The organism is Lacihabitans sp. CCS-44 (genome assembly GCF_024343735.1).
In the GTDB taxonomy this organism is placed as follows: Bacteria; Bacteroidota; Bacteroidia; order Cytophagales; family Spirosomataceae; genus Leadbetterella.
This window is the reverse complement of the sequence record NZ_RJUE01000005.1, coordinates 57,672-115,342: the sequence shown is the minus strand read 5'-3', so window position 1 is coordinate 115,342 and position 57,671 is coordinate 57,672. Positions and strand designations below refer to the sequence as shown.

The window sequence follows — 57,671 nt, the reverse complement described above, 5'->3', positions numbered from 1 at the left end:
GTCACGATAAAAACCCGTGTAAGGGGCTGTAATTCAGAATTGTTAATATCGGATGTAAAACTCAAGCGTTTGGCACTTCGTATTTCATCTGGTGTCTGTTCCAATGTTTTATCCAAACCTTCGGATAACTCCGCTATTCGTTGTTTGTTTATGTCAAAACCTATAGTTGAATACTTTTTCCCAAATTCAACAGCCAAAGGAAGTCCCACATACCCTAAGCCACATATTACAATCTGCAAATCCTCTTTAATCGACATTTCTAAGTATTGTTCTCAAAATTTGTCCAAAATTAGTGAATTATCCCAACATATTACCCAAAAGTATGAATAACCAAAAGGCCAAGCTGCTTATGAGAAGGGTGAGCCAGTATCTTTTTCTTTCCTTCTTTTTTTCCTTTGTATCAAGCTCTTTCCATTTTTTTATAAAGCCTTTTCTGAACATTTTAAGAAAGAAATACACACCTGAACCCAGCACACCTTGGCCAAGTAAAATGACCAAAATAGCCACTACACCATAGCCCGAACAAGCCAAGCTGCAGGCCATAACGGCTATAAAGTAAGTAAGCACCAAACTCAACAAAAACAACAAGAGGTAAAGTATTCGCTTTCCTGTATCCTTTTTGGTTTCGGAAGTATCTGCTACGGCTGTTTTTTGTTTTTCAAGGGCTTGTTGTATATGGGCATTCAACGTAGAATCTAACTTGGTGCTGTGCTCAGTAGCAGAAAGCTGTATAGAACGGCTAGGGTTTTCCAAAGTGTTGAGGTGCCCTCCCAAAGCTATACTGAGCATAAATGTGCAAAGAAAAATGATACTATTGTATCTCAACAATGGCACATACTGCTGTATTTTGGGTAAATGTTTGTACACTACCCCGAAACGCTTTTGCAAGGTAAAGACCAAAGAGAAGAGCAGCAGGCAGACTATGCCTAACTCATAAGTAGAAATAGACTGCAAAAATTCTCTGCCCATTTTGACACCCAAAACAATTTGCAGAAACTGAAAAAGGATAATGAGGCCAACGCTTAAAACTATATTTCGGGAGGCCCACTTAGAAAGCTTGAGGTTGAATTCCATTTTAATTTAAATTAAGTTCCAGAGCAAAACAAAGCATTGAATATCAATTAAATACAAAAATATTGTTTTATACTACACAAGTTTCCCAAAGAGTAAAATAAATATAAATTGTTCCTTGAATTTTCTGTGCAGTCCGTTGTAAAAATTCGATAGATAAATATTTTCTCAATGATAAAAGCCAAAATCGAATTTTTTCAGAGGATCATTGCACAGAAAGTGTTTTTTTTGATACTTTTTTTTCAAAAAAAAAGTATGCCGGCCTGGCAAGGCAACACAATGTACATAATTTCAGCTACTTTTAAAACCAAAACTTTTGCAATTATAAGTTTTGAACAACAGAATGAACATATTTTAAAAGCATTCAAATATATACAATGTTTTGAGCTTATATTCTTGATTTTTGGAACAGCCTAAAATATGGGAATCCAATTTTAAGAATTACTTTTGTAGAAAACTAAACAATATATACGATGCGTAAGGCAGAAATGATAACAGACAAGGGTACGATGTTGATAGAATTCTATGATACAGATGCTCCAATAGCTGTACAAAACTTTATAGATTTATCTAAAAAAGGGTTCTATGATGGTTTGATATTCCACAGAGTGATTCCAAATTTTATGGTGCAAGGTGGTGATCCAGATGGTACTGGAGGCGGTGGCCCAGGCTATACGATTCAGTGCGAGTTGACGGGTGAGCTACAATACCACGACAAAGGCGTACTTTCTATGGCCCACAGAGGTAGAAATACGGGTGGTTCTCAGTTTTTTATCTGTCACAACCGCACAAACACCCAACATTTGGACAGAAACCATACTTGCTTCGGTAAAGTAATTGAGGGCTTGGAAATAGTTGATTTGATTCGTCAAGGCGATAAGATACAGAAGATTACAATAATAGAAGAGGTGGCGTGACTTCGGCTTCGCTCAGCCACCGGGTTCGGCTTCGCTCAGCTAGAGGTTTGAGCTTCGATTAGCTTTCATTTCGGCTGCGTTCACTGAGCGGAGTCCAAGTGAAATGATTATTCTTAAACTACAAAGCACTTGACTCTATTCATTGAGTGGGGGGCATTGAGCTATTCGAAATGAGCCGAAGTGAAGATTCTAAGCACTAAATAAAAAACCAGCCCTAAATAATATGAGGCTGGTTTATTGGTTTTTAATTGTTGATTCTAAGCCAAAATATCTAAAATTTACTGCGGAAGTGGCTTCGGCTCCGCTCAGCCACCGGTTTGAGCTTCGCTCAGCCACCGAAAATATACTTAGTTACAGTATATTCCACAGATTTGTTTTTAAAACGCATATTTGTTTTCAGCTAAAAGTGCATCTGCGACTCTTCTTCTTGCTTCTTTGGTGTTGATTGGGTCAATTTTTGTGAAACGCTTCAAGCCCATAAGCATTACCCTCAGTTCATCGCCTTCAGCGAATGACTGTATAGCTTCACGACCTGCTTGGTTGCATTTCATTACGGAGTCTTGTAGATAAACCATGGCCATGTCTTTCTGTAATGAAACAGCCTCCTCACCTTTTATGCCGATAAGTTTTTCTACTCTTAAAAGTGCCGATTCAGATGCATAAACCTCTGTAATCATGTCCGCCACGTTCATCAATATTTCTTGCTCATGCGACAGCTTCATCATGAATTTTTGAACTGCTGCCCCAGCTATCATAAGAGCCGCTTTTTTCATGTTTTTGATAACTTTTTTCTCTGCCGCAAAAATCACATCGTCGTCATTTGAGCTGAAATCTGGAATAGACAGAATTTCTTTGCCAACCGCTGTAGCTGGTCCTAACAAATCTAGCTCACCTTTCATGGCTCTTTTGAGGTACATATCTAATATCAACATGCGGTTGATTTCGTTGGTACCTTCAAAAATCCTGTTGATTCTCGAATCTCTGTAAGCTCTTTCCATGGGAGCGTCGGCCGAATAGCCCATGCCACCGTAAACTTGAAGACCTTCGTCTGTTACATAATCTAAAGTTTCTGAACCATGAACTTTCAAAATGGCACACTCTATAGCGTATTGTTCTAAAGCTTTTAACTTGGCTTCAGCATCATTCATACCCTTCGATACAAATGTATCAATGAGGTCGTCGATGTTTTGCCCAGCTCTATAGCAGGCAGTTTCGCTCACCCAAATTTTAATGGCCATTTGAGCCAATTTGTGTTTTATGGCACCGAATCTACCGATAGAGATACCGAATTGTTTACGCTCATTGGCATAGTTGATGGCATGGTTAAGAACGCCTTTAGAACCGCCCACGGCAGCAATACCTAATTTGATACGGCCGATATTGAGGATATTTACAGCTATCTTGAAACCGTTTTCACGCGTAGAAAGTAAATTTTCAACTGGCACTAGGCAGTCGTTGAAAAATACCTGACGTGTATCAGAGCCTTTGATTCCTAGTTTTTTCTCGGGCTCATTCATCGTAATGCCGCCATGAGATTTTTCAGCTATAAAAGCTGAAAGGTTTTTATCGTCTCCAATTTTGGCAAAAACAATAAACACATCTGCAAAACCACCATTGGTGATCCACATTTTGGTGCCATTAATTTTATAATATTTGCCATCTGCAGTAAGCTCAGCCTTCGATTTTCCGCCGTTGGCATCTGAACCAAAATCTGGCTCGGTTAAGCAATATGCTGCTTTCCAAACACCTGAGGCGAGATTTGGAAGGTATCTTTGTTTTTGTTCTTCGTTTCCGTAGTAAAGTATGGGCAAGGTACCTATACCAGTGTGGGCAGATTGAGCAACAGAAAAGGAATGACCCGCACCCAAAACCTCCGCTACTAGCATAGAAGTGTTGAAGTTCATCCCAAAACCACCGTATTCTTCGGGAACCGCGGTACCCAAAAGACCCAACTCACCTGCTTTATCCATCAATGAGGATATGAGCTCAGGAGACTTGGCGTAGTCTATTTCATCCAAAATAGGCCATATCTCGGTTTTTAAGAAATCGCGACAAGTGTCAGCTATCATTTGCTGCTCCTCGTTGAATTCTTCACGGATAAATATTTGGTCTGCTGTAGAGTCTTTGATTAAAAACTCTCCCCCTTTCATTGCTTCTTTTTCTGCTACGGTTGACATATCTTTTGTAAATATTTAAAGGTCAAAAGAATAGTATGCAAGCATACTGTCGGCAAAGTAATAAAATAAAATAATGTTATGCAAGCATACTATTATTTTTTATTTAAAATTTTGATTTTTTGTCAGATGAGTTTCATGCTGAATAAATTAGAACACAGATCAAACTGACGGTTGACCGCTCTCTATTAGAATATCACAGATTATGATTTGAAAACATGTTACCTCATAGGCTTATAACAAGGACATGGCTCGGATAAATGTTAAACCCCTACGGGGTTTTGGATTAGTTAGGGAGGCTTTTTTTAATATACTCCAACCTCTCTGGGTTGCCAAATACGGATCGGGGCTGTGCAATGTTTGGATATTACAAAACCCCTGTTATGAGTTCGGCCATCTTTATTTATGCTAATTTTATTAATTTTTTTTCAAGTTTTACGTTGAAGTTTATCTCAGCTTTTAAGGCTTTGAAGACTTTTAAAATCGTGTCGATAGTTGCACTGTTAGTGCTACTTTCAAGTTTAGAAATTTGGGATTTTTGTACTCCAATAAGTTCTCCAAGTTGCTCTTGTGTCAAATTGCGTTCTTGTCGAGCCGTTTTAATCATTCTGCCCAAAACGTCCATCCGAAGTTCGTATTCGTATTCATCACGGTCGGCAGTTCCTGTCTTGCCAATGTACTTGTCTTTCATTTCGGCAAGTGAGTAGGATATATTTTCTGTTTTTGCCATTTAGTTATTTTTTATTTTTATTGTTAAAATATCTCTCTCTAATTTTTACCGCTCTGTCAATTTCGTTGGCAGGTACTTTGTCAACTTTCTTGATGAAACCGTGTGTCGCAAATACTAAAGTTTCTTTGTCGTCAGTCTTGTCCCAAAATGCAAGAAGTCTGATTTGAAGTCCTAAATATTGAGTTCTAAACTCCCAAATGTCCTTTTTTAGCTTTTTAAATAATTTTGGGTCGTTTGTCTGTTCGGCAAGGTCGATATTGTAAAACACTTTCTTAGCTGTCTTAAAGTCGAGTTCCGAAATAAACTTGTCAGCTTCTTCTAAAAATCGTGTTTCAAAATATTGCATTAAATTCCCTTTCTTTTGTTGTGTTAATTAATCTGTCAAAGATAAATTAAGTTTCTAAATATCACAACTTTATTTTTAAGATTTTTGTCGCTCCTGACTCTTTTGGCTTAATTACGACGGCTTTTTTTCATCGAATTTCTGTCCAAAATACCACTCGTTTGGAACTAAAAAGACTGATTTTTTAATTCGAATTCCCTGTCTACTTTGCTTTCTTTTCTAAAATAATAGTAAAGCCATCATTGCTTTCAAATTCTAGGATAAATCCAATACTTTTGGCTCGCATTTTCATATTGATGAGTCCAGTACCTTCAGATTTAACATTTGGTTTAAGGATTCCGTTATCCTTGATTTTGAGGGTGAAATTTCCTTTATCTTGCTTGAGGTAAATATCCACAAATGTTGCATCTGAATGTTTGCAAATATTGGTGACCGCTTCTTTAAAAATCAGATAGATATTCTGACGTTTATCAGGATTTATGAATCGCTTGGAGTCGTCAATTTCTGTTTTAAAGACATGGTTTATTTGTTTGAGATGAAAACTTTTCTCGGCAAATTCACGCATTTTGTCCACGAGATTTTCGTATTTATCCTTGCGTGAATCTATGGCCCAAACGGTATCTCGCATGCGTTCCATGGCTTCTTGGCTCATTTGGCTCAGCTCCAAAAGGTTATCCTTTAGTTGGTCTTTGGCATTAAAAGCCATCATTTGTGACTGCATGGCTAGGCCAGACAATATAGAGCCCACGTCGTCGTGCAAGTCGGAAGAAATTTTTGTCCTGATTATTTCCAAAGATTTTATACGCTTTAAACCACGCTCCACTCTAACCTGAATCAACCAATAAATCAGACAGCCCAACAATAGGAAATATAAGGAATATGCCCACCAGGTTTTCCAGAATGGCGGCTTGATGGTGAAAGAATAGCTTACCGTCTCACTCCACTTTTCACCTCCATTGCTAGCCTTGACTTTAAAGGTATAATATCCAGCCGGAAGATTACCATAAATAGCCTCAGAGCGACTGGACGACACACTCCAGGTTTTGTCTAAGCCTTCCAAAATATATTGGTAGCTGAGTTTAGCTGGTGTGTTGACATTGATTCCTGCAAACTCAAAATTAAGATAATTGTGATTATAGGCCAATTTCAAGCCCACTGGCAATGCGTTCCATTTTGATAATTCTTGAAATTCGAAGTCGCCAACACGCAAACCATTTTTCAGGGTAATGGTGGTGTCTTTCTGCCAATTGATGTTTTCATTAAACAGTTTTACTTTTGTAATTTCTACCGTGGGTTTATCCAGATCAAGTGATTCTTGGTTTGGGTCAAAAATGGTTAATCTGTCCACCATAGGTAGCCAAATTTTGCCAGCCGAATCTTCTAAAATATCAAAACGGCCTCCTCCAAAGCCCAAATAGCCTTGTTCTGAAGTGTAGTTTTTAAAATTAATAGATTTTGAAAGGGGATTTTTAGAGGCCAACTGGTCAACTACCTGAGCAGAGAGCTTACTTAGACCCTGCCGAGTATTGAACCAGAGATTACCCTTTTTGTCTTTTAATATGCCAAATGAAGTATTGTTACTGAATCTGTCTTTTTCTGTGAAATTAATAAATGTTTTATTTTTAAGGTTCAAATGCGTGATGCCATCTGCCAAGGTACTGAACCAAAAATTACCGTGTTTATCCTCCACCACACTTTCTACTACTCCGAACTTAAAGCCTTCTTTTTCGGTAAAATTTGTTAAAAATTTACCCTGAGCATCGAGTTGAGAAACGCCATTGAAAGTACAAAACCACATGTTGCCCCCACTATCTTGCCAAATCCTTACCACTTGGCTGTGCGGAAGGCCTTGTTTCGGTGAAAAATGAGTCCTCGTATTATCACTTTTATTAATTCTAATCACCTCGCCTTTATCTCTTGAACTATACCAAATATTACCCGCTTTGTCTTCGAAAACACATACGATATATGTGCCACTATCTTTGAAACTAGTAAAGGTTTTACCGCCTTTGTTGAGTTTGAACAGATTAGAATATTCTGTTCCAAACCAAACGTTTTCTTCACTATCTTCTAAAATACTGATGATATTTCTTTCAATTAAACCCTCTTTGGGGGTATAAGTATGGATTTTTTTATCTCGATAATCTATTTTCGAAACCCCTCCGTCATAAGCTCCGACCCAAATGTTTTTGTGGTGGTCAGCTACTACACTACTTATTTGAAAACCCACTAGGCCGTCTTTTTCTGTAAGATTTTGGACTAATTTGGTATATTTTATGAGTCCATTGTCTGTCCCAAACCATATATTTCCATTTTTGTCTGCCAATAAGACAAACGCCTGTACATCAGGTAAGCCTTGCGATTGAGAAATAGTAGAAATAAGATTTTGATGTTTGTCTATTTGATAAAGCCCTCCAGGCTGACCACCAAACCAAACATGGTCATTTTTGTCTATCGTCATTTTACTTGCATAGCCCTTCAGCTCTCCCGTAAAATGATGAAAATGCGTACCGTCGAATCTGCTTACGCCAGTCCACATGGCCATCCAAAGCTGACCGTCATTATCTATTTTGAGGTCATTAACAGTTACAAAAGTTAGTCCTTCGTAAAAACCATATCTGGCAAAACTTTTGAAGTCATATTTGAAAAGACCATGCTCTTGTGTTCCAAACCAAATATTGCCTTTTTTGTCCTCCACCATACTCAATATAATAGTTGAAAGTCCCTGTTTCAAGCCAAAATGGTGGAAGTTCTTACGAGCTTTATCCAACATACAAGCACCTCCGCCTGAGGTACCCAACCAAATATTGCCCTGTTTATCTTCTAATATAGACGCAATGGCATTGCTACTGAGGCCTTCGTTTGTGGTATAATTTGTAAAATATTTGCCGTCAAACTTGGTAAGGCCATCTCTGAAACCGAGCCAAATATTGCCCTCGTGGTCTTCTAAACCACAGGTGAAGAAATTATCTACCAAACCTTCCTTGCGGGTATAGTTTTCAAAAGTATGCCCGTTATATTTGGATATTCCGTTGAAACTTCCTGTCCAAATATTGCCTTTTTTGTCTTGAAACAAACTATGTACCTGACTCTCAATAAGACCCTCCTTCATACCATAAATCAGCAGGTTAAACGGATTATAATCAAGACTATGGGGTTCTTTGGCGATATTGATTTTAGGTACTCCTGCCAGTTTTGGCTTATGCATAGCGGGCTGGATGGTAGGCTTCAAAACTGAATCTTTTCCAGGTGTAAATATTTTTGGCTCGCCTGCCTTTACGGTCTGCCAAGTGATAGGCCTTTTTTGTTCAGCAATTGGGCTAGAGGAAGGTTTTCCGACTGGAATAGTTTCTGTTTTGCCCATTGGAGTATTTTCTGGCTTTGGCATTGTATCCAATGCAATTACCCGTCCGATGGCGGGCATGATTTTCAAGCCAGATGTAATATCCGTTTGTTTTTGACTACAGGAAAAGATGAATATGACAATAAATATTGCTAGTTGTAGTATTGAAGTTTTACGAAAGTCTTGTTTTTCCAATTTTCAAAAGATAGATTTTTACTAATTTTTTTCATCCAATATGACCTTTCATGTATTTGGTAATGGCCTCGGTCTTATTATTGACATGCAGCACTTTATACATTTTTTTTATGTGCGACCTTACGGTTTCTACAGATATAAAAAGATCCTCAGAAATGGCCTGATAACTTTTGCCATCTACCAATTTTTGTAAAATCTCCTTTTGCCTATCTGAAAGAATGGTGGCCTTGCTTACTCTACCTCCCATGAGGTGATTGATGATTTCGCGAGCAATAGTGGGCGACATGTATGAGCCTCCGTTTACTACAATACGTATGGCATCTACTATCTCTGAAAGGCTAGCTTTTTTAGAAACATACGAACAAGCACCCGAACAAAGAGCCTTCAATATGATGTCTTCTTCCTCATAATTGGATAGGATGATGACGTTTAAGAAGGACATTTTTTCTAACAAAATAGGAAGTGCGTCTAAGCCAGAAATACCCGGCAGACCAATATCTAACAACAATATATCTGAAATTTTCTTAGGGTTAGCTTCAAAATCAAGAAGAAAAGACTCAGCAGAACCATGAATCATAACGAGCTCAAACTCCTCGTGGAATTCTATAAACTTTGATACATTTTCTCTGATGACTTTGTTGTCTTCTATTAAACTTACTCTGGTCTTTTCCATGGCTATGTTTTATACAAAAATAGAAAGAATACAATTGAAAACCTATCACCCTGTGAGGTGATAATCAAGCAATAAGCAAAAAGCATTTCACCTTGTAGGGTGATTTTTTTTTATTATATTTATAATGAATTTTGTAGGATAATAATTGAACCATGAAAACACCTAAAATACTAAACGAACTCAGCCGCGACAACATCTGTTACTTCGAGTCAGCCAGCAATTACACTTTTTTACATCTGAAAGGAGGCTCCAGAATACTATCGGGTTATACAATCAAGCATTTTCAAGAAATACTCAGCAGTGAGTATTTTGTGCGAATCAACCGATCCAAATTTATCAATATTGCTTTTATCAGAAAAACGGTCCTACAAAATAATGCCTACGCAGTGCAACTGAAAAACGGCCAAAAAATTAATATTTCGAGGCGAAGACTGGAGAAGATAAAAGTAGGGTTTCCAAATCTTTTTGACCCAATTTCTCAATCTAAAACGGCAATTGATTGATATTTAAAATTTGACCTTAACATGAAAAAATTATTTTTGTTTTTAACATTATTTTTAACTCACCATAAGTCATTCTCAAAAGTTTACTTCGTTTCGAGCATTATCAACGGTAGCAATGTGGTACCTTCAAGTAATAGCTTGGCCTCAGCTCAAATCCTTGGCACATTAATAGATGACACAAGGCAGATGAATTTTACCGTAGCTTATAACGGAATTAGCTCTGCCATTACTTCTATCACTATTAATACAGGAATTGATATAAGTACAGGGCCTGTATTGTTCAATTTAGCCACGGGTGCCAGCCCAATTTCAAACTCCATTACCCTTACCAATGAACAAGTAAAACTTTTACTTGACAACAAACTTTACATTCAATTTAACACGGCCAGTAATACGGGAGGCGAAATTCGCGGGCAAATAGGCGGTGTAGAATTATATCCGCAAGCCTGGAAGTCAGAATTTGCCAATTTGAAAAAACATGCTTTCAACGATTCACAGTTTACCGGAGGCCTTCAAGCCAAGCCATTTGTAAGAAAAGGCCCAAGCCCTAGTAATCCCTTTGTGTATGTGGCAGAAGCTCAAAGTGGTATTTATAATGACGGCAACTCCATGTCGACATTTAACAATAGTGACAATATCACCTTATATTTGAAATCCAATAATGTGCGGATGATTGCCGCCGATTGTTTCATCACAGACGTCAATGCCCAAGTCCAAGCGGGCAATGTGGCGGTTTCGGCATTTACCAATTTGGGGAGATTCGTACAATGGCAAACTACGGATACCAGCCAGTTTATAGGGCTTAGAACCCAGTCTGAGCATGAGTTTTTTGTTCAACTTAACATAGCAAAAACTAGTATTTCGAGTCATTTTGTAACTGTCGATAACCTAATATTAGCTCAAGATTACGATCATAATATAGCTTTAGATTTTGACAATGATTTCGCTTTTGTATCTCCATTTTTTGGAAACTTCAACTACAATGATCCATTTACAGTTGAATTTTGGATAAAAGCCGCCACCCAATCTCATTCTCAACCCTATAGCGATATTGTGGATAGATACATTGCTGACCAACCCTTTTCTTTCTTGGTACAAATAGGCAATACCGCCAACCCTGGGAGAATAGTATTGTCGAGAAAAGATATTTCGAATAATAATCCTACCCTGATTTCGAGCAACAGTATCGATGATCAAAACTGGCATCATGTGGCTATGGTGAGAAATGCCAATGATTCCTTACTGCTTTATATTGATGGGTATTTAGATGGTAAAATATTGGATAATACCAATGACTTTACTCAAAACAGCTCGGGTTTATTTCTTGGCGGGGGTGCCCAAAACTCTAACTTTTTCAAAGGGACCTTAGACGAGTTTAGGCTATGGACCAAGGCCAAAACCCTGACCGAAATACGGAACGAAATGTATTGTAAAAATCCGCAAACTACTGATTTACAAGCTTTTTTTGATTTTGATCAAGGAGAAACCTCTGGGAATAATTTAAATGTAACTCAACTGAAAAATCGGGCCAATATTTATGGCAATGCTACGATGAGCAATTTTGCCAAAACTGGTTCAATCTCAAACTTTGTAAATGGCCAGATTCGCTACGTAGATGCCAACATGGCTTCGGAAGTACAAGACGGAAGAACCTGGACCACGGCCTATCCTCTATTACAAACAATACTTCACGAATACTCAAGCCCCTGCAACGACCTCGCCGAAGTATGGGTGGCCGATGGTGTGTATATGCCTGGATTCTCGAATGAAGATAGATACAATAGTTTTGAGATACCCTCGGGCATGAAATTGTATGGTGGGTTTGTTGGAAATGAACTTAGTATTTTGGATAGAGATATGTCGAAAATCCATACCGACAATCTCAGCAGATTGAGTGGAGATACTTATTTTAACGATAGCCCATTGGATTTCTCAACAGACAAAGCCGACAACAGCTACACCGTAGTAAAAATCGAAAACGCTCAAGATGTGCTACTAGATGGGTTTGGAATATCGGGAGGTTTTAGTGATGAACTGGAAACGGGCTCATTTAGCCCTGGGGGTCTGAGTGTGAACTCTTCAAATCCTACTTTGAGAAACCTAAAAATCGTAGAAAATTTCGGTGGGATTGGAGGCCTAAGTTTAAATAATTCAGATGCAAAAATTGAAAATACGGTATTTGCTGGCAATAAATCCAACTTCATGGCGAGTGCAGTTTGGATTCGCACCGATCAAGGTAACTTCGTCCCCAAATTTTACAATTGCCTTTTCTCCGGCAATATGGCAACTGTAAGCATCAACCCCACTACTATTTACAACCGAGCTGAAGACTTTAATGGTGCACCCTCCAACCCTGAATTCTACAATTGCTCAATCGTAAATAACGCTGGGTTGGGATATAATGAAGAAGGGTACCATACTAGCCCACTTTTCAAGAATACTGTGGTTCATGGCAATTCTTCCTCAGGGATTCGCCATGCTTCTACATTTGGACTACCCATTACGGGGTATAGCTTAGTAGAAGAATTTCCTGCAAGCGGGGTGGGAAATTTGGATGGAACCACAGTAAACCCACAGTTTATTAACCCAATACCACATGCATCAGCCCCAACCTTAGCTGGTGATTATAGGTTGAAATGGTGCTCGAAATTGATTGACGCAGGTGGCCCCTACAATATTCATAGGCAAGATCTTGACCTAAGAAGCCGATATTTTGTCAAATCTGATATTGGAGCATACGAATACCTGGGAAATGCCCCTTTCAACTCCCCAACTATCGATTTCGGCAATGGAGCTTTGGACTTTCCCTATGGTGTAGGTACCACCTCCTCACATATAATTTCGGCCAATAAAGTATGGGCACCGGCAGGCACAGTGATATTCGAGGCACCGAATTCTATAACACTCAATCCTGGCTTTGAAGCCAAAGGGCTTGGTAATTATTTTGAGGCTAAGGTTTTGCCCAATATGGGCTGTGTGAATTAATTATAGAGATTTGAAAATCAGTATTTTGATATGAAAAAATTGTTGTTTATATTGTTTCTTCCGATTTTATTAAAGGCTCAATTTGAAACTTTCACTCAGTCCAATGTTGATAATTTCCACTTAATTGGTGGCTATACTTACGTACAAAATACATTTTCGAATGGTGATCAATCTAATCCATTTGTAGTCTCGGGGCCTTATCCTCAAAATAGCTTCACCTATGTAGTTTCTGCAAACGGTGGTGTCAAAAATGTTAACAATAGTATTTCAACAGCGACCGTTTCTACCGACATTACTATAGATTTTAAAGGAAATAATGTGAGGCGGTTTGGATGTAGGGCCATACCCGTTTTGTTTTCAAACCCAATTTTTGGCAATTTTGATGAAATACGCTTAACTGCTACTTCCAATCACGGAAATGTGCAATATCAACAAGGTAGTGTAAACAACGTTTTCGTAGGGTTTAGAGTTACTGGTGAAAACGAATACATCACCAAAATAGTAGCCAGTTTCTACGGACCTTTTCTAAACCCTTCGGGTGTGGCAGCTATTTCGCTTAAAAACATTGTGGTAGGTGATGATAAAAAGCAAAACGTGGCCCTAAATTTTGATGGATTTGATGATTACGTAGAAGCACCAAGTGCTGTGGGAAATTTTGCAAGCAATGCCAATTTTACTGTTAGTTGTTGGATAAAACCTAATGTAAACCAACCAAGCTCAGCTGTGAATGCTGATGAAAACGATATCATTAGTAAATGGGCAGGCCTTGGTACAGGATCAAATAATAACTATCCATTTGTAATAAGATATTTGAATGAATCTCGGGCCAATATTAGTGAAAGAGGAAGAATATTAGTAGGACAATGGGATGGAACTAATTGGCCTACAATTACCTCTAGCACTGCTGTCAATGACGGCAAATGGCATCATGTGGCATTCGTAAAATCAAATTCAACATTAAAATTATATATTGATGGGGTACAAGAGGGTGGAGATGTCAGCGACATTGCTTCAAACACAACTATAAATACCACTCCCCTTCAATTTGGAAGAAGGGGAAATGGGCAAAATTATTTTAGGGGTGAAATAGACGAAGTCAGGGTTTGGATAGATGCCAAAAGCCAATCGACGATTCAAACTGATATGTATTGTAAAAACCCCAATACTACCAATTTACAGGCGGCTTACGATTTTGGGAATGGTAGCCCCAATGGCAATAATGCTTTGATAGACAAGGTAAAGGACATTAGCACTTTGCTAAATTCATATGATGGTACACTTTCTAATGGCTTTAACCTCACAGGCGATGTTTCCAATTTTGTGACGGGTCAGGTGAAATATGTAAAACTCAATGGGGCCTTTTCTGGTGGTAATGGCAGTTCTTGGGCTAGCCCATTAATTTATTTACAAGATGCATTGGTAGCTAAGCCATGTAATGATTTGTTCGAAGTGTACGTGTCGGCAGGTCTAACCGAACCAGATGATCGAATTTCGATATTTGGAACAGAAACCCTTCCACAGGAAAAAGACAAAGGATTGATCGGAATTTCAAGTATAAACGACGTGTTCAATATTCCTTCTGGAACGCAAATTTATGGAGGATTTGCTGGCAATGAAAAAAACATCAATGAGCGAGATCCGAAAGAAATCCATGGGGCAAATCAAACCATCCTTTCGGGAGATCTAAGTCATAATGACAGTCAATTCTTATTTACTTCAAATAGGCTTGAAAACTCAAATGATATTGTAAAAATTGAAAATTCGAATTACACCATTTTCGACGGTTTTTTGATAAAAGGCGGAAATTCGACAGGCCTAAGAGTGAACAACTCCTATGATATTAAAATAAACAACTGCAGATTTATTGACAATTATGCCTTTGAAGGAGCAATGTTTTTAAATACTAGCTCGGTAAATGTATCAAATTCATTAATGGGAGGTAATGGCTCTTCCGGGGTAGTAAATAATGTTTCTTCTAACAATAATAGCACATTTCAAAATTGCCTAGTTACCAACAATGCTGGCGGAGGTTTTACCAATCAGAGCAGTGCGATTCAGCCCAACAATGTAAATTTCATAAACTGCACTATTGCCTCAAATCTAAGTATCGGGATGGCGAATATTACCTCAAATGGGAACGCTCACATTAATGCCAATATCAAAAATACCATTATATATCACAATGGTGAAGGTATAAACTCATCAGGTAGTGGTACTTTTTTTAACAACCCTTCTTACAGCTTTATCCAAGGTGTCAGCTCGGGGTATAATATGATAGATGGCACCGTCTATGAGCCTAAGTTTGTAAATCCTATTTCTGTTTCGAATTTAACGACTTCAGGTATAGGCAACTACCGCCTCAAATGGTGCAGTAAGGCCATTGATGCAGGTACCGCGGATGGCATCAACCCCTTGGATCTAGACCAAAAAGGTAGAGCTTTCAATGGAGCACCTGACATGGGAGCCTATGAGTTTTATGGCAATACACCCAACTCTCAACCCGATAATCACATTACGGGTTTGATAAACTCCTCTACTTACCTTGGTACTGCCAATCAAACACTTACTAGCGATGCCAAAATTCTTGCTCCAGCTGCTGTAATTGACTTCAACGCGGCCAATAGCATCACGCTCAACCCTGGCTTTGAAGTACGAGGCATAGGTCAATACTTTAGGGCTCAAATTGGTGGAAATGTGGGGTGCGAGAACAATTAAAATTTCTTTATAGTATAGAAATATCATTATACAAAAATAGCCATGACGAAGAATTTAGTTTTAGTTTTCATGTTAACATTCTCAATAATAGCCAAAGGCCAGATAACTTCTTACACCTCGGCTTCCATGCAGGATTTTTATGCCTTGGGTGGTTTTTCTTATACCGAACTTGACTTCCCAACGGCTGTAACCCTTTTACCGAATCCATACGTAAGGTCTGGGCCTTCGCCAAATAATGACTTCACTTTTGTGGCGTCCTCACCTTTAGGCATAGTTGGTAATTTCGGTAGATTAACAAGCTATGCCTCTGGTCAATCCATCACATTAGCATTTAAAGGTAGTAACGTAAGAAAAATGAGGGCTTTTGTTCGCCCTGAAGATGGAAATGGCGTTCCTCAGGATGGCGTTTCCATAAATATTATAGCGGTATCAAATTTGGGCAATGTTAGCAATGTAAACTTAACTTATTCAGCATTAAACGCTTCCGTTGGTTTTAAGGTAAATAACCCCAACGAATACTTAACTGCTGTAATTTTTGCTGCCCCTTCTAATATTGGTCATTTCACTACATTAGACAATATCATGATTGGAGATGATAAACCGCAAAACGTAGCCCTCGATTTTGATGGCATTAATGACCATGTCGAAATTCCCTCAACAGTAGGTAATTTTACATCTGGACAAGATTTTACGGTTACAGCTGGTTAAGAGTTTCCTCAACTGAAAACCAGGCCAACTTAACAAATACTGATAACGATATTTTGGAAAAATGGGATGGAACTAGTAACAGTTATCCGTTTGTTATTCGCTATCTCAACGAACACATCAACAATCAAAATGCGGGAAACGTTGGTAAAATAAGGGTTGCCCGGTATGATGGGACAAGCAACCCAAGCATTACCTCGGGTATTTCTATCAAAGATGGCAAATGGCATCATATTGCATTTATAAGGAGTGCTGGGGTTCTTCAGCTGCGTATCGACGGAGTTTCCGACGGCACATTAAACGATAATACCAATCAAACCCAAAATAATTCTTTGTTATATATAGGCAGTCGGGGAAATATAAATCATTTCAAAGGTGAAATAGATGAGGTCAGGATTTGGTCGGTCGGAAAAACAAACACAGAGAGTAACGAAGAAAGATTTTGTAAAGTCCCTAATACAGCCAATCTGCAAGCTGCCTATAACTTCAGCGAAGGCGTGCCTCATGGCAATAATTCCGTACTCATTACCAAGGTAAATAGCCTTGTAAATAATACTACAAACTCTGGCACTCTGAGCAATTTTGCTAATGTTGGAGATGTTTCCAATTTTGTAAATGGTCAAATTATATATGTAGATGAGTTTGGTTTAAGTCCAGGCCCTATTGGTTACACATGGCCAAGTGCCTTTAAGAATATCGCTGATGGACTGGCCTTGTTGCCCACTGCCTATACCTGTGATGACCTATTATTTGATATTCATGTGGCCAGAGGAACCTACAAACCTCATCCAACTTCGACTATCCTATCGCATAATTTTCCAAAAGGTTTAAAAGTATATGGAGGTTTTAGTTCTACAGAGAAGAGCATAAATTATAGAAATATGGCCTTGATTCATACCACAAATAGCAGTGTACTTTCAGGCGATTTAACAGACAACGATACGCCTTTCAATTTTGATGCAACTCGCAATACAAATTCTCAAATAGTAGCAAAGATTGACGCAAATAATGTAGTTCTTGATGGATTTACAATTAAAGGTGGTTCTGACCATGGATTCCGAATTCAAAACAGTAATGCCATTTTAAAAAATTTGAGAATAGTCGATAACGGTTCCCCACTATCCAACCATACTTTTGGAGCGATAGCCATAAGTAACTCTACGCCTTTTATTCGTAATTCTAAAATAAGCGGAAATGGCACTACTGGAATCTATATAGTCAATTCCAAACCTGAAATTACCAATAGCTTGATAAGCAACAATAAGTTCGATGGAATTCAGCAAGGACAAAGTGTATCAAATCTAAGCAATCAATTGAGACTAGTAAACTGTACCATCGCAGCCAATGGTAATAATGGAATTAATAGCCTTGCTCAATTTATGGGTTCAATAACTAATATCCTTACCAATACGATTCTATTTTATAATAATAATTATATATCGTCAAATGGAGCTGTAACTAATCTTATTTCAAATAGTTTGGTGCAAAGTGTTACTGGCGGTTTAAATAATTTAAATGGTACTACCGTGGTACCACATTTTAGAAACCCTGTGCTTTTTTCGGTAGTGACTGATGGAGGAGATTATCGCCTTAAATGGTGTAGCCTTGCCATCAATGCTGGTACCAACACAGGCATCAGCCCATTAGATTTAGACCTGAAACGCAGGAATTTCGAAAACATAGCTGACATGGGAGCGTATGAGTTTACTGGGAATACACCTTCGCAAGCGAATAACAGTACTATCTCAGGTACAATAGATTCCCCCACCTATACGGGAGGAGCAATACAGACTATAACTAGCGATGCCAAAATCCTCGCACCCGGAGGAGCCATAGATTTCAAAGTACCCAACAGCATTACCCTAAACCCAGGCTTCGAAGCAAGAGGAATGAGTAATTATTTTAAGGCGGAGATTGGGGCAAATGTGGGATGTGTGAATCCGTGAAAATCCGTGTTTGCGAAATTATCCGTGTTCCAAAATGTCCATAAATTAACGCATGGATGTTATACATTCAAAAAATATCTGGTATGCTTTAGCTCACCAGTTTTTGTAAGGGCTTCCAATTGCACTAGTTCTTGCAAGTCTCTCGTTGCTGTGGCAGAAGAAGTACCGCTTATGGATTGGTAATTAGCAGCACTGAGTCCGCCCTTAAAACCATCTATTCCTTCCTCAAAAATGCAAAGCAAAACTTTGGTTTGGCGTTCGTTCAGTTGCTCCTTGAATTTGATAAAAAACTTACTTTTTGCAACCAAAAAGTCTATTAATTTGATGGTGTATTGCTGAGAATCAAGCATTGTTTTAGAGAAAAACAATAACCATTTATCAATATTGAGGCTGTGATTACTTGATTGTAGGGCATCGTAATATTCTTTTTTATGAGAATCAATAATTTTGGCAAACGAATTAAGAGCTGGGGAATTCATTTTTTGAGAAATCACTTTTTCAACCAATGCCCTACCGATTCTGCCATTCCCGTCTTCAAATGGATGGATAATTTCAAAAAGCAAATGTACGATTCCCGCCAAAATGAGCGTAGAATCTATGTTTTTTTTAGAAATTTCGGCTTCATACCACACTATAAAATTCTCCATGAGTTCATAAACCTGCTCGGATGGAGGAGCCTCATAATAAACCTTGGGAGAAGAAAGATTTCCAGAGACAATTTGCATCGGTTCTGCATGGGTTCGATAATTTGCAATGGTTTCGATATCACGCCGACCATTCATTAGCATTTCGTGCCAGCTAAAAAGCATTTTATGGCTGAGAGCTTTATCAAAGTTCAGGTAAACATCCACCATCATTTCGGCAATGCCGGCTTCGTTGGCTTGAACCTTTCGGTTATCTGTTTTGAGACCAAGGTGCTTTCTGATTGAACTCTGCACTGACTCTCGCTTTAGTATTTCGCCCTCGATATTTGACGTCGAAAGAGCTTCTTGGGTTAGGATTTCAATTTTTAAATTCTCTAGATTGTCGGACTCCAAATGCCTTAAAGTACCAATAATGATTCCAGTATTACGGTGAAATTCCTTTTCAAATTCAAAGAAAAATGAAGTGTTATATTCGAAATTAGGAAAATCTATATTTTGCCAAACCCACTGCATGAGCTATAAATATTCGTTTTATAACTCAAATATAGTAATTTTTTGATTTATAAAATGACTTTATATAAATCAATTAGCGAAAAATTCATTTGATTCAACTGGAAACATTTTGCGTTTAGTACGTTTTTGGCAGGTTTTATCCAATAATATTAACAAAAGCACACTAAGCGATTTCAAAAAAAAAAATAAAAGTAGGTTTGGCTCACTCCTTTTCCAATTTTTCCACAAACCTCGTAAACTCCTCCACAAACTTATTATAATATTCCCCAGTACCTGGCCCGCTAAATCCTGTATGTATTTGGCGGACAATACCTTTCTTGTCGATGATGATGGTGGTAGGGAAACTGATGATTTTGTTCAACATTGGCAGTTTGTCAGATGCATCGGCTTTGTCGTTTTTACCGGCTAAGAGTATCGGATAAGTTACGCCAAATCTGGTTTTGAGTCTTTGTATTTTAGGATTTACAAACGATGGCTCCAGCGATTTCTCGAAAGCCAAACCGATTATTTCTATTGAAGGGTTTTTCTTTTTGAATTCGGCCAAGAAACTGGTTTCATCCATGCAGTTGGGACACCACGAGCCTAATATCTGTACTATGGTTACTTTGTTTTTATATCTTTCGTCTTTGATAGAAATCATTTTTCCAGTTTCATCAGGGAAACTAAAATCTATACTATTGAAACCTAGCTTTAAGAAAGTCAGGCTGTTGGCATCGGGCAGGGCGGCTTTCTCATTTTTTATACCTGACCATTTTTCAGTGCCTTTCATACTGTAGCAGAATGTGCCACCGCTGAGGCTATCGCCATTAATTTTGGCAATAAATAGATATACATGATTGCCATCAAAACAAGTTAGTTTTAGGCTATCGCCTACCACATTACCGTCTAAATATCTATAGTCGCCTGTTGTGGTTAGAAATGTTCCTTTTACTTTATTGTTTTTTTGTTCGAAAATACCCACGGCTTCATAAGTACTTTTTCCGTCATTAAAAGTTATGGCATATTTTTTAGACAATGCCTGGCTTTCTTTGCCATTTGCAAACCTAAATCTCTGGCCCCATTTTGCAGTAAATTCGCCTTCTCTGTTGTCCAAATTTGCCATTTTTTTTCGAAAAACACCTTTCATGGTTTCTCCGTCCACTTTGGCGATTATCTCGGCATCAAACAGTTCCATTTTAAGATGCAGGGAGTCGTTTTTGTAAAATAAAGTATCAAAAGCCAGCTTTTCGTCGGCATTGATGGCATAGGCTCGGTTGTTTTCTATCAGTATATGAAAAGGCAAAACACCAGCAACAGTGGGTATTTCGGCACGCCAAGTGCCTTGTTTAGCTTCTTGTGGTTTTGGGAAGGAGAAGAATAAAATTCCGCTCAGGAGTAAAAATATGCTTAGCATTGCTGATTTTCTAGTATATAAATGTAAAATGCAGAAAACTTATAAAAAGTTTAAAATTGGCAAGAATTGGTTTTTTCTCGAAACATTAATTTTCTTAATTTTCTTAATGTTTTGGCCTTTAATCCGCTTTTTTTAACATTAAGTTCATTTAGATATTCTCAGCTACTTAATTATCTTAATGTTTAGATTTCGAAGCCCCATTTTTAAAACATTAAGTACATTTAGACATGAAGAGCATTAAGATATTCTCAGCCCCTTAATGTTTAAGCTTTGAAGTTTTTTTACCACAGATTGCACAGAGTTTTGCACAGAACTACACAGAGTTCATTTACCTCGATGCATTTTGCCTAAATGCCTCAGTGCCTCTTACTTAAATGCCTTTGTGCCTCAATGCCTTTTGCCTAAATGCCTTTGAGCCTAAATGCCTTTACAAAAAACCTCACTTAGGTGCAGTACTGTCATAAATCAGCTTACCATCTGCACTGTATTCCTGCATCACAAAAGGCTCGGAATTATCAAAAATATCCTTTGGGTGCTGTGTTACTTTCTTGCGGCGGTTTCCTCCTGGATAAAACTCCACCCAACGGCCAACCTTCTTGCCTTCGTCGTAATGGCCCTCTTCGGCAGTAGTGCCATCTTCATGAAATTTCCAGTAAGCACCTGTTATTTTGCCGTAGATTTTCGGCACTATTTCCTTGATTTTAGTAGTATCTATACCGTAGTAACTTATCTCTGATTCTTGGTAAAAGCCTTTGTTATAAACTTCCTTATTGAGCAAATTGAAATCTTTATCATACTCCATCCATCTGCCATGCTTTGCTCCCAAATAATAATACCCTTCTCTGGCTAAGCTTTCGCCTTTGTATTCTTTAAAGGGGCCATGTAATAAGCTGTTGGTTTTGGTGTCTCTGGTAAGGGCTTCCACAAACTTTTTGTTTTTTTCATCAAACCAAGTTAACGTTCTCAGGTACGGACTGGGTTTTTGATAATTTTTCAAAACATAAAACTCCTGATATAAAAGTCGACTACCAGATCCTCTTTTAAAAACTCTTTTATCTATCGCAATTTTCTCAAAACTCTTACCATCAAAAACTTCGGCTTTTGCTTTTTCTATGGCCTTTTTTGCTTTCTTGCTTTTGGCTTTTACGTCGCTTGACAGATTAGGAATCGTTTCATTCAAGAATTTTTTGGCGTCTTCTACTGAGCTTATCTTGTTGTCGCCGGGTAGGTTTATTTTTGCTTTTGGCAAATCTACATCAACTGGTATGGTGTCTTCTATACGCTCCTCCAAAGTCATTTTTTTCCGGTCCGTTTTTCTTTCCGCTTTAGTTTTGGGCTTCGGGATGATATCCTGAGCCAAGACAAAAGACGAAAATCCTGCAATTAAAATGTATATGAAAAGAATTCGTTTCATTATAAGATACCTGTGTAGTACTTTTGTGAGCAATTTGAATTTTCAAAACGTAAATTTCAACAAAAAATTGGAAATATCCGATAAAATATATGTAGCTGGCCACAACGGAATGGTGGGCTCGGCCATAGTTAGGAAACTGAAAAGCCTAGGTTTTACAAATTTCTTGCTAAAAACTTCTAAAGAATTAGACCTTAGAAACCAAACTGAAGTTTTCGAATTTTTGAAAGCCGAAAAACCTGATTATGTATTTTTAGCTGCTGCAAAAGTGGGTGGAATAGTAGCCAATAATACCTACAGAGGTCAGTTTTTATACGAAAACCTACAGATTCAAAATAACGTCATTCATGGTTCCTATTTGGCTGGCGTTAAGAAACTGATGTTTTTGGGCTCGTCATGTATCTACCCAAAATTGGCTCCGCAACCTTTGAAAGAAGACTATCTTTTGACAGGTCTTTTAGAACCCACCAACGAACCCTATGCCATAGCCAAAATAGCGGGCATAAAAATGTGCGAAGCTTACCGTGAGCAATATGGATGCAATTACATCTCGGTGATGCCAACCAACCTTTACGGGCCAAATGACAATTATGACCTCAACAATTCTCATGTACTGCCGGCCATGATTCGTAAGTTTCACGAAGCCAAAATGGAGAACAAATCTAGTGTAGAACTTTGGGGAACTGGCTCGCCCATGCGTGAGTTTTTACACGCCAACGATCTAGCCGAAGCTTGTGTATATTTGATGGAAAACTACAACGACAGCACCTTGGTAAATATAGGTACGGGAGTAGATGTGACCATTAAAGAACTGGCCGAAACAATCAAAAACGAAGTGGGATTTAAGGGTGAAATAATATGGAATACTGAAAAACCAGATGGCACACCACGTAAACTGATGGATGTAAGCAAACTGAATGGATTGGGCTGGAAACATTCTATTGAGCTGAAAGATGGCATAGCCATGGTCTACAAAGAATATAAAGCTCTGCACTCCTAACATGGCAGAGTGGTTTGCAGAGTGGTTTGATACGCCCTTTTATCATATTTTGTACAAAAGCAGAGGCGAAAATGAGGCACAAAGGTTTATTGACAACCTTTCCGAAAAGCTTAATTTTCAGACCAAAGGACAATACTGCGACATGGCCTGCGGCAAAGGCCGGCATGCGATTTATCTCAACTCCAAAGGCTTTGAGGTAGTGGGGCTCGACCTTTCGCCCAACAATATTTGGCATGCACAAGCCTCTGAAAACGAAACACTTCAGTTTCATGAACACGATATTCGTGAGGTATTCAGACCTGAATTTTTCGATGTAATGCTAAACCTCTTCACAAGCTTTGGTTATTTCGAAAATCAGGAAGAAAACCAAAAAGCCGTGGTGGCAATGGCCAGAAATATAAAACCCGACGGAACCTTGGTGTTAGACTATATGAATAGTCGCAAAGCTATTGAGGGTTTCAACTCACATTATGAAAAGACGGTTGATAATATCAACTTCCATATCAACAAAAGAATTGAACTGGGCTATATTTTCAAAAACATAAGCTTTGAAAATGAGGGTGACCAACACCAATATGAAGAGAGAGTGAAATTACTTTTTCTTGAAGATTTCAAGCATTTTTTTGAAAAAGCCGGACTAACGCTCACAGCGGTTTATGGAGATTATGACCTCAATCCTTATCAAGACTTGGTTTCTGACAGAATGATAATGGTCTGTAAAAAGAATTGATATGCAAACATCCAAACTGCCTTCTATACTGAGTTTTGTTGGCTTTACACTGCTGCCTCTTTTTAGCACCTCACTATTAAGCTACTATCTTTTAAAGCACGAAAGTTCATTGGCGAGTTTTGGTAACATAGAGTGGCTAATTCTAACGCTAATACTAACTTTGGGAGCCACTGTGGCACTTTGTCCTCCCACATTTTTGGCAATAGTTTTTGGGTATTTTATGAGTTTTAAAGCTATACCCTATCTGTTAATAATTAACTTTGGAGCCATATTTTTAATCTATGTTTTTTATAAAATACTAGATTTCAAATGGATAGAAGCTTACTTTGAAAAAAATGAAAAAGTAAAAAACCTTCTGAAAAACATCAGGAAAGATGAATTGAAAATCATATTTTTCGCCAAGTTATCTCCTATTTTGCCCTTTGCACTGACTAATCTCACTTTTGCAATTTCTGGAGCAAAACTCAAAAATATCCTCATTGGAGGTTTTGGAGGAATGCTTCCGAGGACACTTTTGGCAGTGTATACGGGCAGTCAGGCCAAAGAAATACAAACACTCATACAAAACCCGAACGAAGGACTTTTTTCAAAAATATTGGTACTTTTGCTTGTCATTGTGTCGGTTTGGGGCATCACACATTATTTTAGGAAAGCTGTAAAAATGTAAAAATGGATTGGCAAACACTGTATTCTAACAAAAGATTGGGTTCGCAAAACACCCACGCAAGAGACGAAATCAGGGGTGACTATATGCGTGACTACGACCGTGTAATATTCTCTTCGCAGTTTAGGCGTTTGCAAAACAAAACCCAAGTTTTCCCTCTCCCAGGAGCATTTTTTGTACATAATCGCCTTACACACAGTCTCGAAGTGGCCTCAGTTGGGCGTTCGCTCGGAAAAGCCGTTGGTGAGCTTTTGGCCACTAAGCACAAAGATAAATTCACCCCAAACGCTAACGATTTTTATAGATTTGAGCTTTCTGATGTCATTCAAACGGCTTGCCTTTCACATGATATTGGCAATCCGCCATTTGGGCATTTTGGTGAAGAAGCCATTCGAACTTTTTTTAGCGATTTTTTTGCAAAAAATGAAGTAAGCAGTGACATCGCCGAAAATCAAAACCAAGATCTGATAAAATTTGAAGGAAATGCGAATGCTTTCAGAATACTCACCACACTCTTTCAAGAAGCTGGCTTGAAGCTCACCTATACCACGCTAGTTTCTATCATAAAATATCCAACAGACTCGGTTTCAGGATTCAACAAAAAATCTCTGGGAACGAAGAAATCTGGCTTTTTTGATTCAGAAATTACACATTATCAAGAGATTGTAGAAGAACTGGGCATACAAAGACTAGACGAAACTAAAAATATCTATGCACGCCATCCCTTTGTTTTTTTGGTAGAGGCCGCAGATGATATTTGTTATAGAATAATCGATTTGGAAGATGCCTTTAAGTTGCATGTCATTTCTTTTCAGGAAGCTCAAGATTTGCTATTGCCTTTGTTTGTAAATGACCCCAGCTACGTTTATATCACTCAGAAATTAGAGACTATAGTCGACGAAAGCCAGAAACTTTCGCTTTTACGAGCTATGTTGGTGAACAATCTTACTCGAAAATGCACCCAAGTTTTTCTTGAAAATGAAGAAGCACTTTTGAATGGAACTTTGAACAAATCTCTCATAGATTTGATTGACGAGCCATCTATAGCACAATTGAAAAAGATAGATCAGCTTTCGTTTCAGAAAATATACAATCACCCATCAGTCGTAGAAAAAGAATTGGCTGGATATCATGTTATTTATGGTCTTCTGGAAGATTTTGTGGGAGCATTGATGCTGCCGGAATTGGCTAAATCTCAGAAAATCTTACGATTAATACCTATGCAATTCCGCATTACGAAAGAAAATACACTTTATCAAAACTTACTTTCAATCGTAGATTTCATCTCGGGTATGACAGACGTTTACGCCATGGACCTGTTCAGAAAACTTCGCGGAATTCAAACACCAGAGTTTGGTTAATGCTCAGCTTGGGCGAAGCCGAAATACGGTCACTGAGCGTAGCCGGAATACGGTCACTGAGCGAAACCGAAATATGGTCACTGAGCGAAGCCGAAATACGGTCACTGAGCGAAGCCGAAGTGACACTGCGGTAATTGTCTTCGACTCCGATCAGACAACGGAGTGGTCGTTTAGGTGAAATCGACCGTGCATAATTGAGAATCTCTTTCCAACATAAAACTTCATTTCCAACAAAACATTCGTGCACTTAAGATAGCATTTTTCGATATTTTAGGAATTGATTCCTTAAAAATAGCGATATTTTGGGAATTGATTCCTTAAAAATAGCGATATTTTGGGAATTGGAATAATTTTTGAATACTTTTGGGTTAAAATCAAGGCGAAATGATAAAGAGAATTCTTGAAGAAAAACTTAAAAATAGGATTGATTTTAAGAAAGCAATCATCATACTTGGACCCAGACAAGTGGGTAAAACCACTTTAATCAAAAATCTGGCGAACAACATAAATGAGAAATATACCTATTTCAATGGCGACGAAATAGAAACTCAAAATCTTTGGAAATTGGAAAACATAAATTTCTTAAAACAAAGCTTTGGAAATCAAAAACTTATATTGCTTGATGAAGCCCAAAGAATTGAAAACATTGGCCTCATTTGCAAGCAGATTATAGATGCCAACGAAGGATTTCAGCTAATCATCACAGGTTCATCCTCATTAGATATTGCCAACCTTACTCAAGAGCCATTGACAGGCAGAAAATGGGAATACAACCTTTATCCTATTTCGATAGAAGAGCTTTTGAAACACACCAACTATTTAGAAATATTAAAAAATCTAAATAGTTATTTGGTATTCGGCACATATCCAGAAGTAATAAATGAACAAAAAGATGCTCAAGAAATACTGAAAAACTTGACCAACAGCTATTTGTACAAAGATATTTTAGCTCTGGTGGGTATAAAAAAACCACAAATATTAGAGAAAATATTGACTGCTTTGGCCTACCAAGTGGGGAACGAAGTATCATTAAGCGAACTATCACAAACCGCAGGAGCAGACGTAAAAACCATCGAAAGCTACATACATTTATTAGAGCAGTCTTTTGTGATATACCGGCTGAGTACTTTCAGTAGAAATTTAAGAAACGAAATAAACAAAAAGAAGAAGGTATTTTTCTATGATAATGGCATTAGAAATGCTCTCATTTCAAACTTCAATCCCATAACTGCCAGAAACGATATCGGGGCACTGTGGGAAAACTTCTTGATAATGGAACGCAAAAAACTACTTGCCTACCATGGGTTTTACGGAAAGACGTATTTTTGGCGAAACAAAGACAAAGCTGAAATAGATTATGTGGAAGAAATAAATGGTGAACTGTATGTGTATGAATTCAAATGGAATCCAAAAGAAAAAGTAAAATTTCCACCAATATTTATGGAAAATTATAAGCCTAAGTCGGCTCAGTCAATAAACAAGGGGAACTTTATGGAGTTTCTAACTATTTATCCCTACTAAAACACTGTGAAAACCATATAAAAGCACATGTACTGAAAAAAAGCACAAAAAAATAGCGACCAAATGATCGCTATTTTTAAAATCTATTCAACCTTAAATAAAAAACTTTTTATAACGCTACAACAGAGTTAAAATCTGCTGAAACTCCCGAAGGAACATATTTGTCAGCAGCGTCATCGTTGATCCAGTTTTGGCCATCTACTAAGTAACGAAACTGAGTCTCTGTGCCTACTGGCAATTCTATTGTCGTTTTGTAATTTCCATTTTTTTGTTTCTTCAATTGTGTTCCTTCAGAATCCCAATTGTTGAAATCTCCTAATAATAAAACCTGATTTCCTGAAACTTGTTCTGGAGCCAATTCAAAAGTCACTTTACAAACTGGCTTCGATTTTAAAAACTGCTTAGCTAATGCCATAGGTAATTTTCTGTTTGATTACATTGCAAATTTACTACTATAGTTTTTTTAAGTGTATGTGTATGAGTGCCTTAATTTTCAAAATTCTTGAAAAAGTACAATAAAAATATTGATGTATTCAAATATTTCAACAAAAGAAACTTAAAAAGTTCTTAAAATAACAAAATCTTCCCCTTTTCGATTTGTTCAAATTTGCACTAAACAATGAATTAATTTCATAATTTTGAATTATCATCCTTTAAACCAAACCAATGAAGACCTTCAAGAAAATAATTTTCTTTGCACTCGGCTTTATAATATTATTTGCAGCTAGTATATATGGATATTTGGCCTATCTGAAGCCAGACTTAAACGCCACACTTTCACTGCCAGGTTTAAAATCTGAAGTAGAAGTTCTGTATGATAACCACGGTATTCCTCACATTTACGCACAAAACGAAGAAGACCTCTTCTACTCGTTCGGCTATGTACACGCTCAAGACAGATTGTTCCAAATGGAAGTCCTCAGAAGATTGGCGGACGGCAGACTTTCAGAATTGTTTGGAGAACCTGCCTTAGAAAGTGACAAATTTTTCAGAACTCTCAGTTTCAGAGAACACGCCAAACTAACCATAGCAAACACTTACAAAGACCCCAACTCACCATTTGTAAAAGCCGCCAAAGCATACATTAAAGGTATAAATCAATATATCAAAAATGGCAAAACGCCCATTGAATTTACCATTGCGGGTATTCCGAAGACAGAATTCACCCTTGAAGACATGGAAATAATCGTTGGTTACATGGGCTACACTTTTGTGGGTGCTTTTGGTGCTGAGGCTGTTTCCACAGACATCATGAACAGATTGGGACCAGATTATTTCAAAGACATATTGACAGCATGGCCAGATTCTAATTACAAAATTCCTGTTCAAAGAAGTGCTTCGGCCGCTAAAAACTTAGCCCAGATGCACAATCAATTGACCAAAATGAACCAAGACTTGGCTTTCCCGCCTTTCCATGGTTCTAACGGCTGGGTAATTTCCGGCAAAAAAACAAAATCAGGCAAACCAATATTAGCCAACGACACGCACATAGCCTTTTCACAACCGTCCGTTTGGTACGAAGCCCATCTCGAATGCCCTACTTTCAAAACCTATGGCAATTTCTTGGCCGGAACGCCTGTCCCAGCCTTAGGTCACAATGACAACGGCGGCTGGGGTCTAACGATGTTTGAAAACGATGATGCCGACTTTTTCAGAGAAACCTTAAACCCTGCCAACCCAAATCAGGTAAAATATAAAGATACGTGGGAAGAAATAAAAATCAGGAAAGAGATTATTAAAGTAAAAGACAAGCCTGACGTAGTTTTAAAAGTAAAGAAAACCAGACATGGATATTTGCTGAATGGAGCATTTAAAAATGTGGAAACCTACAAAGACCCCATAGCACTTTGGTGGGTATATCATCAGTTTCCTTCACAACATTTGAATGTTTTTTACAATATCTGTAAGTCAAAAAATGCCACCGACATGAGCAAAGCTGTAGCTCCACTCACCTCGCCTGGACTTAATTTTATGTGGGCAGATACAAAAGGAAACATTGCTTGGTGGGCCGCTGGAAAATTGCCAATAAGACCTAAACATGTAGATCCACAGGTAATATTAGACGGCTCAACTGGACTTGATGACCCACAAGGTTGGTACGATTTCAGCTTAAACCCGCAAATTCTAAATCCTGAAAGAGGTGCATTGTATACGGCTAATAATCAACCCGATGATATGGGCAACGGCCTTGTACCGGGTTATTATGTACCAGCAAACAGAGCAAAAAGAATCGAAGAATTGATTTTTACCGATAAAAATGATTGGACCGAAGAAGAAGTACGGAAAGTAATCAACGATGTAAAAAGTAGCAGTTATCCAGGTATGATTAACAGCATTTTTGCTGGCCTAAACGAAACAGAATTGAATGCGGAAGGTAAAAAACTCAAAGCAATACTGAGCAAATGGGATGGCACACATGAATTAGAAAATATCGAACCAACGGTGTTCTACAAATTACTCTATAATATTTATCAACTTTCTTTCCTAGATGAACTTGGCCCAGATGTTTTTGCGGCTTTTGAGCACAATTTTGCGATGAAAAGAAACACCGAATTTTTTCTAATAAATCAAAATTCGAAATGGTGGGATAATATCAAAACCAAAGATAAAGAAACCAGAAAAGATATAATTCTGAAAGCCATTGACCTTACTAATAAAGACTTGGTAAGTCAATTAGGGAAAGACAAAACACAATGGAAATGGGGCAAAGTGCATACCATAGAACATAAACACCCACTTGGAATAGTACCAGTAATTGGCAAATGGTTTAACGTAGGCCCCATTCCTGTAAACGGCGGAAGAGAGACTATCAACAATCTCGATTTTCACATGGATTCAACCGGAACCTACAAGGTAGTTTATGGTCCAGCTTTACGTAGAATCATAGATTTTGGTAATCCAGAAGCCGCTCAAAGTGTAAACCCGACAGGACAAAGTGGTTATTTCATGAGCAAAAGGTACGACGATCAAGCCGAAATGTTTGCCAAAGGAGGCAAAAGACCAGAACTCACCAGTAGAAAAGATATTGAAAAGGTGCTTTACGGGAAGATGATTTTTAGGCCGTGAAGTAAATGTCAGAATTGGGATTCGTAGGATTTGGTGATTTTAGGATTTTAAAGTGTAAGTTCTATTCTTCATTAAATCTTACTTTTTATTTTCGGGATGATTTAAATTATAAACACGTTTAAAATCTAAACTTCTAGACCCAAAATTGATCAGCAAACCGATAGGTAAATTGTAAGCCTGACAATAATTCATTGCTTGGGCTAAATGAACATCTTCGAGTTGGATAATCGCTTTTATTTCTAACATAATACAATCCTCTACGAAAAAGTCGACACGACGAGTACCAATATCATGGCCTTCGTAATAAATCTTCATCGACATTTCTCTCTGATAAGCGAGCCCCTGATTATTCATTTCTATTGCCAAGGCCCGTGAATAAATTAACTCTTGGAATCCATTACCCAAAGTACGGTGGACTTTCATTGCACATCCAATTATTTTGTGGGTGATTTCTTCATATTTCATAATGTAGTGTCGAATTTTTAAATGTCAAAGTAATAAAAGTTGAAGTAAATCCTGAAAGAATCCTAAAATCCCCAAATCCTAAAAATCCTAATTCTGCCTATTTACTCGCAAACAACCCTTCCAACACGGTCACCGTCCTTTCAATTTCTTCCTCAGTAGTGTATTTAGAAAACGAAAAACGCACATTGGCTCTATTTGGATCGGCTTTAAGAGCGTTTAATACATGCGAACCAAGGTTTGTTCCGCTTGAGCATGCACTTCCACCTGAACATGAAATACCTTCAATGTCAAGATTAAAAAGTAACATTTCGTTGTCAGGATGTGGGGGAAAGCTTACATTCAGAACAGTGTAAAGACTGTTATTTATATCTCCCGATGCACCGTTGAAAGTTATGCCCGAAATTTTTTCCTGAAGCAAATCTTTCATTTTACTTTTCAAACCTTTGATATGATTTTTATGGCTTTCAAGGTTTGCATTGGCTATTTCCAAAGCTTTAGCCAAGCCAATAATACCATAAATATTCTCAGTACCTCCACGCATATTTCGCTCCTGAGCACCACCATGTATAAGCGGATTTATCTTAGAATTGGCATTGATGTACAAAAACCCAACGCCTTTGGGACCATGAAATTTATGTGCTCCTGCTACTACAAAATCTACGGGTAATGCCTGCATATCAAATGTATAGTGGCCCATAGTCTGCACTGTGTCAGAATGAAAAACAGCTTTGTGTTGTTTCGCTATCTCTCCTACTCTATTGATATCCAAAAGATTACCAATTTCGTTATTGCCATGCATCAGCGACACCAAAGATTTTGGTTTATCTTTCAATATTCCACTTAGGCTGTCTATATCTAAATTTCCTGCAGCATCATTTTCTAAAAAGCTCAACTCTATTTTACCCAGTTTCGCCAGATTTTCTAATGTATGCAAAACCGCATGATGCTCTAAATGAGAAGTAACCGCATGTTTTACACCTAAAGTTTCCACCGACTGAATGATGGCCGTGTTGTCGGCCTCCGTTCCGCCTGAAGTGAAGAAAATTTCACCTGGTGAAGTGTTCAAAATAGCCGCAACTGATTTTCTAGCCATCTCCAACGCTGACTTCACTTTTCTGCCATGGGAGTGAATAGAAGACGGATTACCAAAGTGTTCTTTGAAATAAGGAAGCATGGTCTCGAAAACTTCTGGGTCAAGAGGTGTGGTGGCGGCGTTGTCAAGAAATATCTTTTTAGACATGATTTTGAAGATGAAATTTTGTGCAAAAGTAATTTTTTTAAATACAAGAAATTACTCAATAGGCACATTTCTTTTAAAAGCCCGTCCGAAATCTATCAGAGATTCCGTTTTCAATACCCCCGGAATATGGTCAATTTTTTCATATAAAACCTTTCGCATGTGTTCACTATTCTTAGCTACTATCCTGATATACAGCGTATATTGTCCTGTAATGTAATAACATTCGACCACTTCGGAAATTTCTTTTAGGGCATCTATGATGATCTCCGAATTACAATCTTCTTTCAGAATAATGCCCGTAAAAGCACTCCATTCATAGCCCATTTTTCGTTCGTCAAGTTCGAGGGCCATTTTTTTAATGATACCTTCGGCCCGCATTCTATTTACCCGCTGATGCACCATGGTATTCGAAATCTCCATTTTTTTAGCAATATCAGAAAAAGGCTTTCTGCCGTCTTTTTCTAATTCCTTCAGTATCAACTTATCGTATTCGTCTAATTCCATTTCTTTAAAAAAATTAAAATCAAATTTTATAAATAACAATACTTTTATAGATATATTTCTTTTTTTTACTTCGAAAATAAAAAATAAAACCAATATTTTGTAAATATAAAGAAATACAAACTTTTTTGTGCAAAATACTATAAATATGACAGCCGAAATCACAAAAACCGAAACCTTCATTGAACTCGAGGAAAAACATGGAGCTCACAATTACCATCCGCTTCCTGTAGTTTTGGAGCGTGGCGAAGGTCCATTTGTTTGGGACGTTGAGGGAAAACGTTATTATGATTTTCTTTCGGCTTATTCGGCTGTAAATCAAGGACATTGCCATCCAAGAATCATAAACGCACTTACGCAGCAAGCACAAAAACTTACCTTAACCTCCAGGGCTTTTCACAGTGCTTCGTTGGGTATTTTTGAAAAATACATCACGGATCTGTTTGGCTACAACAAAGTTTTGATGATGAACACTGGCGTAGAAGCCGTTGAAACTTCACTAAAACTTTGCCGCAAATGGGCCTACGAGAAAAAAGGTATTCCAGAGGGAAAAGCCAAAATATTGTTTGCAAGCCAAAACTTCCATGGACGCACTTTGGGAGTAATATCTGCATCAGTAGACCCAAGTAGTAGGAATGGTTTCGGGCCGTTTTTACCCGGATTTGATGTAATCGAATACGACAACATAGAGGCTCTTGAAAACGCACTGATTTCAGATCCATTTGTGGCTGGATTTATAGTAGAGCCCATTCAAGGCGAAGCCGGTGTAAAAGTTCCAAGCAAAGGCTACTTAAAAGAAGCCGCTAAACTATGTAAGGCCGCCAATGTACTTTTTATCGCAGACGAAATTCAGACAGGAATTGCTCGAACAGGAAAAATGCTTTGTGTTGATCATGAAGACGTTAGGCCTGATATTGTGATTCTAGGAAAAGCACTTTCTGGTGGAGTACTTCCTGTTTCAGCTGTATTGGCTGATGACCACATCATGCTTTGTATAAAACCAGGTGAGCATGGCTCTACTTATGGTGGAAATCCTTTGGCTTGTGAAGTAGCCAAAGAAGCACTTCAAGTAGTTTTGGATGAAAAATTAGCAGAAAAAGCTGAATATTTAGGAGAAATTTTTAGGTCTGAAATCAATAATTACATCGAAATGAGCCAAATAGTGACTTTGGTTAGAGGAAAAGGTTTATTGAATGCCATTGAAGTAAACACCACCGAAGACTCAGAATTGGCATGGAATATATGTTTGATGTTAAAAGAAAACGGGCTTTTGGCTAAACCCACGCATGGCAACAAAATACGATTTGCACCGCCATTGGTGATTACCGAAGCTCAAATACGAGAGTGCGTGGCGATTATTACAAAAACAATTTCAGCCTTTGAGATGTAATTGCGTTTTTCTTAACACGATTTTTCAAATCGTGGGAAACTGATTCCATTGAATTCTGAAATATTTATTTGAGCGATTTGAAAAATCTTTTCACACAAATAAATACTTAAAACTACTTGCAAATACAACAGTATTACTGTAGCTTTACTACAGTAAATATTAAATATGAGCAGAATAGACTTAAACAAACCCTATGTTGACTTCCTCCAAAGTCAAGTAAAAGCTGGCCTTTTTAGGTCGATTACTTCAGCTGCCGAAGATGCAATAAGAAGGCAAATGCTTGAATACGAAAAATTAAGAATCCAGAGTGTATTGGCAGAAATAAAAATTGGCGAGGAGGATATTATGTCTGGAAATATTGAAAATTATGACAAAGCCTTTCTTTCGAACATAATGAGAGAAAGTAAGCAGTAAATATTTCGTTATGTTTTCAATAAAAATCACCAAATCCGCAAGGAAAGACTTAACAGAAATTTTGAAATACACACTCACTGAACATGGCGAATTGCAATGGAAAAAATATGGCCAAATGATTGAGAAAAATTTCGACCTGCTTTCTAAAAATCCCACCATTGGCCATAAAAGAAACGACATTCCTGAATACTGTTTAACTTGGCCAATCGGAAATCATTACATAATATACAAAATTATTGACCAAAGTATTTTCATTCTGAGGGTATTGCACCAAAAAATGAACTTCGTTAATAGTTTTAATCAATAAAACATTTTTATTGGTTTAGACTAATTTCTTTATAAATTGAGATTCCAAAAACCTTAATATTGCTCTCGAAACGAATTTCAAACCTTCCCAATTCTGTTCAAACGCTCTTTGCAGCAGTAGCAGCATTTTGTACTTATTTATGCTTTTATCCCTTTCGTAGAGCTTACACAGCAGCCACTTTTGAGGAATTATATTTCTGGGGCATTCATTTTAAGATACTCATAATCACTGCACAAGTACTCGGCTTTGCGGTTTCGAAAGGCATCGGCATAAAGATTGTTTCTGAAATGAAACCTGAAAATAGAGCCAAAGGATTGTTACTTTTCACCGGTCTTGCTTGGATTTGTATGTTATTTTTTGGATCAACTCCAGCTCCTTATAATCTCATTTTTGTTTTTCTTGGAAGTTTGCCTTTAGGTTTGTTCTACGGAGTTATTCTTGGTTTTTTGGAAGGTCGAAAAAGTACCGATTTGCTTGTGGCTGCACTCACAGCCTCTTTTATTATCGGCTCAGGATTCGCAAAAAGCATTGGCAAATGGGTTTTGAGTAGTTTTGACGTGTCCGAATTCCTCATGCCTTTTGTAGCAGATTCTATCATGTACATTCCTTTGGCTATTTCGGTATGGTTTTTGGCTCAAATTCCTAGACCCAGCGAAGCTGACAAAAATGACCGAGTAGAAAGGCTTCCGATGAACAAAAATGACCGAAAAGCCTTCAGAAAAGAATTCGGAATAGGATTGGTTTTATTCATTGCATCCTATGTTTTACTCACCGCCTATCGCGAATTTAGGGACAATTTCATGCCAGAAATTCTCCAGGAATTGGGCTATGGTGTCCAAACTGCTCTTTTTACCAAAACCGAGATACCAATTGCGGTTGTGGTTTTGCTACTTATGGCTTCGATGCGATGGATTAAAAATCACGCAAAAGCATTTGTGGTCATTCAGAGTTTACTTTTATTAGGAGCTATTATCATCGGAGTTTCCACCATATTATTTCAGATGCAAATTATAAATCCCATCCTATGGTTGATTTGCGTGGGTTTTGGAGCGTATGTAGCTTATTCTATGTGCAATAGCATTTATTTTGAACGTATGTTAGCAGCATTTAAATATTCTGGAACCGTAGGCTTTATGATAACACTTGCCGATTATTATGCCTATTTTGGAAGCGTGTTGGTATTGTTTTACAAGAACTTTTTCCAGAACAAAACCACCAATGTAAACTTCTTTATCTATGGCTCTTACGCTCTGGCTATTTCCTATTTTCTGATGGTTTTGGTATCAATGTTCTATTTTAAAAAGAAAGCCATTGCCAACCATTAAATGTATTCCAAACCGTCCATTATATTTGTATTATTATCATCAAAATTCAATCTTAATTTCATGAAAAAAATCATTCTTAGCCTATTTTTAGGCACTGTAATGTTGGTAGGCTGCAAGTCAGAAACTGAACAAAAACCAGATTTAAACATTTCATTGGCACAGTGGTCACTCCACAAAAGCTTCTTTGGAGATGCTCTTAACGGCGATTGGGCGGCTTTTGGAAGACTTTTGAAAGAAAATCCAGACTCTCTACTTCAAGGAAAATTACATCCTGACGATTTCCCGAAAATAGCTGCGGGTTATGGTGTAAATACCATTGAACTGGTAAATACATTCTACTTCTCAAAAGCCAAAGACATGGCTTATTGGGAAGGTTTCAAAAAGAAATGTGACGAGGCTGGAGTCAAAGTGGGTCTAATTATGTGCGATGCACTGGGCGACCTCGGCCATGACGACTTAGTTGAAAGACAAATAGCCGTACAAAATCATTACGACTGGGTGAAAATAGCTAAATACTTAGGGGCGGCTACCATTAGAGTAAACGCTGCAGGAACTGGTACAGCCGAAGAAGTAGCCAAAAATGCAGCCGATGGCCTTAAAAATCTCGGTGAATTTGCGGCAAAAGAAGGTATAAATGTTGTTGTAGAAAACCACGGTGGATATTCGTCAGACGGTTCTTGGTTGGCGGGTGTTATGAAAACCGTAAATATGGAAAACGTAGGAACACTTCCAGATTTTGGTAACTTTTGTTTAGAAAGAGGTCCAGATGGATGCCTAAAAGAATATGACAGATACAAAGGAATAGCCGAGCTGATGCCTTATGCCAAAGGAGTAAGTGCCAAAACGCATGTATTCGGAAAAGACGGCAACGAGTCAGAAATGGACTACGCCAGAATCATGAAAATTGTAATGGATGCTGGATTTAAAGGCAATATCGGGATTGAGTTTGAAGGTACAGAACTATCCGAAGACGAAGGCATAAAAGCTACAAAGGCTTTGATTGAGAAGGTCTTGAAGTAATTTTTAATAAAAGCTTATGTGACATCTTCAAGTGTAGTTTTACTTTTACAAGTATTAGAATTCACTTGAAGATGTTTCTTTTAATTATCAAAAGGAACTTCATTATGATTCTTTTATTAGTTCTTCGACTTCCATTTTTAAAATTGGCATATACTTAACAACAATACTCCAAATTTGAGTAGCGTCTATTTCGTCATAACCATGAGTGAGTCTATTTCTTGCATTTACAATTTTACGAGAGTCTGATATTCTAATACTTGGGTCAATTTTCAACAATACATTTGTTGCTTCCCCTATAGTGATCAAATTCCTCTCTACTGCATCCTGAAGAAGAGAATTACTTTCGTAGTTATTGAAACTTTTATCTGCTTTTAGATAATTCTCAATATTACCGATACACAATAATATATCATTCAACAGCTTAATCTTTCTGTCCATAAATAGCCACTTTGGTTTGATTCAAGACGTCAATAAAATATGGATTTTTCAATGACCTTTCTGTAACCAAATCAACCTCTCTTTTTAAAAGCTCGGCCAATTCGTCTTGCAAATCCCATAAATGTTCTCCTGCTTCAACTGGATCTATATTTTCTTTGAGATTTACCAAAAAATCTACATCACTTTTATTGTTAAATTTTTCGGTAACAGCTGAACCAAATACGAAAGCGTTTTTAACTTGATGCTTAACAAAAAGCTCAGCAAGTTTTGGTAACATTATCTGTATTGAAGGATGTATCATCGAATTAATTTACATTACAAATATTACTATTTTCTCTAATTGATTAATATTCAACAGTCTATATCATTATCCCATTGCCAAATTATAAAATTAGCCCTATTTCTTAAACAACGAATCCACAAAAGCCATTTTGTTGAATACCTGTAGGTCCTCCATTTTTTCACCTACACCAATGTATTTTACTGGAATTTTAAATTCGTCTGAAATGCCTATCACCACTCCGCCCTTGGCAGTTCCATCCAATTTTGTAATGGTCAATGAATTTACCTCCGTCACTTTTGTAAATTCTCTTGCTTGGATTACGGCATTTTGGCCAGTACTTCCATCCAAAACCAACATCACTTCGTGAGGTGCTTCTGGAAGAATCTTTTGCATCACACGTTTAATTTTCCCTAACTCATTCATCAGGTTTACTTTGGTGTGTAATCTACCAGCTGTATCAATTATAATTACGTCGGCTCCTTTTTCTACACCCACTTTAATGGCGTCATAAGCCACCGAAGAGGGGTCTGTATTCATCCCGTGATCTATTACCTCAACACCTACTCGTTCACCCCAAAGTTTTAGCTGATCCACAGCAGCCGCCCTAAATGTATCCGCAGCACCAAGCACTACTTTTTTGCCATTTTTCTGAAAATTATGGGCTAGCTTTCCAATCGTAGTAGTTTTTCCGACACCATTTACACCTACCACCATCAACACATAAGGTTTTGGCAAGTTTTCGGTTTCGAAACTATTTTGCACATCTTGTGAGTTATTTTCTTGCAAAAGTTCCGCAATCTCCTCTCTCAGAATTACATCCAATTCGGCTGTATTCGTAAATTTATCTCTGGCCACACGGACTTCTATACGCTTAATGATTTTGATAGTAGTCTCCACACCTACATCAGAACTTATCAAAATTTCCTCCAGTTCATCCAAAACCTCCTCATCAACCGTGGATTTACCCACAATTGCCTTAGAAATTTTATCGAAAATACTGGTTTTGGATTTTTCCAGACCTTTGTCGAGTGTTTCTTTTTTTTCTTTACTAAAAAAATCAAATAAGCCCATTTATCAGAGATTGAGTGTTGTATGCAAATTTATCAAATTTTATTCAGATTGAGGTTATTTTGATTCTTAAGCTGTTACATCAAATTTTAGGTAGAGTACATATTTATGTTGAAAAATTGGTATTTTTGAACATTCTAAATTATTAAAAACTATGGTCATTGAGATAAATAAGAATTCTGACCCAAAAGAAATTAAGAAGTTATTGCATTCTAGTCCAAAAAAAGGCAATTTAAAAGACTTTTTTGGTAAGCTGAAAAGAAATATTGACGGTTTGGAGTTTCAGAAAAAAGCAAGAAATGAATGGGATTGATTTCATAGCTGATACCAACTTTGTAATATATTTATTAGAGGGTAAAGAAGAGGTAAAAGTCTTTGAAGAATATTCTTATGCAATTTCCTTTATAACCGAAATAGAACTCTTAGGCAACCTCAATATTTCTAAAGAAGAAAAATTGATAATAAAAGAACTTCTAAAAAATTGTGTCATTTTTGACTTGAATGACTCAATTAAAGACATTACAATCGATCTAAAACAGTACAATAAAATAAAAATTCCTGATGCAATTATTGCAGCCACTTCTCTTTATCTGAACATACCGCTCATTACCGCTGACAAATATTTCGGAAAAATCAATGGTTTAAATGCAGTGATTCTAGAAATATCCTAAATACTACTCCCCAAAATACCTCTCCCACAAATCAGCAGGAACTCGTGTGGGTCGCATAGTATGAGGGTCAAGGGCTACCCAAAGTGTACGGGCTTTTACAATTAGGACATCATCCTTGTAGATTTCATAGTGACGGTCAGACGTAACTCCAGAAAAATTATCGACCCAAGTTTTGACAATGATCTCGTCTCCTAAAAAAGCCGGTTTGAAATATTCTATTTCATGTTTTTTAACCACCCAACGCATCCCATCAGAAACTGCAGAAGGTACAGAAGAATACCAATGAGCCATAGCCGCTTGCTGCAAATAGTTGAAATAGACCACGTTGTTCACATGATTTAGCTCGTCAATATCAGCCTCAGCGACTTTTACAATATGTTGGTATATTCTAGGTTTCAATACTTTAAAAAACTCATTACTCGGAACTCACGGCTTCGGCTACGCTCAGCCAGCAAATTAAGAACCAAAATGTTTTACAAAACAAAAAGCCTTAACCGAAACGGCAAGGCTTTCATAAATATCATTGAAAACTTATTACTTTAAAGCTTCAGCGATGTTGTCAACCGCAACCATCTCTTCTTTAAATGAATAAGCACCAGTTTTGTCAGACTTTACAGCTTTGATAACTTTCGCAAAACTCTTCAACGCCGATTTATCCCTAAGGGTCGCAACTACTTTCTTTGCCATTGTATTTTTATGTTAAATGTTTGATGTTCGACTTTGGCCTAAGCCATAATTCAAACAAATTACTTGATTTCTTTGTGTACTGTAACTTTTTTCAATACAGGATTGTACTTCTTCAACTCCAAACGCGACGTAGTATTCTTACGGTTTTTGGTAGTAATGTATCTAGACATTCCTGGCTGACCTGTGGTCTTGTGCTCGGTACATTCTAATATAACCTGAACTCTGTTTCCTTTCTTTGCCATTATTATAAAATATTATCTTTTTCTAAATCGGGCTGCAAAGATATTAATTTATTTCTTTTTACAAAAACCTTTCTCTAAATTATTTACGATAAAAAACAGAATCGATATAAAACTGTACTTTTCTCAGCAAAAATTGTTATGCTTGTACTAAAAATCAACAAAACCGATGCAAAATACCCGAATATTACTCAATCAAAGACCTGTAGGAACGCCGACCTCAGAATGCTGGAGAATAGAAACCGTGGAGCTTCCTGAAATGGCCGAAGGCGAGGTATTAGTCAAAACCAAATACATTTCTATAGACCCCGCCATGCGTGGCTGGATGAATGACTCCAAAAGCTACATCAAGCCTGTTGAAATAGGCGAAACCATGAGGGCATTATCTATTGGTGAAGTCATAGCATCAAAAAACCCAAAATTCGAAGTAGGCGAATTTGTAAACACTGCCACTGGAGTGCAAGAGTATGCTATTTCCGAAGGAAAGGATTTTGTAAAAGTTGATCCAAAAATTTTCCCTTTGCCTGCTTATCTCGGCACGCTGGGCATGTCGGGCCTTACAGCCTATTTTGGTTTGTTAGATATCGGACAACCCAAAGAGGGTGAGACAGTTGTGGTTTCGGGAGCAGCCGGAGCCGTGGGTAGCGTGGTGGGACAAATAGCCAAAATAAAAGGCTGCCGTGTAGTGGGAATTGCCGGCGGACAAGATAAGTGTGATTATGTAATGAATGAATTGGGCTTTGATGCATGTATAGATTATAAAGCGGGAAATCTTAGAAAAAACATAAAAGAAGCATGTCCAGCTGGTGTGGATATTTATTTTGATAACGTGGGTGGCGAAATATTAGACACCGTGTTGACGCTAATCAACAAAAAAGCTCGTATAGTTGTTTGCGGGGCAATTTCGCAGTACAACTCCACTAAGCCTGAAGGACCAAAAAACTATCTTTCCCTGCTGGTGAACCGAGCCAGAATGGAAGGAATAGTGGTTTTTGACAACTATGCCAGATATGGTGAAGCTGCAAAAGAGATGGCTGGTTGGATATTGGCAGGAAAATTAAATGCAAATTTCTATATAGAAAAAGGTGGAATAAAGGCTTTTCCTGAGACCCTAATAAAGCTTTTCGCAGGTGAAAATACAGGAAAAATGGTTTTGGAAGTTGACGCATAATTTTGAATAAAAATTCGTTTTATATTCACAAAAAACACTCTAGATATAAATGAAAGCATTCTTAAAATTAGGAATAGTTTTGGGCTTAGTCATAAATGTTTTGGCTTGCAAAACCAACCAAAGTTTTTTAGCTGAAAATGCGAATTCGGCACTTGAAATGCACAAAAGGATAGCTATTTTGCCCTTTAAAGTAAGTTTCAACGAGGAATACAAAGCCATAAGCAGAGGCGGAAGAGGCCAAAGTAATTGGCAAGAACAGGAGCGTGTGGCTGGACTGGACTTGCAAAAAACTACTTTTAACATGCTGGCTCGCAGGGCAGAGAAAAAAAGACTTGACTTTACCGTTCAGGATTTTTTAACCACCAACAAAACACTTCAAAGTGAAAACATCAGATTTTCAGAATTGAAATCAATTGACAAAGGCAAACTGGCTCGCCTACTTGGAGTGGATGCAGTGATATGGGGCGAAACCGAGATGCAGTTTTCGATGAGAAACTTTGCAGGCCGCAACGGCATGAATACACAACTCCAACTAATTGATGCTGATTCTGGCGTATTGGTTTGGCAAAATCAGAGCTTTCAGGACATCAGCAACAGAATGGATTCGCCCCAAGACTTAGCCGTAAGGGCAGTTCAGAATCTCATTGGAGCCTTGCCTTATAAAGCACGAAAGTAAAGAATCTTGAAAAAATCAATTGCAAATGTGGAATCGTAATGATTTTGGTTAATTTTGCACCTTGAAATTTCAGAAAATCTATGGGAAGAGCATTTGAATTTAGAAAAGCACGCAAAATGAAACGTTGGTCTTCTATGGCCAAGGTGTTTACACGTATAGGCAAGGACATTGTGATGGCCGTAAAATCTGGCGGACCTGACCCTACCACAAACTCACGTTTGAGAGCGGTCATTCAGAACGCCAAGGCCGCCAACATGCCAAAAGTGAATGTGGAGAATGCCATCAAAAAAGCTTCTTCAAAAGACCAAGAGGATTACAAAGAAATGGTGCTAGAAGGCTACGGAATGCACGGCGTGGCGGTATTGGTAGAATGCACCACAGACAACAACAACCGTACCGTGGCCAATGTCAGAAGCTATTTTACTAAATGCAATGGCAATCTGGGCACCAATGGCATGCTTGATTTTATTTTTGAGAGAAAATGCATTTTCAAAATAGCAAATACGCCTGGAGTAGATTTAGAGGAACTAGAGTTTGAATTGATAGACTTCGGTGCAGATGATGTGTTTTTGGATGAAGAACACGACCAAATAAATATATACGGTGAATTTACAGCCTACGGAGCAATTCAGAAATTTTTAGAAGAAAAAGGTCTAGAGCTACTTCATGCTGACTTCGAAAGAATACCAACCGACACCAAAAAACTAAGCGAAGCTGATGCCGCTGACCTTGATAAGTTATTAGAAAAACTCGACGAAGATGATGACGTGCAGAACGTTTATCACAATATGGTTATCGAATGATTCGATTAATTCGATTGACGATTGATTCGATTGACGATTGGTTCGATTAACTAATTTTTAAATTGAAAAATACAGAAAAAGGTCAACGCTTCCGTTGACCTTTTTTGATTTACCCTTTGTGCTCATGACGCCCACCATGGTGATGTTCACCATGATTTCCGCCTCTTCCTTTTCTCATTCCTTCTCTTCTTCTAGCTTCGTTTGTAGCCATTTTTTCTTCGAAAGTCTTATATTGCTCTGGAGTCAATATCTTTTTCATTTCGTTTTTGTAGGCCTGTTTTTTCGCATCATGTTTGGCTTTAATTTCATTACGTTCTGCCTCACGACTCACAACCGACTCTTTGTTAAGCTTGGTAACAGCCGCAAACTGCTGGTCAGTCAGTTTCAAATCAGCCTTTAATTTTTCGCTTCGCTTTTCAGCCATTTTCCCAGGATTAAAATCTCGCTTACTACCTTCGTTTCCAGTTTTTTGGGCAAAAACACCAACTGATAGTGCCGAAATAAGAGCCAATGACATAATTAACTTTTTCATAATTGCATTTTTTATTTGTTATGTGGCTTTGACCTTCACGGTAGTATATGGTTTAGCACGAAAATGTTAAAAAACATTAAAATCAGAAAATTATAGTTTTTCTGAGAAAACCAAATTTTTGACATTTTCAAAAAGCATTCTTTCCTTTTTAGGCTTAAAAACCTATCTTTGTGCGATTTTTGAAATATAACGAAAGCAAAAAATGAGAAAAAAATACGCCGCTGGTAACTGGAAAATGAACAAAACTTTTGAAGAAGGTCAAATCCTTTTGTCAGAAGTGGTAAACATGGTAAACGACGAAATGAACAACCCGAATGTTCACGTAATATTGGGCGTTCCGTTTCCTTATTTGAGTAGTTTTACCAAACTAGTAAATTCTTCAAAAGTATCCATAGCAGCTCAAAACTGCCACCCAAAGCCTTCTGGAGCATATACAGGTGAGGTTTCGGTACAAATGTTGAATTCTGTTGGCGTAAAATATATCATCATTGGCCACTCAGAGCGTCGTGAGTATTTTGCCGAAACTGATGCATTTATAGCTGAAAAAGTTGACGCTATTTTGGCAGAGGGCTTAACGCCAATATTCTGTTGTGGAGAAACTTTGGCTCAGCGTGAGGCAGGCATACATTTCGATTTTGTTTGTGGTCAATTGACCAACAGTCTTTTCCATCTTTCGGCTGAAGCTTTGCAAAAAGTAGTAATCGCTTACGAACCTATCTGGGCTATAGGTACTGGTGTGACGGCCTCTTCAGCACAAGCACAAGAAATGCACAAAGTATTGCGTGACCACTTGGCAAGCAAATACGGACAGTCTGTAGCTGACGAAATCTCAATCCTATATGGTGGTAGCGTAGGTGCTGGCAATGCAGTAGAATTATTCTCTCAACCTGATGTTGACGGCGGTCTTGTAGGTGGAGCATCACTCAAATCAAGAGATTTTACTGATATTTCTAAGTCGTTTCCGGCGTAAGAGATAAAATATTTTATAAGTCGGTCGGTACCGAAGGTAAGACCGCCAAAGAAGCCAATGCGAACTGCGTTGGCTTTTTTGTTGATTATAAAAAAATTTAATGAAAAATGTGACTTTAAATCTCCATTATCGTCAAAGCAAACTTCAATACAAAAAAACATGTATAAAATAGTTACTGCTTTGTTTTAACAAGCAATTTCCTAAATTCAAAATCGTTTACCATTTTAGTATTCACATAAAAACCATTATTAATGAAAATCCTCATTTTACTATTTATCCACCAGCTAAGCTTCGCTCAAACAATAGGAGTCGTCAAAGATTCTAAAACCAAAGAACTAATTCCATTTGTAAATGTTGGCGTAGAAAACCAAAACATAGGCGTTTCGGCCAATGAAAAAGGAGAATTTGTTTTGCCAAATTTAAAGTCTAATGATGTTATTGTTTTTTCAGCGGTTGGATACAAAATATTGAAAATAAAAACTGAAGAAATTCGTGAAATTATTTTACTTGAGCAACAAATTATTGACTTGGATGAGATTTTGGTCAACCCAAAAAGAAATAAAAATTCAAACTTCGTGGGCAAAGTAAGTAAAAAAGATTCGGATGCTTTTTTTGCAAACCGTGGCTTGCCTCAAATAAACGCTAAATACATTCCCTATTCAGAATCAATTTCGAAAACTAGATTCATAAAATCAATAAAAATCGTAACTCGTAGCGAGATAAAAAAATCTGTTTTCAATATTAGACTTTACAAACCAGGGGAAAACGGCGAACCTTCCGAGTTTTATTTTGACCAAAACATAGTTGGAACGTGTAAAAAAGGTTTAAAAGTCACAGAAATCAATATCGAGAGTTTAAACATCAAATTCCCAGAAAGTGGTTTAATAATCGGGGCTGAATGGCTAATCATAGAACAAAATAGATTTGTATTTGAATACGCACAACAAGGGAAAAAGGGGAAAATAAAGAAAACAGAATATTCACCATGGTTCGGTGGAAATATGGAAAAAGAAAACTATGCTTGGACATATTTCAAAAATTCTAAATGGCATAAGCAATCGGAATGGCCGACAAATCATAAAGATTTCAAGGGCAAATTTCACACTCTAGCCGTAGAACTTGTCCTGACTGACTAAAAAAAAGACACACCTCTCAGCATGTCTTTCTCAAAATAAATATCTTTCCTAAATATTAAAACGGCAAATCGTCTTCTCCTTCTAGGGCAGCCGGAATCGGTGCCGGAGTATCTGGTGCTGAAGATGCAGAAGCAGCTGGTGCCTGATTAGCTCCGCTTTCTTTTTCTATTCTCCAACCTTGGATACTGTTGAAATATCTTGTTTCGCCTTGCGGGCTTTGCCACTCTCTACCTCTTAGGTTTATAGACACCTTCACGGCATCGCCAATGGCGTAGCTGTTTAATAAATCACATTTATCTTGCGTAAACTCTATCATTATGTGCTGAGGATAAGTCTCTTCGGTAGTCACTACCAATTCTCTCTTCTTAAAAGTAGGGCTTACTTGTTGCTCAGGGTTTATTACTTTGATATTTCCAGAAACTTCCATCGTATTATGTTATTTTTGTATAAATTCTCATACAAATATAAAAACGATAAGTAGGTTTAAAAAATGATAAGTGGAATTATTTCGGAAATTGCCAAAAAAATGAGCGAAGTCGAAACTTCGAATTCCACATTTTCAGTTCGAAAAAATGACTTTTGGGGCTACAAAAGAGCCGACGACAACATTTTTGTTTTTGCCTCTACACTTTTTATCCTACAACAGAATTCTCGATATCTGAATAAAGAACAAAAAGTAATCTTTGAAAAAATAGAATCTCAAATACTGGCCGAATTTGCGAAATATCAAAACAAAGACGGCCGACTGACCTATAATTTTTACAAAACTAAGCCTTCTCGTCATTTCCCAAATGGGCGATTCATGCGAAGGCTTGACCATTTCAGACTTCCTGATGATATAGACGACACTGCACTTATTTATTTGACATCCAACTATACCAAAGAGCAAACCATTTGGCTAAAAAATCATCTGTCAGAATTTACAGACCAATATCGGGGGTCGAAGAATGGCGAAATCTACAGCACTTGGTTTGGCAAAAATATGCCAAAAGAACAAGACGTTTGTGCCTTACTGAATCTAATGTATTTGCTTTTTAAACACCAAATAGCTCTTGACCAAACAGACAATAACACGCTAAAATTCATCAGTAATGCTGTAAACGAAATCACCAAAAATTCATTCCAAATAGCTCGCCATTACGGCCATCCCGCACTCATAATTTATCATTACGCTCGCTTTATGGCCGATTTTAGCTATCAAGAGTTAGACAATAGAAAAGCAGAATTGATTGACATTGCGAAAAAACTTTTGGCAAAAGAAAAAAGTGCACTTTTTAGAATGCTTTTGGAAACAGCCCTTTTAAAATTTGGAGAAAAAAGAAACAAAATCGACATAAATTTAGACCCTGAAAAACAATTTTATTCATTCATAGGAGCTCCTTTTGCCCCTTTCGAGAATCCCGCAACCAGACTCATTGCTAAAAATCAGTGGTCACAGATATTCTGGAAGTCAGAAATCCATGAGTTGGCCTTGAGATTAGAATATATTTGTTTGATTAGGAAAAATTAGAAAGTTCCAAAATTATAAAAACCAGGCAACCTAAATGTACTCTTCGTTAAAAATTTCTATATTTGATACGAAAATTATAAAAAATGACTAAAAAAGCCATTATTGATAAAACTTTAGAGGTTATTCATAAACTTCCTGAAGATAAAATTAATGAAGTTTCTGACTTTGCAGATTTCCTATTTAAAAAATATGAAGATAAGTTAATTTTAGACAACATTTCCGCTATTGTTGGAAAGAGCGAAAGCTTCAATTTTTTAAACGAAGATGAGAATCTATATTCTTCAAAAGATTTAAAACTTGTCTTTAATGAAAAAGGGTGACATCGTCCTTATTCCTTTTCCATTCACCGACTTGACAGGGAATAAGCTTAGACCAGCACTAATTTTAGTTCATTCTGAACGTGATATCACAGTCTGTTTTATTACCACCCAATTGAAATGGAAGGAAGCCGCAGACCTTAAAATTAGGCCATCATTAAACAACGGTATTAAAAAGGATTCATTAATTAGACTTTCAAAAATGGCAACAATCGACAAATCATTAGCCATTGGAAAACTTGGTTACTTAGACCATGAATACCTCCCCGAATTAAATAAAAACCTCAAGCTTATTTTTGAACTTAATTGAAAGCTATTTCAATGATTTTGAGACAATAAATAGCTAAATTTGCGTTTTGATTACAAAAAATCTTACAAAATGCGTGTTAAATTCCTACTGGTAATTGCAGTTTTTGCAGTTATTCTTAGTTCCTGCGGAGAATCCAAACCCGATTTAGAAGTAAAAATCCGACGATTTGAGAGAGAGCTGATGGCCGTAAAAAGCCAGCCCGAAATGCTGACTTTGCTTAAAAACAACGAAAACATCGTTAAGTCGCTTTACAGAACATTTCCTGATGATACTGCCTTTGTGTCGCACATGTACTATTTGGCTTCCCATCCCGAAACCCGCAAACTCTACGACCAAACCCAGAAAGAATTCGGTGAATTAGAAGGCATTCAGAAGGAATTTGAAAGTGCTTTTGCGAATATAAAATCCAATTATCCTGAGTTTAAGGAACCCAAAATTGTCACCACTTTCTCAGGTCTCGAAAACGACCTTTTTGTCTCTGACACATTGATAATCATTGCATTAGAATCATTTCTTGGTCCAAAAGCACTTTACAGACCTGACCAACCCAACTACATACTAAAAAGATACGCAAAGGAATATATTGTTCCAACCGTAGTCAGATATTTGTCCAATTCGTACAACAAACTCGACCCAAAAGACCAATCTTTCTTGGCTGACATGTTGTTTTTTGGAAAATCGCTGGAGTTCACAAAGGAAATGCTACCCAACGTGGCCGATTCGCTCATAATAGGATATTCAGACTTAGAACTCACCGAAACTTGGGAAGCACAGGATTTGGTTTGGGCCCATGTAGTAGATAAAAATCTACTTTACAATCCCAACCCGCACCTAAAAGAAAAGTATTTTGGCGAGAGACCATCGGTGCCAGAAATCGGCCCAAAATGCCCTGGACGAATAGGACAATGGCTCGGTTGGAGGATAATCCAACGTTACCGAACCGAAAACCCCAAAGTAACGTTTCAAGATTTAATGGCAAATGACAAGCCCGGGGACATCCTGAGGGAGTCGAAATATAGAGGACAGATAGAAAAAGAATAATGGCGAAGGGCAGACATGGGGCCGGGATAGATTTGGCACCCGAAGACAAAAAAAAACTAAGTAAAGACGGATTGAAAAAAGCGATTGCTCTTTTCAAATTTACATTACCTTACAAAAACACCTATATCATAGGTATGTTGTTTTTGGTATTTTCCACGGTTACTACCATGGTTTTTCCGCTATTGATAGGCGAAATGACCAAAGTGATGGAGGGGAAATCACACTATAATATCAATCAGGTAGCTGCCTTCTTTGCAGTGATTTTGGTAGCACAAGGTATTTTTTCATTTTTTAGGGTCTATTTTTTCTCTATTGTAAGTGAAAAAACAGCCGCTGATATCCGTAAAATCGTCTACAATAAATTTATCACTTCTCCCATATCCTTTTTTGAAAACAACCGTGTGGGCGACCTCATGAGCCGCATTACATCTGATGTTTCGGCTATTCAGAGCGTACTTTCAACTACTTTGGCGGAGTTTTTCAGGCAAGTGGCCACATTGGTGATAGGTATAGCCATGTTGGTTTACATTTCGTGGAAATTAACGCTTTTTATGTTGGCAACTTTCCCAATAATCGTGGTTGCGGCTTTAGTTTTTGGAAAATACATAAGAACCATCTCGAAGAAAGTACAAGAAAAGCTAGCAGAAGCCAACGTCATAGTGGAGGAATCACTGCAATCCGTTTCTATAGTAAAGGCATTTACTAATGAAAAACTAGAGTCCAAAAGGTTCTCAAAATCTGTTGCCGAGTCTGTTACTTTAGCACTCAAAGCCGCCACACTTCGTGGTGGATTTATAACTTTCTTTATCATAGGCCTTTTCGGGGGAATTGTATTGGTGATATGGTTTGGGGGAAATTTGGTTATAGAAAAAGAAATAATAATAGCCGACCTGATTACATTTCTTACATTAACGATATTCATTGGGGGTTCTATGAGCGGCCTCGGAGACTTATACGCACAACTTCAACGTACGGTGGGAGCTTCCGAAAGAATATTAGAAATTTTAGAGGAAAAATCTGAGGTGGATATTGAAAAAGAAAAACTCCTGAATCCTATCGATGGAAATATATCTTTCAAAAACGTAAAATTCAGTTATCCTTCTAGAAAAGACGTAGAAGTACTGAAAGGTATAAATTTTGAAATTGAGGCGGGTAAAAAAATAGCATTGGTTGGGCACTCAGGGGCTGGAAAATCGACATTAGTGCAACTGTTGATGAAATTCTACCCTGATTTTGAAGGCGAAATACTTATAGACGGTCAAAATATCAAAAAACAAGACGTCACCTTCTTGCGTCAAAATATAGCCATAGTGCCGCAAGAAGTAATTTTGTTTGGTGGTAGTATTCTCGAAAACATAGCCTACGGAAAACCTGGAGCCACTTTAGAAGAAGTAGAAAGTGCTGCCAAAAAAGCAAATGCTTTAGAATTTATTGAGAAGTTTCCGGATAAATTCGAGACAATAGTGGGCGACAGAGGCATAAAACTCTCGGGTGGGCAAAGACAAAGAATAGCCATAGCGAGAGCGATATTGAAAGACCCAGCCATACTTTTGCTCGACGAAGCCACCAGTGCCTTAGATTCGGAATCGGAGAAATTGGTACAAGATGCACTCAACGAACTCATGAAAGGGCGTACCTCTATTATTATTGCTCACAGACTGGCCACCATTCGCAACGCCGACCAAATATACGTTTTGAAAGATGGCCAAATAGCCGAATCTGGCACACATGAAAGTTTGATTTTGAAAAACGAAGGAATTTATGCAAATTTGGTAAAAATGCAGTTTGACATAGTTTCATACGAAATGGTATAAAATGGAAAGCAACGCCCTTGGCATCTTAAGACAATACGACCTCAGACATACAGATACCAGAGAAAATATACTAAATAGTTTTCTTCAAAAAACGACTGCCCTGTCTCATAGCGATGTAGAAACATCTCTCAGCGATGGTTTTGACAGAGTTACGATTTACCGAACACTCAAAACTTTCCTTGACAAGGGCATAATTCACAAGATTTTAGACGACAATGGCGGTGTAAAATATGCACTTTGTAAAGACCAATGTGCCTCGGGCCATCACCACCACGACCACGTTCATTTTAAATGTTCGGAATGCAACGAAACCTTCTGTTTAGAAAAATTTTTGATTCCAGAAATCATACTTCCAGAGGGTTACCAAAGAAAAGATATTAATGTTTTGGTGCAAGGTATTTGCCCAAAATGCAATTAAAAACAACAAAATGTATCAAATAAAAGAAGCTAAGTTTAATAAAAGTGCCGCAAAAGTAGAACATTGCCCACAAGATGATTTACCGGAAATTGCATTTATAGGGAGATCAAATGTAGGCAAATCCTCCCTGCTCAATATGCTTACCGGTGTGAAAAATCTTGCAAAAACGTCCTCAACACCTGGTAAAACCCAGTTAATAAATCACTTTTTAATTGATAATAAGTGGCATTTGGTCGATTTACCTGGCTATGGCTATGCCAAAGTACCGGTTTCAGAAAAAACCAAGTGGGAAAAAATGACTTGGGACTATCTGTTGCAAAGAACGAACCTTCTTTATGTTTTTGTCTTGTTAGATATCCGTCTTTCGCCCCAAAAAAAGGATTTAGAATTTATACAAAAATTGGGCGAAAACGGAGTCCCTCTGAAACTGGTTTTTACAAAGGCTGATAAAGTAAAAACTATGGAAGGACAAAAGAACATCACAGATTTTATGGGGTCACTTTCTGAAACATGGCAAATATTGCCCGAGTACTTTATAAGTTCGGCAGAGAGAAAAACTGGCAAAACCGAAATCTTAGGATTAATAGAAGAGATAATCTTCCCTAATTATTAATTTATTTTAATTTATATTTGCAAAAAAAATTATAAATCATCGGGATGGCGACAGAATATTTGGGAATAGACGTTGGTGGGACAAATGTTAAAATGGGTATCGTAAATGCGGAATCAGGCAATATAACGAACTTTTATAGCCACGACACTGGCTCATGGAGAGCCACAGGCCATTTTGTGGACAACCTAGGTGATGCCATAGCTGTTCAACTCAAAGAAAACCCCGAAGTCAAAAAAATAGGCATCGGAGTACCAGGTTTAATATCTCGTGATAGATCCACTTTGATGGAAATCACGGCTATTCCAGAAACTGATGGAACGCCCATTATTCCACTTTTGAAAAAACGTTTCCCTGAGCATGATTTTTTCTTGGAAAATGATGCCAACGCTGCGGCCTTGGGTGAATACTATTTCGGTGAAGAAAAACTGCCTGAAGATTATATATTTGTGACCCTCGGTACGGGTGTAGGTGGAGCAGCCATTATAGACAAGTTGGTGTTTAAAGGTGGTGGTGGAAACGCCATGGAACCCGGCCACATGCCCTCAGCTAATGGCAAAGTTTTAGAAAGAAACATAGGTAAAAACGAGCTTTTAGACTTGGCAAATAAAATGCGTAGTGAATTCAAGGGAGAAACAAGATTACCCAGCGATGGTTCTATTTCTACTACAGGGTTGGTGGCTGCAGCTTCTGATGGTGATGTACTTGCACTCCAAATATTTGACGTGGTAGGTACATTATTGGGTGACGGTTTGGTATCGATGATACGAATTCTTGACATCACTACAATACTTATCGGAGGTGGGTTATCGGCTTCGTTTGAGTATATCATGCCAGCCGTGAATCGTCAATTAAAATATTGGTTAACACCTTATTATATCAAAACTTTGGACATAAAAAGAGCCACTTTGGCCAATGATGCCGGCCTATTGGGTGCAGCCAGTTTGTGTTTCTAAAAAATAAAATATTCTTTAAAACGCCTCATTTTTAAACACTTGAGGCGTTTTTTTTATTAATTTCAACCCTTTATTTAACTGCTATGACACAAAGATTTTTCAAGACCTGTCTATTATAGAACTTATACATTCATTTCTAAAACCTTATTTCTTTGGCTCGAAACCCCTACCCCATTTACTCGCACGAATATTTCATGGCAAAAGCCTTGGACTTGGCAATGGATGCTTATGAAAAAGAAGAAGTACCTGTGGGTGCTATAGTAGTGGCTGAAGGCAAAACGATTATAGGAAAAGGAGTAAACCAAACCGAACAACTGCACGACGTAACGGCCCATGCCGAAATATTGGCCATCACAGCAGCAGCCAACTTTTTGGGTGCAAAATATCTCAAGAATTGCACCTTATATGTTACACTTGAGCCTTGTGTAATGTGTGCCGGAGCCTTGGCTTGGTCACAAATTGATCGAGTGATATTTGGAGCTTATGACAAGAAAAAAGGGTTTACTCTCATTCAACAGCCCATTTTACATCCAAAAACCGATGTCATTGGCGGAATTCTACAATCTGAATCTGAAGCGATGTTAAAAAGTTTCTTTAAGAAACTAAGAAACTGAAATAAGTTATAAATGAGCGGATAATTCAAGAATTATCTTATATTTCTCATTTAATGTTAAATGATTCTTCGGTAAAAAGTCAATAACTTTAGTTCTATTTAGTGGAATATTATGTATTGAAGATTGTGAAGATGAGTTTTCTTTAATATTACTTGATTCTGAATCAAAAAGATTCAACTGCGTAGTATTTTTTTTCATCTTTTTTAGAGTTTAATTATAGGCATACAAATATATATATATAAATTTTATTCCTCTGTTTCATTTAAAAGTTTTTTTGAGATTAAATCTTTTGTAACCAATGATTCTAAAGTAGGAATTGCCTGAAGTGATAACGTTTTTTTAGGTTGAATATTGTTTTTTATATAATCAATCATCTCTCCGGAAGAGTTTTTCCTAGAATTTTGAATCATTTTAAATAAGTCCATATACTTTCTTGGAGAAACACCTTCATACATTAATATTTTAACTTTGTTATTCTCATTATTTTCAGTCATTGCATCATAATGCAATTTCATCGTTAAACTTTTCCTGTAGGGTTCGATGTAATATATTTCTTCAATACCTGCAACAATTAAATGTCTGGCACAATTATGACAAGGGTAAGTTGTAATATAAATTTTTCCTCCTTTAACTTTATCTCCAGCGATTTGACTACCAATAATTAATGCATGCATCTCCGCGTGAATAGATCTAGAAAATTCGACTAAACTCTTTATTTTTGAATTTCTTATTTTGTTAAACACTTGTTCTTCATTTTCTTGATTTATTAATTTTTCATCTAAAAGAATTTTTGTCAATTCTTTTGAAATAAGATTTTTTTCCTGATCATTCCAACATTTAGTTTGATTATTAAAATTCATACATCTAAAATCACTTTTTGATTCATTTGAATATAAATTTCCACCATATTTAGGCACATCATTCCACCCTAGAGAAATAATATTATTATCAGAATCAGTCAAAGCCGCACCTACTTGTCTTGATAAACATGCAGAATTATTGGCGGCGGAAGAAGCTTGATACATTGCGGTTTCCTCTGAAGTGGGCGTTATTATATTAGAATTAAATATCAAACTTAGATACCTTTCAATTTTAACTTTTAAACTTTTTTCTGTATCGCTAACATTGATAAAAAAATCTGATTCTGTAAAAGTATCTCTAACAGTTTGACCATGTTTAAATTCTTCTCCTGAATCTCGATCAATAATTTGATATATTTCAGAAAGAGTCATACTCTTATTATTTTTTAGATATTTCTCTCTATCATTAATAGAAGAAAATATACCAAAACTAAAATGAATACCTTGATAGACTAAATTAAAAAGATCTAATTCCTCTTGATTTTTTATAGAATTAATTATGTAACAAACTCTTTTAGATTGGTAGAAGCTGGATTCCTTATTTGGTATTCTATCTGTAATTATTTGATTAATCGCTAATTCAGCCAAGACACTTTTCCCAAACCTCTCTCTTAAATCGTTACCACATTCTATTAATTGATTATATCTATCAATCTGTGTTATTTTAGTAATATCTGAGTTAATCATACTGCTTTTCTGAACAATAAATTCACTCATCTTTATTACTTTTGTCTCATATTTAAAATCATCCACTAAAACATTTTGGAGATTTCTGATAAAAGAATTTATATCAGTACCTATAAAACCACAAATACTAATAATCAACTCCTCAGTATGAGTATTTTTAATTTTTTTAATTACTCCAATATCACTACCTAGAGTTATATTTTCCTTATTTGATATATTTTTCTGAGATTTCAAAACTGCATTAGCCATGTTTTTTTAGTAGTTTATAAGTTTTTTCAACAAAAATAAAAAAAACATCGACTTTCGTAAGAAAAAATAAATGACCTTAGCCTATATCATCGCCGCAGTTGTCGTTCTTCATTTTGTAATTGGAATAGCCTATTTAATTTATAAAATCAATACGGCCAAACCCAATGAAGATTTGAAAAACAACAAACAACCCGGCTCTTCACTTTTTTTTCATCCCTTTCGAACACATTTTAAAAAACTGATGTTTATCATTTATAGATAGAAAAATAAGTTTAACGAAATAAAATTATGGCTTTTACATTAGCACCCCTTCCCTACGCCAATGATGCATTGGAACCACATTTTGACGCCATGACAATGGAAATTCACCATGACCGTCACCACAATGCGTATGTTACAAATTTGAACGCAGCTGTAGCTGGTACAGATTTGGAAAACAAAACAATTGAGGAAATTTTGGCAAACATAAGTAAAGCATCACCAGCAGTTAGAAATAACGGAGGCGGGCATTATAACCACGATTTGTTCTGGAATATTTTGGCTCCACAAGGTGTTGGTGGCAATCTTTCGGGCCCATTAAAAGAAGCAATTGTTGCGGCTTTTGGTGGTGTTGATGAGTTTAAAGCAGCTTTTAAAACAGCCGCAACGACGAGATTTGGGTCAGGCTGGGCATGGTTAATTGCCAAAGAAGATGGAACAGTAGCAGTAACTTCTACGCCAAACCAAGACAATCCATTGATGGACATTGCCGAAGTAAAAGGCACACCGCTTTTGGGTCTTGATGTTTGGGAACACGCCTATTATTTGAAGTTCCAAAACAAACGCCCTGACTACGTAGATACATTCTGGACATTGGTAAACTGGAACGCAGTTGAAGAGAGATATGCAGCAGCAAAGAAATAAAATTTAGATGTTTAAAGTTTGAAGGAGGGTAGACAGTTGTCTGCCCTTTTTTTGTAAATAAAATCCAAAAAATTTTGATTTATAAATTTCATAACTACATTTGCGACATGAAATTATCAAACATCATAGCAAATAAAGGTTGGTGGCGTTCAAACTATCTCGTTTGAGCAACATTCCGCTATGTGGTTTTTTACATAATTACGGCTTGCTGTTCAACACAGCAAGCCGTTTTTGTTGTGGCTTCGGCTACACTCAGCCACCGAAATATCGGCTACGCTTTGCCACCAAGGGCACAACAAAATGACTAAGATTTTATTGAATAAATAAATAAGAATTACCTCCGATGGCTGAATGAAGTCAAAGGATATCGACAAGAAACATTGCATTATGAAATTTAATATTACTACAAGAAGCAAAAGACTTTTGGCTGACACCCTAACTCCAGTTAGTATTTTTCTGCGAATTAGAGAGCAGTTTCCGCTTTCGGTGATTCTCGAAAGTGCTGATTATCATGCCATGCATAATAGTTTCAGCTACATTGCCTGCGACCCAATAGCATCATTCATATTGGACAACGATGAGGTTTCACAGAGTTTTCCAGACGGAAGCACGGAAAAATTTAAACTAGCCTCAAGAAAGGAAGCTGTAAATGCTTTGCAGGGCTTTGCAAGTAGATTTAATCCATCTGAAAACGAACATTCATTTATATCTAATGGGCTTTTTGGGCACATTACGTACGACTCTGTAGAATATTTTGAAGACATAGAAATTCAAGAAAAAAGCAACGAAACTGCAATTCCGCAAATACTCTACCGGGTGTATCGCTACGTGATTGCGGTCAATCATTTCAAAGACGAGCTGTTTATGTTTGAGCATGCTTATGTCAGAGAAAACGAAGAAGCAAAGTTTAAAGAAGACGGCCTCGATACTTTGGAATTTTATGTAAAAAACCCAAAAAGGACTTCTAGTAATTTTGCAAAAAAAGGCAGTGAGCAAACCAATATTAATGATGCTGAAATGGTAAAAATCATTGAAAAGTGCATCAAACATTGTTTGCGTGGCGATGTGTTCCAAATAGTTCCTTCTAGGAGATTTTCACAAGAATATATTGGCGACGATTTTAATGTTTATCGTGCTTTAAGAAGCATAAATCCATCTCCTTATTTGTTTTATTTTGATGGTGGCGATTATCATATTTTTGGTTCAAGTCCTGAAAAACAGATATTTATAAAAGATGGTCAGGCAGAAATTCATCCAATTGCTGGTACTTTTAGAAGAACAGGCGATGACGCCAAAGATGCGGAGCTAGCTCGCCAACTCCATGCCGACCCAAAAGAATCTGCCGAACATGTGATGCTGGTGGATTTAGCCAGAAACGACCTTTCGCGTAGCTCAGACCACGTACAAGTAGATATTTTCAAAGAAGTACAATTTTACAGTCAT

Annotated in this window: 59 protein-coding genes (2 of these 59 cut by a window edge); 36 read left to right on the top strand and 23 right to left on the bottom strand. The window is 37.3% G+C overall.

The genetic code is table 11. From position 1 onward, the window contains the following. On the bottom strand, positions 1–257 hold the 5' portion of the coding sequence (locus tag EGI26_RS04770) for a nucleotide sugar dehydrogenase (protein WP_255076735.1). The gene continues 1,018 nt to the left of window position 1, outside the view; only the first 257 of its 1,275 coding nucleotides appear in the window; the start codon lies at positions 255–257; the stop codon falls past the left edge of the window. 40 nt (positions 258–297) lie between these two features. Then, positions 298–1,074, bottom strand: coding sequence for a hypothetical protein (locus EGI26_RS04765; RefSeq protein WP_255076734.1), 777 nt, complete (start codon positions 1,072–1,074; stop codon positions 298–300). Positions 1,075–1,544: 470 nt separating this feature from the next. On the opposite strand from EGI26_RS04765, the gene EGI26_RS04760 reads away from it, so the two are divergent. Continuing rightward, complete coding sequence (locus tag EGI26_RS04760) at positions 1,545–1,988, top strand: peptidylprolyl isomerase (RefSeq protein ID WP_255076733.1); 444 nt, start codon at positions 1,545–1,547, stop codon at positions 1,986–1,988. 377 nt (positions 1,989–2,365) lie between these two features. Here EGI26_RS04760 and EGI26_RS04755 read toward each other — a convergent pair whose 3' ends face one another. From EGI26_RS04755 to EGI26_RS04735, 5 genes are all read right to left on the bottom strand, one after another. Beyond that, the gene (locus EGI26_RS04755; RefSeq protein WP_255076732.1) at positions 2,366–4,165 is read right to left on the bottom strand and encodes an acyl-CoA dehydrogenase family protein; all 1,800 of its coding nucleotides are present in this window, start codon (positions 4,163–4,165) and stop codon (positions 2,366–2,368) included. A 400-nt stretch (positions 4,166–4,565) separates the two neighbouring features. Continuing rightward, entirely contained in the window at positions 4,566–4,892 is a 327-nt protein-coding gene (locus EGI26_RS04750) for a helix-turn-helix domain-containing protein (protein ID WP_255076731.1), read from the bottom strand. Positions 4,893–4,896: 4 nt separating this feature from the next. After that, entirely contained in the window at positions 4,897–5,238 is a 342-nt protein-coding gene (locus EGI26_RS04745; RefSeq protein WP_255076730.1) for a type II toxin-antitoxin system RelE/ParE family toxin, read from the bottom strand. Positions 5,239–5,437: 199 nt separating this feature from the next. Beyond that, positions 5,438–8,659, bottom strand: coding sequence for a sensor histidine kinase (locus EGI26_RS04740; RefSeq protein ID WP_255076729.1), 3,222 nt, complete (start codon positions 8,657–8,659; stop codon positions 5,438–5,440). 145 nt (positions 8,660–8,804) lie between these two features. Next, the gene (locus EGI26_RS04735; RefSeq protein WP_255076728.1) at positions 8,805–9,446 is read right to left on the bottom strand and encodes a response regulator transcription factor; all 642 of its coding nucleotides are present in this window, start codon (positions 9,444–9,446) and stop codon (positions 8,805–8,807) included. Between the two features lie 152 nt (positions 9,447–9,598). Here EGI26_RS04735 and EGI26_RS04730 point away from each other — a divergent pair, with 152 nt between their 5' ends. From EGI26_RS04730 to EGI26_RS04710, 5 genes are read left to right on the top strand one after another with little or no spacing between them, the layout of a single operon-like run. Further along, positions 9,599–9,949 (top strand): LytTR family DNA-binding domain-containing protein, encoded by a 351-nt coding sequence (locus EGI26_RS04730; protein WP_255076727.1) that lies wholly within the window; start codon positions 9,599–9,601, stop codon positions 9,947–9,949. Positions 9,950–9,970: 21 nt separating this feature from the next. Then, positions 9,971–12,934 (top strand): LamG-like jellyroll fold domain-containing protein, encoded by a 2,964-nt coding sequence (locus EGI26_RS04725; RefSeq protein WP_255076726.1) that lies wholly within the window; start codon positions 9,971–9,973, stop codon positions 12,932–12,934. A 30-nt stretch (positions 12,935–12,964) separates the two neighbouring features. Continuing rightward, complete coding sequence (locus EGI26_RS04720) at positions 12,965–15,649, top strand: LamG-like jellyroll fold domain-containing protein (protein WP_255076725.1); 2,685 nt, start codon at positions 12,965–12,967, stop codon at positions 15,647–15,649. Positions 15,650–15,691: 42 nt separating this feature from the next. Next, a complete protein-coding gene (locus EGI26_RS04715) occupies positions 15,692–16,357 on the top strand; it encodes a hypothetical protein (protein WP_255076724.1) in 666 nt (221 codons plus the stop codon). 53 nt (positions 16,358–16,410) lie between these two features. Then, entirely contained in the window at positions 16,411–18,300 is a 1,890-nt protein-coding gene (locus EGI26_RS04710) for a LamG-like jellyroll fold domain-containing protein (protein ID WP_255076723.1), read from the top strand. A gap of 59 nt (positions 18,301–18,359) precedes the next feature. Here the strand turns inward: EGI26_RS04710 and EGI26_RS04705 are convergent, their stop codons facing one another. From EGI26_RS04705 to EGI26_RS04695, 3 genes are all read right to left on the bottom strand, one after another. Continuing rightward, positions 18,360–19,457 carry a Fic family protein gene (locus tag EGI26_RS04705; RefSeq protein ID WP_255076722.1) on the bottom strand — a complete coding sequence of 366 codons (1,098 nt, stop codon included), beginning with the start codon at positions 19,455–19,457 and terminating at the stop codon, positions 18,360–18,362. Between the two features lie 202 nt (positions 19,458–19,659). After that, positions 19,660–20,850: a TlpA disulfide reductase family protein gene (locus tag EGI26_RS04700; protein WP_255076721.1), complete on the bottom strand. Its 1,191-nt coding sequence runs from the start codon at positions 20,848–20,850 to the stop codon at positions 19,660–19,662. A 439-nt stretch (positions 20,851–21,289) separates the two neighbouring features. Further along, the gene (locus EGI26_RS04695; RefSeq protein ID WP_255076720.1) at positions 21,290–22,264 is read right to left on the bottom strand and encodes a toxin-antitoxin system YwqK family antitoxin; all 975 of its coding nucleotides are present in this window, start codon (positions 22,262–22,264) and stop codon (positions 21,290–21,292) included. A 67-nt stretch (positions 22,265–22,331) separates the two neighbouring features. Between EGI26_RS04695 and EGI26_RS04690 the strand changes: the two genes are divergently transcribed. From EGI26_RS04690 to EGI26_RS04670, 5 genes are all read left to right on the top strand, one after another. Further along, complete coding sequence (locus EGI26_RS04690) at positions 22,332–23,261, top strand: GDP-L-fucose synthase (protein WP_255076719.1); 930 nt, start codon at positions 22,332–22,334, stop codon at positions 23,259–23,261. Between the two features lies 1 nt (position 23,262). After that, a complete protein-coding gene (locus tag EGI26_RS04685) occupies positions 23,263–23,991 on the top strand; it encodes a cyclopropane-fatty-acyl-phospholipid synthase family protein (RefSeq protein WP_255076718.1) in 729 nt (242 codons plus the stop codon). A 1-nt stretch (position 23,992) separates the two neighbouring features. Further along, on the top strand, positions 23,993–24,658 hold the full coding sequence (locus tag EGI26_RS04680; protein ID WP_255076717.1) for a TVP38/TMEM64 family protein: 666 nt from the start codon (positions 23,993–23,995) through the stop codon (positions 24,656–24,658). Between the two features lie 2 nt (positions 24,659–24,660). After that, a complete protein-coding gene (locus EGI26_RS04675) occupies positions 24,661–26,016 on the top strand; it encodes a deoxyguanosinetriphosphate triphosphohydrolase (protein WP_255076716.1) in 1,356 nt (451 codons plus the stop codon). Positions 26,017–26,400: 384 nt separating this feature from the next. After that, on the top strand, positions 26,401–27,537 hold the full coding sequence (locus EGI26_RS04670) for an ATP-binding protein (protein WP_255076715.1): 1,137 nt from the start codon (positions 26,401–26,403) through the stop codon (positions 27,535–27,537). 109 nt (positions 27,538–27,646) lie between these two features. On the opposite strand, the gene EGI26_RS04665 is transcribed toward EGI26_RS04670, so the two are convergent. Further along, on the bottom strand, positions 27,647–27,952 hold the full coding sequence (locus EGI26_RS04665) for an isoamylase early set domain-containing protein (protein WP_255076714.1): 306 nt from the start codon (positions 27,950–27,952) through the stop codon (positions 27,647–27,649). 251 nt (positions 27,953–28,203) lie between these two features. On the opposite strand from EGI26_RS04665, the gene EGI26_RS04660 reads away from it, so the two are divergent. Beyond that, complete coding sequence (locus EGI26_RS04660) at positions 28,204–30,603, top strand: penicillin acylase family protein (RefSeq protein WP_255076713.1); 2,400 nt, start codon at positions 28,204–28,206, stop codon at positions 30,601–30,603. Between the two features lie 78 nt (positions 30,604–30,681). Here EGI26_RS04660 and EGI26_RS04655 read toward each other — a convergent pair whose 3' ends face one another. From EGI26_RS04655 to EGI26_RS04645, 3 genes are all read right to left on the bottom strand, one after another. Then, the gene (locus EGI26_RS04655; RefSeq protein ID WP_255076712.1) at positions 30,682–31,068 is read right to left on the bottom strand and encodes a GxxExxY protein; all 387 of its coding nucleotides are present in this window, start codon (positions 31,066–31,068) and stop codon (positions 30,682–30,684) included. Between the two features lie 97 nt (positions 31,069–31,165). After that, positions 31,166–32,308, bottom strand: a complete 1,143-nt coding sequence (locus EGI26_RS04650; protein ID WP_255076711.1) for a cysteine desulfurase family protein — start codon at positions 32,306–32,308, stop codon at positions 31,166–31,168. 51 nt (positions 32,309–32,359) lie between these two features. Next, on the bottom strand, positions 32,360–32,812 hold the full coding sequence (locus EGI26_RS04645) for an Lrp/AsnC family transcriptional regulator (protein ID WP_255076710.1): 453 nt from the start codon (positions 32,810–32,812) through the stop codon (positions 32,360–32,362). Between the two features lie 145 nt (positions 32,813–32,957). On the opposite strand from EGI26_RS04645, the gene rocD reads away from it, so the two are divergent. The 5 genes from rocD (at position 32,958) to EGI26_RS04620 (ending at position 37,265) form a co-directional block, all read left to right on the top strand. Next, positions 32,958–34,199, top strand: coding sequence for an ornithine--oxo-acid transaminase (rocD, locus tag EGI26_RS04640; RefSeq protein WP_255076709.1), 1,242 nt, complete (start codon positions 32,958–32,960; stop codon positions 34,197–34,199). Between the two features lie 165 nt (positions 34,200–34,364). Beyond that, on the top strand, positions 34,365–34,613 hold the full coding sequence (locus tag EGI26_RS04635; protein WP_255076708.1) for a type II toxin-antitoxin system ParD family antitoxin: 249 nt from the start codon (positions 34,365–34,367) through the stop codon (positions 34,611–34,613). A 10-nt stretch (positions 34,614–34,623) separates the two neighbouring features. Beyond that, the gene (locus EGI26_RS04630; RefSeq protein ID WP_255076707.1) at positions 34,624–34,920 is read left to right on the top strand and encodes a type II toxin-antitoxin system RelE/ParE family toxin; all 297 of its coding nucleotides are present in this window, start codon (positions 34,624–34,626) and stop codon (positions 34,918–34,920) included. Between the two features lie 59 nt (positions 34,921–34,979). After that, positions 34,980–36,245, top strand: coding sequence for a DUF5690 family protein (locus EGI26_RS04625; protein ID WP_255076706.1), 1,266 nt, complete (start codon positions 34,980–34,982; stop codon positions 36,243–36,245). Positions 36,246–36,305: 60 nt separating this feature from the next. Next, on the top strand, positions 36,306–37,265 hold the full coding sequence (locus EGI26_RS04620) for a sugar phosphate isomerase/epimerase (protein ID WP_255076705.1): 960 nt from the start codon (positions 36,306–36,308) through the stop codon (positions 37,263–37,265). Between the two features lie 102 nt (positions 37,266–37,367). On the opposite strand, the gene EGI26_RS04615 is transcribed toward EGI26_RS04620, so the two are convergent. From EGI26_RS04615 to ftsY, 3 genes are all read right to left on the bottom strand, one after another. Further along, positions 37,368–37,703 (bottom strand): DUF86 domain-containing protein, encoded by a 336-nt coding sequence (locus EGI26_RS04615; RefSeq protein WP_255076704.1) that lies wholly within the window; start codon positions 37,701–37,703, stop codon positions 37,368–37,370. Next, the gene (locus EGI26_RS04610; RefSeq protein WP_255076703.1) at positions 37,687–37,980 is read right to left on the bottom strand and encodes a nucleotidyltransferase family protein; all 294 of its coding nucleotides are present in this window, start codon (positions 37,978–37,980) and stop codon (positions 37,687–37,689) included. Before EGI26_RS04610 ends, EGI26_RS04615 begins: the two co-directional genes overlap by 17 nt. A gap of 120 nt (positions 37,981–38,100) precedes the next feature. Beyond that, a complete protein-coding gene (gene ftsY, locus EGI26_RS04605) occupies positions 38,101–39,057 on the bottom strand; it encodes a signal recognition particle-docking protein FtsY (protein ID WP_255076702.1) in 957 nt (318 codons plus the stop codon). Between the two features lie 151 nt (positions 39,058–39,208). On the opposite strand from ftsY, the gene EGI26_RS04600 reads away from it, so the two are divergent. Together EGI26_RS04600 and EGI26_RS04595 are read left to right on the top strand one after the other, a co-directional pair. Then, a complete protein-coding gene (locus tag EGI26_RS04600; protein ID WP_255076701.1) occupies positions 39,209–39,367 on the top strand; it encodes a hypothetical protein in 159 nt (52 codons plus the stop codon). After that, on the top strand, positions 39,354–39,725 hold the full coding sequence (locus EGI26_RS04595; protein ID WP_255076700.1) for a type II toxin-antitoxin system VapC family toxin: 372 nt from the start codon (positions 39,354–39,356) through the stop codon (positions 39,723–39,725). Before EGI26_RS04600 ends, EGI26_RS04595 begins: the two co-directional genes overlap by 14 nt. Positions 39,726–39,728: 3 nt before the next feature. Here EGI26_RS04595 and EGI26_RS04590 read toward each other — a convergent pair whose 3' ends face one another. The 3 genes from EGI26_RS04590 to rpmG all read right to left on the bottom strand — a co-directional run bounded on the left by EGI26_RS04590 (position 39,729) and on the right by rpmG (position 40,654). Beyond that, a complete protein-coding gene (locus EGI26_RS04590; protein WP_255076699.1) occupies positions 39,729–40,124 on the bottom strand; it encodes a thioesterase family protein in 396 nt (131 codons plus the stop codon). Between the two features lie 135 nt (positions 40,125–40,259). Continuing rightward, entirely contained in the window at positions 40,260–40,412 is a 153-nt protein-coding gene (locus EGI26_RS04585; protein ID WP_255038600.1) for a DUF4295 domain-containing protein, read from the bottom strand. 59 nt (positions 40,413–40,471) lie between these two features. Continuing rightward, positions 40,472–40,654, bottom strand: coding sequence for a 50S ribosomal protein L33 (rpmG, locus tag EGI26_RS04580; RefSeq protein ID WP_255038599.1), 183 nt, complete (start codon positions 40,652–40,654; stop codon positions 40,472–40,474). Positions 40,655–40,820: 166 nt separating this feature from the next. Between rpmG and EGI26_RS04575 the strand changes: the two genes are divergently transcribed. The 3 genes from EGI26_RS04575 to EGI26_RS04565 all read left to right on the top strand — a co-directional run bounded on the left by EGI26_RS04575 (position 40,821) and on the right by EGI26_RS04565 (position 43,301). After that, a complete protein-coding gene (locus tag EGI26_RS04575; protein WP_255076698.1) occupies positions 40,821–41,822 on the top strand; it encodes an NADP-dependent oxidoreductase in 1,002 nt (333 codons plus the stop codon). Between the two features lie 49 nt (positions 41,823–41,871). After that, positions 41,872–42,498 carry a hypothetical protein gene (locus EGI26_RS04570; protein WP_255076697.1) on the top strand — a complete coding sequence of 209 codons (627 nt, stop codon included), beginning with the start codon at positions 41,872–41,874 and terminating at the stop codon, positions 42,496–42,498. Positions 42,499–42,578: 80 nt separating this feature from the next. Continuing rightward, the gene (locus EGI26_RS04565) at positions 42,579–43,301 is read left to right on the top strand and encodes a YebC/PmpR family DNA-binding transcriptional regulator (RefSeq protein WP_255076696.1); all 723 of its coding nucleotides are present in this window, start codon (positions 42,579–42,581) and stop codon (positions 43,299–43,301) included. Positions 43,302–43,410: 109 nt separating this feature from the next. Here the strand turns inward: EGI26_RS04565 and EGI26_RS04560 are convergent, their stop codons facing one another. Further along, positions 43,411–43,833 (bottom strand): hypothetical protein, encoded by a 423-nt coding sequence (locus EGI26_RS04560; RefSeq protein ID WP_255076695.1) that lies wholly within the window; start codon positions 43,831–43,833, stop codon positions 43,411–43,413. 202 nt (positions 43,834–44,035) lie between these two features. Between EGI26_RS04560 and tpiA the strand changes: the two genes are divergently transcribed. Together tpiA and EGI26_RS04550 are read left to right on the top strand one after the other, a co-directional pair. Continuing rightward, positions 44,036–44,803: a triose-phosphate isomerase gene (gene tpiA, locus EGI26_RS04555; RefSeq protein ID WP_255076694.1), complete on the top strand. Its 768-nt coding sequence runs from the start codon at positions 44,036–44,038 to the stop codon at positions 44,801–44,803. Between the two features lie 251 nt (positions 44,804–45,054). Then, positions 45,055–45,939: a carboxypeptidase-like regulatory domain-containing protein gene (locus tag EGI26_RS04550; protein WP_255076693.1), complete on the top strand. Its 885-nt coding sequence runs from the start codon at positions 45,055–45,057 to the stop codon at positions 45,937–45,939. A gap of 55 nt (positions 45,940–45,994) precedes the next feature. On the opposite strand, the gene EGI26_RS04545 is transcribed toward EGI26_RS04550, so the two are convergent. After that, positions 45,995–46,366 (bottom strand): DUF3127 domain-containing protein, encoded by a 372-nt coding sequence (locus EGI26_RS04545; protein ID WP_255076692.1) that lies wholly within the window; start codon positions 46,364–46,366, stop codon positions 45,995–45,997. A gap of 99 nt (positions 46,367–46,465) precedes the next feature. On the opposite strand from EGI26_RS04545, the gene EGI26_RS04540 reads away from it, so the two are divergent. The 9 genes from EGI26_RS04540 to EGI26_RS04500 all read left to right on the top strand — a co-directional run bounded on the left by EGI26_RS04540 (position 46,466) and on the right by EGI26_RS04500 (position 53,529). Beyond that, on the top strand, positions 46,466–47,449 hold the full coding sequence (locus EGI26_RS04540) for a hypothetical protein (RefSeq protein WP_255076691.1): 984 nt from the start codon (positions 46,466–46,468) through the stop codon (positions 47,447–47,449). Positions 47,450–47,532: 83 nt separating this feature from the next. Then, positions 47,533–47,769: a DUF2281 domain-containing protein gene (locus EGI26_RS04535; protein WP_255076690.1), complete on the top strand. Its 237-nt coding sequence runs from the start codon at positions 47,533–47,535 to the stop codon at positions 47,767–47,769. Continuing rightward, complete coding sequence (locus EGI26_RS04530; protein ID WP_255076689.1) at positions 47,756–48,076, top strand: type II toxin-antitoxin system PemK/MazF family toxin; 321 nt, start codon at positions 47,756–47,758, stop codon at positions 48,074–48,076. The genes EGI26_RS04535 and EGI26_RS04530 overlap by 14 nt, the downstream gene beginning before the upstream one ends. Before the next feature lie 69 nt (positions 48,077–48,145). After that, on the top strand, positions 48,146–49,117 hold the full coding sequence (locus EGI26_RS04525; protein WP_255076688.1) for a gliding motility protein: 972 nt from the start codon (positions 48,146–48,148) through the stop codon (positions 49,115–49,117). Further along, the gene (locus tag EGI26_RS04520) at positions 49,117–50,931 is read left to right on the top strand and encodes an ABC transporter ATP-binding protein (RefSeq protein WP_255076687.1); all 1,815 of its coding nucleotides are present in this window, start codon (positions 49,117–49,119) and stop codon (positions 50,929–50,931) included. The genes EGI26_RS04525 and EGI26_RS04520 overlap by 1 nt, the downstream gene beginning before the upstream one ends. A 1-nt stretch (position 50,932) precedes the next feature. Continuing rightward, positions 50,933–51,349, top strand: a complete 417-nt coding sequence (locus EGI26_RS04515; RefSeq protein ID WP_255076686.1) for a Fur family transcriptional regulator — start codon at positions 50,933–50,935, stop codon at positions 51,347–51,349. Positions 51,350–51,359: 10 nt separating this feature from the next. Further along, the gene (gene yihA, locus EGI26_RS04510; RefSeq protein WP_255076685.1) at positions 51,360–51,962 is read left to right on the top strand and encodes a ribosome biogenesis GTP-binding protein YihA/YsxC; all 603 of its coding nucleotides are present in this window, start codon (positions 51,360–51,362) and stop codon (positions 51,960–51,962) included. 44 nt (positions 51,963–52,006) lie between these two features. Further along, positions 52,007–52,915, top strand: a complete 909-nt coding sequence (locus tag EGI26_RS04505) for an ROK family protein (protein ID WP_255076684.1) — start codon at positions 52,007–52,009, stop codon at positions 52,913–52,915. A 173-nt stretch (positions 52,916–53,088) separates the two neighbouring features. After that, positions 53,089–53,529, top strand: a complete 441-nt coding sequence (locus EGI26_RS04500; protein ID WP_255076739.1) for a nucleoside deaminase — start codon at positions 53,089–53,091, stop codon at positions 53,527–53,529. Between the two features lie 245 nt (positions 53,530–53,774). Here the strand turns inward: EGI26_RS04500 and EGI26_RS04495 are convergent, their stop codons facing one another. Continuing rightward, entirely contained in the window at positions 53,775–55,325 is a 1,551-nt protein-coding gene (locus EGI26_RS04495) for an anti-phage dCTP deaminase (RefSeq protein ID WP_255076683.1), read from the bottom strand. 70 nt (positions 55,326–55,395) lie between these two features. On the opposite strand from EGI26_RS04495, the gene EGI26_RS04490 reads away from it, so the two are divergent. The 3 genes from EGI26_RS04490 to EGI26_RS04480 all read left to right on the top strand — a co-directional run. Further along, the gene (locus EGI26_RS04490) at positions 55,396–55,587 is read left to right on the top strand and encodes a hypothetical protein (protein WP_255076682.1); all 192 of its coding nucleotides are present in this window, start codon (positions 55,396–55,398) and stop codon (positions 55,585–55,587) included. 26 nt (positions 55,588–55,613) lie between these two features. After that, positions 55,614–56,228, top strand: coding sequence for a superoxide dismutase (locus tag EGI26_RS04485; RefSeq protein ID WP_255076681.1), 615 nt, complete (start codon positions 55,614–55,616; stop codon positions 56,226–56,228). Positions 56,229–56,615: 387 nt separating this feature from the next. Further along, positions 56,616–57,671, top strand: the 5' portion of a protein-coding gene (locus EGI26_RS04480) for an anthranilate synthase component I family protein (protein WP_255076680.1). The gene runs 366 nt beyond the window's last position; only the first 1,056 of its 1,422 coding nucleotides appear in the window; the start codon lies at positions 56,616–56,618; its stop codon lies beyond the right edge, outside the window.

Bases quoted from the DNA above. Each gene is read 5' to 3' on its own strand.
- EGI26_RS04570 (WP_255076697.1), top strand. From the start codon at position 41,872: ATGAAAGCATTCTTAAAATTAGGAATAGTTTTGGGCTTAGTCATAAAT.
- yihA (WP_255076685.1), top strand. From the start codon at position 51,360: ATGTATCAAATAAAAGAAGCTAAGTTTAATAAAAGTGCCGCAAAAGTA.
- EGI26_RS04685 (WP_255076718.1), top strand. From the start codon at position 23,263: ATGGCAGAGTGGTTTGCAGAGTGGTTTGATACGCCCTTTTATCATATT.
- EGI26_RS04615 (WP_255076704.1), bottom strand. From the start codon at position 37,703: ATGGACAGAAAGATTAAGCTGTTGAATGATATATTATTGTGTATCGGT.
- EGI26_RS04715 (WP_255076724.1), top strand. From the start codon at position 15,692: ATGACGAAGAATTTAGTTTTAGTTTTCATGTTAACATTCTCAATAATA.
- ftsY (WP_255076702.1), bottom strand. From the start codon at position 39,057: ATGGGCTTATTTGATTTTTTTAGTAAAGAAAAAAAAGAAACACTCGAC.
- EGI26_RS04745 (WP_255076730.1), bottom strand. From the start codon at position 5,238: ATGCAATATTTTGAAACACGATTTTTAGAAGAAGCTGACAAGTTTATT.
- EGI26_RS04705 (WP_255076722.1), bottom strand. From the start codon at position 19,457: ATGCAGTGGGTTTGGCAAAATATAGATTTTCCTAATTTCGAATATAAC.
- EGI26_RS04635 (WP_255076708.1), top strand. From the start codon at position 34,365: ATGAGCAGAATAGACTTAAACAAACCCTATGTTGACTTCCTCCAAAGT.
- EGI26_RS04485 (WP_255076681.1), top strand. From the start codon at position 55,614: ATGGCTTTTACATTAGCACCCCTTCCCTACGCCAATGATGCATTGGAA.
- EGI26_RS04735 (WP_255076728.1), bottom strand. From the start codon at position 9,446: ATGGAAAAGACCAGAGTAAGTTTAATAGAAGACAACAAAGTCATCAGA.
- tpiA (WP_255076694.1), top strand. From the start codon at position 44,036: ATGAGAAAAAAATACGCCGCTGGTAACTGGAAAATGAACAAAACTTTT.
- EGI26_RS04495 (WP_255076683.1), bottom strand. From the start codon at position 55,325: ATGGCTAATGCAGTTTTGAAATCTCAGAAAAATATATCAAATAAGGAA.
- EGI26_RS04620 (WP_255076705.1), top strand. From the start codon at position 36,306: ATGAAAAAAATCATTCTTAGCCTATTTTTAGGCACTGTAATGTTGGTA.
- EGI26_RS04760 (WP_255076733.1), top strand. From the start codon at position 1,545: ATGCGTAAGGCAGAAATGATAACAGACAAGGGTACGATGTTGATAGAA.
- rocD (WP_255076709.1), top strand. From the start codon at position 32,958: ATGACAGCCGAAATCACAAAAACCGAAACCTTCATTGAACTCGAGGAA.
- rpmG (WP_255038599.1), bottom strand. From the start codon at position 40,654: ATGGCAAAGAAAGGAAACAGAGTTCAGGTTATATTAGAATGTACCGAG.
- EGI26_RS04490 (WP_255076682.1), top strand. From the start codon at position 55,396: ATGACCTTAGCCTATATCATCGCCGCAGTTGTCGTTCTTCATTTTGTA.
- EGI26_RS04595 (WP_255076700.1), top strand. From the start codon at position 39,354: ATGAATGGGATTGATTTCATAGCTGATACCAACTTTGTAATATATTTA.
- EGI26_RS04680 (WP_255076717.1), top strand. From the start codon at position 23,993: ATGCAAACATCCAAACTGCCTTCTATACTGAGTTTTGTTGGCTTTACA.
- EGI26_RS04585 (WP_255038600.1), bottom strand. From the start codon at position 40,412: ATGGCAAAGAAAGTAGTTGCGACCCTTAGGGATAAATCGGCGTTGAAG.
- EGI26_RS04565 (WP_255076696.1), top strand. From the start codon at position 42,579: ATGGGAAGAGCATTTGAATTTAGAAAAGCACGCAAAATGAAACGTTGG.
- EGI26_RS04755 (WP_255076732.1), bottom strand. From the start codon at position 4,165: ATGTCAACCGTAGCAGAAAAAGAAGCAATGAAAGGGGGAGAGTTTTTA.
- EGI26_RS04515 (WP_255076686.1), top strand. From the start codon at position 50,933: ATGGAAAGCAACGCCCTTGGCATCTTAAGACAATACGACCTCAGACAT.
- EGI26_RS04740 (WP_255076729.1), bottom strand. From the start codon at position 8,659: ATGCCCGCCATCGGACGGGTAATTGCATTGGATACAATGCCAAAGCCA.
- EGI26_RS04660 (WP_255076713.1), top strand. From the start codon at position 28,204: ATGAAGACCTTCAAGAAAATAATTTTCTTTGCACTCGGCTTTATAATA.
- EGI26_RS04765 (WP_255076734.1), bottom strand. From the start codon at position 1,074: ATGGAATTCAACCTCAAGCTTTCTAAGTGGGCCTCCCGAAATATAGTT.
- EGI26_RS04535 (WP_255076690.1), top strand. From the start codon at position 47,533: ATGACTAAAAAAGCCATTATTGATAAAACTTTAGAGGTTATTCATAAA.
- EGI26_RS04600 (WP_255076701.1), top strand. From the start codon at position 39,209: ATGGTCATTGAGATAAATAAGAATTCTGACCCAAAAGAAATTAAGAAG.
- EGI26_RS04645 (WP_255076710.1), bottom strand. From the start codon at position 32,812: ATGGAATTAGACGAATACGATAAGTTGATACTGAAGGAATTAGAAAAA.
- EGI26_RS04530 (WP_255076689.1), top strand. From the start codon at position 47,756: ATGAAAAAGGGTGACATCGTCCTTATTCCTTTTCCATTCACCGACTTG.
- EGI26_RS04575 (WP_255076698.1), top strand. From the start codon at position 40,821: ATGCAAAATACCCGAATATTACTCAATCAAAGACCTGTAGGAACGCCG.
- EGI26_RS04725 (WP_255076726.1), top strand. From the start codon at position 9,971: ATGAAAAAATTATTTTTGTTTTTAACATTATTTTTAACTCACCATAAG.
- EGI26_RS04610 (WP_255076703.1), bottom strand. From the start codon at position 37,980: ATGTTACCAAAACTTGCTGAGCTTTTTGTTAAGCATCAAGTTAAAAAC.
- EGI26_RS04520 (WP_255076687.1), top strand. From the start codon at position 49,117: ATGGCGAAGGGCAGACATGGGGCCGGGATAGATTTGGCACCCGAAGAC.
- EGI26_RS04750 (WP_255076731.1), bottom strand. From the start codon at position 4,892: ATGGCAAAAACAGAAAATATATCCTACTCACTTGCCGAAATGAAAGAC.
- EGI26_RS04540 (WP_255076691.1), top strand. From the start codon at position 46,466: ATGAGCGAAGTCGAAACTTCGAATTCCACATTTTCAGTTCGAAAAAAT.
- EGI26_RS04545 (WP_255076692.1), bottom strand. From the start codon at position 46,366: ATGGAAGTTTCTGGAAATATCAAAGTAATAAACCCTGAGCAACAAGTA.
- EGI26_RS04730 (WP_255076727.1), top strand. From the start codon at position 9,599: ATGAAAACACCTAAAATACTAAACGAACTCAGCCGCGACAACATCTGT.
- EGI26_RS04525 (WP_255076688.1), top strand. From the start codon at position 48,146: ATGCGTGTTAAATTCCTACTGGTAATTGCAGTTTTTGCAGTTATTCTT.
- EGI26_RS04695 (WP_255076720.1), bottom strand. From the start codon at position 22,264: ATGAAACGAATTCTTTTCATATACATTTTAATTGCAGGATTTTCGTCT.
- EGI26_RS04720 (WP_255076725.1), top strand. From the start codon at position 12,965: ATGAAAAAATTGTTGTTTATATTGTTTCTTCCGATTTTATTAAAGGCT.
- EGI26_RS04560 (WP_255076695.1), bottom strand. From the start codon at position 43,833: ATGAAAAAGTTAATTATGTCATTGGCTCTTATTTCGGCACTATCAGTT.
- EGI26_RS04550 (WP_255076693.1), top strand. From the start codon at position 45,055: ATGAAAATCCTCATTTTACTATTTATCCACCAGCTAAGCTTCGCTCAA.
- EGI26_RS04665 (WP_255076714.1), bottom strand. From the start codon at position 27,952: ATGGCATTAGCTAAGCAGTTTTTAAAATCGAAGCCAGTTTGTAAAGTG.
- EGI26_RS04650 (WP_255076711.1), bottom strand. From the start codon at position 32,308: ATGTCTAAAAAGATATTTCTTGACAACGCCGCCACCACACCTCTTGAC.
- EGI26_RS04700 (WP_255076721.1), bottom strand. From the start codon at position 20,850: ATGCTAAGCATATTTTTACTCCTGAGCGGAATTTTATTCTTCTCCTTC.
- EGI26_RS04670 (WP_255076715.1), top strand. From the start codon at position 26,401: ATGATAAAGAGAATTCTTGAAGAAAAACTTAAAAATAGGATTGATTTT.
- EGI26_RS04630 (WP_255076707.1), top strand. From the start codon at position 34,624: ATGTTTTCAATAAAAATCACCAAATCCGCAAGGAAAGACTTAACAGAA.
- EGI26_RS04675 (WP_255076716.1), top strand. From the start codon at position 24,661: ATGGATTGGCAAACACTGTATTCTAACAAAAGATTGGGTTCGCAAAAC.
- EGI26_RS04655 (WP_255076712.1), bottom strand. From the start codon at position 31,068: ATGAAATATGAAGAAATCACCCACAAAATAATTGGATGTGCAATGAAA.
- EGI26_RS04505 (WP_255076684.1), top strand. From the start codon at position 52,007: ATGGCGACAGAATATTTGGGAATAGACGTTGGTGGGACAAATGTTAAA.